Source organism: endosymbiont 'TC1' of Trimyema compressum (genome assembly GCF_001584725.1).
In the GTDB taxonomy this organism is placed as follows: Bacteria; Bacillota; TC1; order TC1; family TC1; genus TC1.
The window spans coordinates 336,262-393,932 of record NZ_CP014606.1 but is presented as its reverse complement, the minus strand read 5'-3'; the positions used below and the strand labels follow the sequence as shown (position 1 = coordinate 393,932).

Below are 57,671 nucleotides of genomic sequence, written 5' to 3'. Positions count from 1 at the left end.
TATTATATCTTGTTCCAATATTTCTAGTTGTTTTTTTAAATCATTTTTAATTGATTTTCTGTATTCTATATATCTAATTTTTAATAAGTTGTACTTATCTTCTAAGCTGGTCATTTTATGGGTTACATCAGAGTTTGCATCCATTAAGAAAGCGTCAGCTTGCTTCATCTTCGCATCATAATCGGCCTGGGCTTGTGCTCTAATTTCATCAGCAGATTCTTGAGCCTTAAGAAAAGTTTCACTGAGTTCATTCTCAATTTTCTTATAATGTGCTAACTGATTTAAGAGAATATCTTTTTCCTCCCTTAGCTTCTGCTTTTCTTTTAATAAAACCTCAAATTCTTCAATAATTTCATCTAAAAAAATATCTACTTCTCTTTTATCATAACCTCTCATCGATGTTTTAAAATCTTTTGTTTCAATAAGCTCTGGCGTAATTTTCATAATAGCCCTCCAATAATATATTATATTCTTTTATTTATTAATTTAAACCCTTTAGTCATTATAACATAGGGCAATAATCATTTCAAAAAAATATATTCAATCTTATAAGCGTCACTTCTATATGTTTTAAACATATTTTCCAATAATAACTTTGAATCTATTTTTTTGGTTTTCCCTTTATCTGAAAGTACTTTGAATCATCCTTTTCCTCTACAGGAAATTAAATCATTTACAGCGATAATACAATCTGACTTTTCAGTTAAACGATAATTTAATTTTACTTTTCCTGTATCAATATAATGTTGGCTATCTCCTCTAGACAAATTAAATGACTTACTAACAAAACTATCCAGTCGATAAGAAGATACTATTATTAATTTCTCTTCTAATTGCCTTGGATAAATTGAAATATCCTCTGTTGTTTCTAATTCGATTTTTTCAGAGCCAACTTGACGCCACTCATTAAGAAAGAATGGAGTCAAATGCTTGTCAACAGCTACTTTGCCTTCCATTCCATCTTTAGATATAGAAATATCTCCAATCTTTTCCCTAACAACGCCAAGTCCTAAAAGAGAACCTAAAACAGCACGATGTTCTAATCTCCCATTTATACTTATTATTTTAAGTATATTAATTTGATTCTCAAGATTTTCTTTTTGATAAAAATCCTTAAAAAAATCAAACGACATCTTTCCCCTACCTCAAAACCAGCATCTTTGTAATAATCCATTCCAAATATAGAATCTCTTATTAAGTAATCTTCAAAAGCAACCACTATATTAGGACCGAGGAAATCAGATACAATAACTTTGCTACTTTTACTGGTTATTTCATAAAGTTCAATAAGAGAGTTTAATAGCCTTCACTATTCTCCTCCACGTGAAAGATCAATTGAACGCCCATAGGCCTTTTTAACGCCTTCATCTACTGCAGTTGAAAAACCTGACTTTTCCATTGCTTGCAGACCTTGAATAGTCGTTCCACCAGGTGAAGTGACCTTATCTGAAAGCACTCTTGGATGTTCACCAGTTTCTTTAACCATTGCACTTCCACCTATAATTGTATCGATAACTAAAGATTGAGCTAATTCTCTTGGCACACCTAAAGCAACAGCACTATCCGTCATAGCCTCAATAAAACGATAAACATATGCTGGTCCACTGCCACTAATAGCTGATACTGCATCAAAACAATCTTCCTCAATCCATTTATAACACCCAACAGAACTAAATATTTTCTCTACAGCCGCTATTCTTTCATCGCTTATTTCGTCAGAGCTTTGACATAAAACAGTAACGCCTTTACCTATTAAGCTAGGAGTATTAGGCATTGCTCTAATGACGTGTCCAGTAGATAATTTTTTACAGATTTTCTCTGAAGGAATACCTGCAACAATTGAGACAACTAAGTGTTTTTCATTAATGTCATCTTTTATATCTTCCATTAAATCAAACAATACTTGTGATTTAACTGCCAAAATAACAAGTTCTACCGTTTCAAAAAAATCTTCTCCGGCTGAATTTATATTAAACTTATTTTGCAAATAGCTTAATCTATCTTTTTTAATTTCAGATACGTATATTTCAGATGGTAGAAAAGATTCTTTTACCATACCTGTTATTATAGCTTCAGCCATATTACCGCCGCCAATAAAGCCAATTTTCATCATCGTTCTCCTCAGCTTCTTCTAAAATTAGGAACATCCATTCCCTTATCTTTTTTTCTAAGAGAAATCGTATTTTGTACGCCAACAAAAATTGGTGTAAACAAAATAATTTTTCCACTTATTTTATTTACAGACCCACCTAAAGCATAAATTGTACCACTTAGAAAATCGACAATTTTTCTGCCTTCTTCAAATTCAACATCTTCTAAATTTAATATAATTATTTTATTCTTTTTCAAATCATTAGCAATTTTCAAAGCATCATTAAAAGTATCCGGTGATACCATTAACACCTCGCATTTTTTACTCACTACTGAAGATAGTGAAAATGATTCATCTATCATACTTAAACTCTCCTCTTTATCTTCATCATCAGCACCATTAAATCTTTCATACTCATCATAGCTGTCATCTTCGTATGTATCCTCTTCTTCATATTCATCTTCATCATAATCTTCTTCTTTACCAAAATAATCCTTGATTCTTTTAATCATAATTCATACCTCCATTTATTATTTAGTATAATCTCTTTTGCCATAAAGTAAGGAGCCAATTCTTACAATATTAGCACCTTCCAATATAGCCAACTCATAATCGTGGCTCATTCCCATAGATAAATAATCCATGGAAACCCCCTCTATTTTAAGTGATTCGATTTCTTCTTTAAGAAGTCGTAATCCTTTAAAAACACCTCTAACTAATTGTGTATCATCACTATGTGGGGCCATTGTCATTAACCCCGAAATCTGCAAGCCTGGAATTTTCTTAGCTTCCTCTATAAATGAAACTACATCATCTCTTTTTAAACCAAATTTGGTTTCTTCTCCAGAAATATTTATTTCTAATAATACTTTCTGGTTATGACCAAATTGCAAAGCTCTTTTACCTATTTCTTTAGCCAACGACACAGACTCAACAGAATGAATTAAATCAACTTTATCAATAATGTATTTTACTTTATTTCTCTGTAAATGTCCAATAAAATGCCATGAAACTCTGTTGCCAACAATATCATATTTAGCAACCAATTCCTGTGCTTTATTTTCACCTACAGCACGGATACCTAAAGGAATTCCAGCCTCAATAATTTCCACTGGAAAAGTTTTAGTTACCCCTAACAATAAAATGTCATCAACCCTTCCTGCTTTCTTCTTAGCTGCATCTATATTCTCTCTAATTTCTTTAAGATTATTTTCTAAATAATTATTCATAATAACCCCTCTATATTTCATTAATCACTAATAAAGCAGCCCCAAGTCGTCCGGTCTGTCCATTTTCCTTACGATAAGAAAAAACAAATCATTATGACAGCTGGTACAATAAGGTGATACTTCATTATTCAAAACATCAGCTCTTTTTAAAAGAGCTTCATTAATTGCCCCTAAACTTATATGCCTATTTTCAACAAAAGGAGGTTTAAATAAATTTAATTCTCTAATTTTAGATAATACATTTTCACCGACCTCGTAGCAACAGCTTTCAATTCTTGGCCCAATCTAAGCTTTAATATTTGGGGGATCACTGTGCCATAGGCTTTCGTCATAGCTTGAAGAGCTTCACCAACTATATTGCCTACAGTTCATTTCCAACCAGCATGTAATAGAGCAATAGCTTCTTTTCTTTCATCAACTAAATAGATTGGTGTACAATCAGCATAAAATGCAAATAAAGGAACACCTGGTATATTGGTAATTAAACCATCTATACCTCTTAATGAAGATTCTTATGAAAGGCTCCCTTTGCCTAAATCAGCCATTGTTACCTGGTGGATTTGAACACCATGAATTTGTTCTCCAGAAACTAAATCTTCAGAAGCAATAGAATAGTACTTTACATAGCTTTCTCCGATTCTTTAAGACTGCCTTTTTTGATCTCCAACATGGAGTCCTAAATTAAGTTCTTCATTATTAAAGCTCCAACCATTTATCCTTGTAGAAAAAAGATGGCTAATAAAAGGCATCTCTTTTAATAGATTACTTTCTAAATATTTTAATGGTATTTTATCTTCTAACTCCATATTTTCCCCTTTGAAAATAGCCGCTCAAATAGAGCGGCTATTAATAGAATCATTTTTTGTGTTTTTAAGCAGCGTCTCTATTTCATTCATAAAAGTTTCAACATCCTTAAACTCCCTGTAAACTGAAGCAAAACGAACATAAGCTACAGGGTCCACTGATTGTAGCGCATCCATTACTTTTTCGCCAATTAATTGACTGGAAATTTCTTTTTCTGTTCCACTTAATAAATCTCTTTCGATTTCTGCTACAATAGTCTCAATAGTATCATAAGAAACATTGGTTTTTTCACAAGCCTTTAATAAGCCCTTTACTAATTTTTCTCGATCAAATAAATCCCTTTCGCCATTTTTTTTAACAACAACTAAAGGCATTTGCTCAATTTTTTCATAAGTCGTAAATCTTTTTTTACACTCAATACATTCACGTCTCCTGCGAATAGCATAACCATCATCAGCAGGTCTTGAATCTAAAACTTTTGAATCTAAACTACCACAAAATACACAGCGCATCTCAATATCCTATTCTAAGAAATTAGGAATTTTAAATGCAACATCTAATTTATTAAATTTAAATTCATCTTCTTCAGAAGACTGATCATCATCGTCTAAATCTGAATCTTCATCCTGACTGTCTTTATCTACCTTTTTCTTCTTCTTGGAGTAATCGCTAGGGAATCCTGTGGCTATTACAGTAACAGCAATATCGTCGCCAAGTTCTGGGTTAATTGATGCACCGAAAATTACATTTACTTCATCATCACAAGCTTCAGTAACAATACTTGCAATTTCATTGACTTCAAATAAAGTTAAATCATCTCCACCTGCTATACTTAAGAGAATACCCTTAGCACCATCGATGCTCGTATCAAGAAGGGCGCTTGAAATAGCAGCTAAAGCAGCCTCTTGGGCTCTGTTATCACCTGAAGCTCTTCCAATACCCATTAAGGCAGCACCGTTTTCACTCATAATGGTTCTAACATCAGCAAAGTCTAAATTAATTAAGGATGGTATGACAATTAAATCAGAAATACTTTGTACACCTTGTCTCAAAACATCATCAGCCATTTTAAAAGCTTGAACCATCGGCGTTCTTTTATCAGCTAACTCAAGAAGACGATCATTTTGTACAATAATTAAACTATCAACAAATTCTGACAGTTTTTCAATTCCTTCTTGAGCTTGTTTAGCTCTTTTCTTTCCCTCAAATGAAAAAGGTTTAGTAACAACACCAATTGTAAGTGCTCCTACTTCTTTAGCAATTTGAGCAACTACAGGCGCCGCACCTGTACCTGTACCACCACCCATGCCAGCAGTAATAAAAATCATATCAGCTCCCTGCAGAAGCTTGTATAAATCCTCTCTGCTTTCATCGGCAGCTGCTTTGCCAATTTCAGGGTTAGCTCCGGCTCCTAAACCTTTAGTTAACTTGCTACCAATCTGAATCTTTTTAGTTGCAAGTGTTCCTTTTAAAGCTTGCGAGTCAGTATTAATGGAAATAAAATCCACCCCTTGAACGCCTGAATCAATCATTCTATTAATGGCATTGTTGCCGCCGCCGCCAATTCCTATAACTTTAATATTAGCTAAATTATCAAAACTAACATCCTCGAATTCTATCACTAGGATTCCCTCCTTCTTTCTATTGCTCTTTAATGATGGGTCTATCTGGGACAGACAGGTCCATATAAGCAATAGCCCTATCTAGCACCTCAGTGTCTTTTAGTAAAGTCTCTAAAGTGTTTAACTTCTTGATCATATTTTTATTATCCCCCATTATGGCTTCAAAGTCACCTGTTGGATAAATAGAAATAAATCCATTTTTAACTCGGATTTCATTAATTAAGTGTTTCCTATCTTCAGGAACACCTTTTACAAAAGCAATTGCTTGTCTCAATGAAGTCTCCACTAGAATTTGTCCTTGAGTAACTGTAACTGGAAAAATCATACTGGATAATATAGGTGCATTGATTTTACTAACACCAGGTTTTGCATCTACTGCCATAACATCAATTACTTCGCCATTATCATCAATCAGTATAAAGTTATTTAAAGTAACACCAATAATTAATGGTTGCTTCTCCTCTACACTAATAATCATTGTGTTTGGATAGGATCGTTTCACACTTACATCCTGAATTCTTGAAAAATTTTCTTTAATCATAGCACTTTTTTCAGCAGTATTTTGTAAAATAAGATTACTGTCTATTTTGATTTTGGCTATGGCTATAATATCTTCTTGCTTTAGCGTTTGAGCTCCAATTACCTCCACTTTTTTAATATTAAAAAAACTAGAGAAAAATGCAAAATAAGCTGAAGCAATGATTAATAATAAGACAAATAAGGCAATCAATATTCTGTCCCGTCTAAACTGCTTCTTCTCTTTTTTTTGCTTTTTTTTGCTCCTTACACTAATTGTATATTTTTGTTTCTCTTTGATGGGACTCTCCCCCTATAAAAACCTAGTTTTAATTATAACAATTTTCATTTTATAAATCAAACTAACAATTGATTTTTTTTATTTCTAACTGCAACTCTATATTATATGCTTTCATAACTTGATTTTTTATTTTCTCAATTAAATATAATACATCTGCAGCCTTAGCCTTATTTTTATTTAATATAAAGTTGCCATGAACTTCTGATATAACTGCATCTCCTTTATCAAGTCCTTTTAGCTTCAGCTGATCAATTAAATATCCAGCTGCAGGACCATTTTTAGGATTTTTAAAAATACTGCCACCATTAGGGTATTTTGGCTGTTTCGTTTTTCTAAACTCAATAGTGTTTTTATAATTCTGGTTAATAGTCTCTATATCCCCTTTTTCAAATACTAGAGTTGCCTTTACAATACAAAAATTATCTTTTTTTTCAAATATTGAATGACGATAGGAGAAATCACACATCGATTGATTATAATCCTTAAAAACGCCATTTTCAAATACTCTTACAGATTCTACAAAATCAGAAATAGCAATTTTATAGGCTTCTGCATTTGTAATTAAAGCACCACCTAATGAGCCAGGAATACCCCTTAAAAACTCTGCGTTCTTAAAAGCTGATTTTTTTGCCAATACACCTATTTGGTTTAATGTAACACCTGCATAAGCCTCAATTTCATTACCCTTGGTAAAAATACTTGAAAAATTTTTTCCTAAATATATGATTATTCCATTAAAGTAATTATCTCCAACCAATACATTAGAACCTCTGCCTAGAATATAGTAAGGAATTATATTTTTTGTTGCGAAATTAATAAGTGTAACTAAGCCATTAATAGTTTCTGGAAGTGCCACAACAGCAGAAATACCACCAATTTTCCAAGTAGTTAAAGAAGCCATCTTATAATCTCTTGTAAATGGTTCCTTATAAGTCTTTTCTAAAATACTTATCCAATCCACTAATTGTATCCTCCTAAAGTGCTGATAAAGACAATCTACCTACATCGCAAATATCTCCAGCGCCTATTGTTAAAATTAAATCTTCGGCCATTGCATTCTCTATTAAATACTGAACAGTTTCAGAAAAGTTTTCTTTGTATACGCCACTAGAGCCAATAGATTCAACTAGCTTTTCACTAGAAATACCTTCTATAGGCGTTTCACCAGCACTGTATATTGGACTGACAATAACTAAATCTGCATTTTTAAGTACAGCTACAAATTCATCAAATAATTGATTAGTTCTTGTATAACGATGTGGCTGAAATACTGCAATTACTCGCTTGTAGCCAAATGATTTAGCTCCTGTTAATAAGGCATCAATTTCATTAGGGTGATGAGCATAGTCATCAACAATGGTTATCCCATTTTTTTGTCCAACTACTTCAAATCGTCTCCCTACGCCCTGGAATGTATCTAAACTCTTAAATATTACCTCATCTGGTATCCCTTTAAGTCTAGCCAAAACTAAAGCGCCTAGAGCATTTTGTAAATTATGAACGCCTGGTAATGGTATATTTATTGTGCCAATATATTCTCCTTTATAGTATACCTTCCCAGTATTTCTATAGTTCTGAACATTAATATCCTCTATGGTATAATCACAATTTTCAAAACCAAAAGTAATTACATTGTCCTTATCTTTAACTAAAACTCTTAGTGTTTCATCTTCCCCATTAATAATTATATTACTTTTAACATTCCCAATAAACTCTTTAAATGCTTCAATAATTTTTTCCTTAGTTCTATAGTAATCTAAATGATCATCATCAATATTTGTAATAATGGCAGAATCTACTTTCATCTTTAAAAATGAACCATCACTTTCATCTAGCTCTGCAATTAAAATTTCCCCTTCTGAATCATAGATTCCATTGGCACCATGAAAAATCAACTTGCCACCTGCTGCCACTGTTGGATGGGTTTCTGCCTTATTAAAAATTTCAGCAACCATAGTTGTAGTAGTCGTTTTGCCATGGGCTCCTGCAATACCATAAGTAGTCTTTTCTTCCGTTAACCATTTTAAAAGCTCACTGCGATGCCAAATAAGTATACCTGATTGATTTGCAGCCTTTATTTCTGGGTTGTCTTTTTTAACGGCTGTTGAATAAACGACAACTTCAGATGTTTTAGGCAATAAATCCCCATTATGTCCTATTGTTATAACAGCCCCTTTATTTTCCAAATATTTCACAGTATCGGATTCTTTTAAATCAGACCCAGTAACATGACAACCTTTTTCCAAACAAATATTGGCTAGTCCACTCATGCCGGTTCCACCTATTCCTATAAAATGTATGTTTTTCATAAATCTATCACCTTAAATACTTTTCAGATTCCCTTCTAATAATTTCAATTGTACTCTGTCCATATAAAATTCCAACTTTATTTTTAATTATAGTATGAATCTCTCCCATCTGTAAAGAAGTCAGGGCTAAATAGAAAGAGTCTTTAATTAATTCATCCTCCTCAATAACTTTAGCAAGTCCAACTTTCTCTAAAACCTTGGCATTTTTCAATTGATGATTTCCTGCCGAAGTTTTTAATGGTACTTGAATACTAAATAAAGATAATGAAATTAACTCACAAATAAAACTTGCCCCTGAACGACTAATAGCAATATCTACAGCCTGTAAAGCAATATCCATGTCATTCATATACCCTGTTACAATAAGTTTATTATCTTTTATATAATTTTTAGTTGTTTCATCAAATTGATTGACCACCTCATCATATAAAGATGGACCAGTAATATGAATAATCTTATAGCCTAAAATCTCTATAATATTCTTATAGGATTCCATTATATTCCTATTAATGACTCTTGATCCTTGACTCCCTCCTGTAACGAGTAGCACTTTATCATTTTCCGCAAACTTAAAATGCGCTTTTGCTTTTTTCTTAGTCATTGAGTCCTTCTGAAAGGAGGCCCTTAAAGGCATGCCAGTTAGCACTTTTTTTTTGCCTTTAGGAAAAAAAGAGGCACTTTCGTTAAATGTCATCCATATTTCCTTTGCAATATGACTCAGTAATCGATTGGTAATTCCCGGCTCAACATTCTGCTCATGAATAATTATAGGTATTCTTCTAAAAAAAGCGGCTGCCAATACTGGCCCACAAACAAAACCGCCAGTACCAATAATTAGTCTCGGCTTTATTTGACCTAATAAAGAAAAACTTCTAAAAAATGAACCGATATTCTTTAACATATTTTTTATTTTTCCCGAAAATGAAATACCTACTAAAGGACCTAAAGATAACCCATAGAATGGTATTGATTCATTTTTAAGAACTTGAGCTTCCATTCCATCTTTGGCGCCAATATAAAAGGGATTGGCACCCAAATCATCTGATAATATATCTGCAATTGCTAAAGCAGGGTAAATATGACCACCTGTTTTACCACCTGTAACCACTATGTTATTGCCCTTTTTCTTCCCCATCTATTTTTTTCTCTCCTTTTTAGCTCTGAACATCCCAATACAAATCCAATCATCATTAAGCTAGTCATCAAAGATGATCCACCATAGCTTAAGAAAGGCAATGTAACACCAGTAACAGGCAGTAAGCCTGAAACAACACCAATATTTAATACAATCTGAATAGCAAATAATGTACCAAAACCAAGACATGCATATTTCATAAATAAAGTTTTAGCTTGAATCGCAATTTGATAAATGAAATAAACCATTAAGAAAAACAATCCCATTAATATTATTTCGCCTAAAAAACCTAATTCTTCCCCAATTATAGCAAAAATAAAATCAGTATGATGTTCTGGTAAATAAAAGAATTTTTGAGTACTATAGGTAATTCCTTTTCCTGCAATTCCCCCATTTGCCAATGCATATAGGCTTTCTTTAGTCTGATAATCAGCTTTTAAAGGATTTACAAGCATTGTTAAATAATTAGTAATCCTGCCTAAACGATATGGCTCAAATAATATAAAAAGCACACCAAAAACACCAATTATACTAGTAAATGTAATAATTTGATATTTTTTCAATCCATATACAGCAAACATCACAAAAACAGCTGCTATCATAAGCAAACCAGAACTAAGGTTTTCTATAGCAACCATGGCAGGAATAATTAAACTGAGCAAAAAGAAAATAACTATATGCTTTTTCATTTTACTCAATAAAGAAGCTACCACTAAAACCAATGCTATTTTTAAAAGCTCAGAAGGTTGTATGTTAATAAATGGCAGTTGTATCCAGCGAGTTGAGCCATTAATAGCTTCGCCAAAAGCATAAGCATATATTAATAGTAAAAAAGATACTATAAAAAAACCACCAATTATAATTCTCTGTGCCTTCACATTCATACTTGGTAATCTAAAAAATATATAACCTAGAATGACTCCTAGCACAATACCTCTAAGCTGTCTCACTAAATAATACCATGGCGAGGTTAGTTCTCCTGAAGCAGATACCACCCCAACATAAGATGCACTGTACACCATATATAAGCCAAAAATACAAAGGATGCTCACTAAAATTAGTAGCAACATACCATTAGGTATTTTGTTACCTTTAAAAGATTTGAAAGCTTTCTTTTTTTTATATTTTTTACGTGTTCTAACTGGTTTAGGGTCTTTATTTGAGTCCATTAACATACTCCTTAAATAGATCCCCTCTTTTTTCAAAATTTGCGTATTGGTCAAAGCTAGCGCAAGCTGGGGATAGGAGAACTATATCTCCATCTTTTCCTAATTCTGTAGCTAAAAGCAAAGCCTCTTTAACAGAGTTAGCCTCTAGTATATTTTTAACATCGGCTTTATTTAAAGCCTCCTTAACTTCGTCTTTAGTTTCTCCCTGCACAATAGGAATAGCATTGCTATTTTTCAAATAGTTTCCAAGCGATTCATAAGATACCTCTTTAGAACTGCCACCTAAAATAATATAAAGGCTTTCTCCAGCAAAAGCCTGAAGTGCAGTTATAGCGGCTTCTGGATTTGTTGACTTTGAGTCATTATAATACTTAATTCCATTTAATGTAGCAACATACTCTAGACGATGAGGAACTCCCTCAAAAGTTCTCGCACCCTCTTCTAAACAACTCCTATTACAGCCACTTAAATAAGCAGCTAAATAGGCAGCCATTATATTCTCAACATTGTGTTTGCCTATAATTTTTAAATCATTTCTCAAAAATACTGGTGTTGGATTATTATCAATATTCAAATAAACTGTATCACCATTTAAATAAATGCCCTTTACTTTTTTATTCGCACTAAACTCATATAAAGTAAAGTCATGATTTTCTTTCTTAATAGTGCTCATATAGGGGTCATCACCGTTTACTATTAAATAGTCATTACTGTTCATATTCACATATATATGCTTTTTTATATTAAAGTAGTTTTCCATTGTTTTATGTCGTTCTAAATGGTCAGGTGTTAAATTAGTTATAATAGCAATATGTGGTTTAAAATCACTAATAGCTTCAAGCTGATAGCTAGAAACTTCTAAAACAAAGTTTTCCACATTATTTTCTACTACATCAACAAAAGGAAAACCCACATTGCCAACTAATTCAGTAGATTTTTTACAAGTATTGAAGAGATGCCCCAAACCATAAGTTATAGTAGTTTTACCATTAGTGCCTGTAATAGCAATAATTGGTTTTTTAGCAAAAAAACTAGCTAACTGAATTTCCCCAATAATTGCAATGCCTTCGTCCTCTGCTTTCAATAAAAATGGATGCTGTCTCGAAATCCCTGGGGATTGAATAATTAAATCAAAGTCATTACAAGCTAAATGGCTAAAAAATCCAATTTTTTTTTCAATATGTTCATCAATTTCACCAATTGACTGTTCATCGGCTAAAGTAACAATAGCTGCTTTATTTTTGCAAAATAAAGCAGCGCTTTTTCCAGTTTTTCCTGCTCCTAAAACTAATACTTTTTTTCCTTTAAATTCAATCATACTAAATACTCCAATAAATAATAAATGCTATGAGAGAAATAATACAAGAAGCAATAGTAAACCATTTAACAACTGAGGTTTCTTTCATACCAGATAACTCAAAATGATGATGTAATGGCGCCATTTTAAAAAAGCGATTACCACCAGTAGTCTTAAAGTATGGGACTTGAAGCATTACTGAAACTGTTTCAGCAATATAAACTAAGCCTAATATTAATAGTAATAATTCTACTTTTAAAACAACTGCAATACCAGCAATTAATGCGCCTAATGCCATCGAGCCTGTGTCACCCATAAATATTTTAGCTGGATGCAAATTAAAAATCAAAAATCCAAGAAGTGCAACAAGAATTATCCCACAGACTCCTACCATTTGATAATTCCCCTGTAACAAACTTATTAATATAAAAACAACCACAATTGGCAATGTTACCATTGTTGATAAGCCATCTAATCCATCTGTTAAATTTACAGCATTAGTTACCCCAACAAAATAAATTGTCATAAAAATAAAATAAACAATTATATTAATGCTAAAAGAAACACTATTAGAAAAACCAATGACAGATCCTCCATTAACAAAAAATGCAACAACAGCCAGAATAAGCCCAGCTAGTATTTGCAGTAAAAACTTTTTTTTCACAGACAAGCCTTTACCCTTTTTTATTGCCCTTTTCTCTAAATCATCATACATTCCCAAGGCACCATAAGCTAGCATAGCCAATAATGGCAACACAGCTGCAGGCATTAAGAAAAAAGAAGCAATAGTAATTGGTATAATAAAGATAATACCTCCCATACTCGGTGTTCCAACTTTCTCAAAATGGCTTTTTGGTCCATCATCTCTAATAGTTTGAGCTAATTTAAGCTCCCTTAATTTAACTACAGCAATTCGTCCTATTATTAATGATAACAAAAAAACGGCTCCAATTAACACCAAGTACATAATCATTTATATATATCCCCCAATTTATCTTTCTTTTTTTAATAGTTCAATAATTTTTTCCATGCCTACTAAACGTGAACCCTTAATTAATACTGTATCGTTTTCTTTAAGGATTTCATTTAGTTTTTTAAAAGCATCTTCATTTGTCATATATGAAAAAGCTTGGTTGCTGTTCATGCCACCATCAACAGCCCCTTGCCAAATATTATTAGAAGCAGATCCAACTGTTATTAAATAGTCAATACCAAGTTTTGCAACATAAGCACCAACCTCTTTATGCAAAGGCTTTTCTAATGCTCCTAGGTCTCTCATATCCCCTAAAATAGCAATTTCCCTACCTTTATACCCAGTTAAAACTTTTAAAGAGGCTTTTGTTGAATCTGGATTAGCATTATAGACATCATCTAAAATAGTTATATTACCTGCCAATTTTTCAACTGACATTCTTCCAGGACTAACCTCTAATTTTTTTAATGCTTCAATACCCTGTTTAATGGAAATCCCCAATAATGCTCCAGTCTCCAGAGCTACTAATGCATCTAGAATTAAATGCTCACCTGTAAATGGTAGTTCAGCATAATATGTTTCGCCATCTCGTATTACTTTAAAACTGCAAATTGATTCTCCTAAAACAATCTCTGTTGCTTTAATTGTAGCATTATCATGAAAACCAAATACTTTTTTAGCGCCAGTAAAACTCTCTTCTAAAGCTCGTGTATATTTATCTTCACCATTGATAATGGCAATGCCATTACTCTTCATCTCCTCAAAAAGTTCCCTTTTTGCTTTTAGAATATTCTCTTCTGAACCTAGCTCTCCTACATGAGCAATGCCAACATTAGTTATTATACCAATATCTGGTTCAGCTGTCTCCGTTAATGTTCTAATTTCACCTAAACTCCTCATACCCATTTCTAAAACAAGGACATCTGTATTTTCAGGAGAAGACAAAATTGTATAGGGTAAGCCAATTTCATTATTATTGTTTTTATAAGTTTTACTAACTTTTAATTTTTTTTCTAAAACACAAGCAACCATATCTTTAGTAGTTGTTTTTCCGCTGCTACCAGTAATAGCCACCACTTTGAAACCTTCTCGATTTCTATAGTAATTGGCAATTTTCTGGTAAGCTTTTATAGCATCTTCAACTTTAATTAAAGGGATTTTAATCTCTTCATGCTCTGTAGATACCACTGCTACAGCGCCTTTGTCAACAGCAATATCAATATAATCATTACCATTAAAAAACTCACCTGACAAAGCTACAAACACAGCTCCCTTTGTCAGGGTTCTCGTATCTATAGAAACAGATTCGACTTTGACCTTTTCATCTCCTAGGAATGGCTCAACTCCTAAAATTTCTTTAATTTCCTTTAAATTTCCAATCATTTTTCAATCCACCTTCTCCAAAATTTTTTTAGCAATTTCAACGTCGCTAAAAGGATATTTTGTTTTGCCTAGAATCTGATAGTCTTCATGTCCTTTACCAGCGATGATAATAATATCGTCTTTTCTAGCAATTTCAATGGCTTTTTTTATAGCTTCTTTTCTGTTTTCAATTTTATAGTAATTATTGTTAACTTCCTGTACCCCTACCTCAATCATATTAATAATTGAATCAGGATCTTCAGTTCTTGGATTGTCTGAAGTAATAATAACTATATCGCTATTTTCTCCACCAATTCTACCCATAATGGGTCTCTTTTTCTTATCCCTGTCACCACCGCAACCAAAGACTCCTATGACTCTTCCTGCTGTTAATTTCCTTCCAGTTTGAAGTACATTTAACAAACCATCAGGGGTATGAGCATAATCAACAACGACTGCAAAATCTTTAGCACCATCAACTAATTGAAAACGACCATTTACTGTAACCTGACTTACACCCTCTAATACTTTGTCAGCAGGTAATCCATAGGTTAAAGCAGTAGCAATTGCACCTAAGGAATTATAAATACTGAATTCTCCAATTAATTTTAAATGAACAGTTAGTTTATAACCATTATAGTTTAATTCGTATCTTGTTCCAAATAAATCCATAACAATATTTTCTGCTCTAAAGTCACAGGATTTATGAATACCATAAGTAACATATTTGCCTTGATAATCTTTGAGAATACTTTCTGATGCAGGGTCATCAAAATTAATTACAGCAAAACCATCTTCTTTTAAAGAATGAAAAAGTATTTTTTTAGCTTCTAGATAAGATTCTAATGAATCGTGAAAATCCAGATGGTCTTGTGTCAAATTAGTAAAAATACCAGCAGAAAAAGGTACCCCATATACTCTATCTAAATACAAAGCATGACTCGAAGCTTCCATTACACAATAATTACAGCCCTCATCAACCATCCTTCTCAACAAATATTGTAAATCCCTTGATTCAGGCGTTGTAACTTCGCTGGGTACTATTGCCTCACCTATTTGATTTTCAATAGTTCCTACAACCCCAACTTTACTACCAACATTCTTTAGAATATGTTTTAATAAATAAGTAATAGAAGTTTTTCCATTAGTCCCTGTTACACCAAATACAGTAATGTCTTGTCCAGGATTACCAAAAAAATTACTGCTAATTTGAGCAAGTCCTCTTCTCGTATTTGCCATTTCGATAAAAGTAACATCTGGAAAAGATCTATAATCAAATGTTTTTTCTAAAACAATAGTACTTGCTCCATTTTCTATAGCAACTTCTATATACTTGTGCCCATCCGTTGCATATCCTTCAATTGCTACAAAAAGGCTTTGCTTTTTCACAGCTCTAGAATCATATTCAACACCAATAATTGTAGTGTCTAAAGAACCCTGGATTAACGTATACGACAAATCTTTTAAAACCTGTTTTAAATCCATCTATTATTACCTCATTCTATTTTATTCAGCAAATTTCAATTGCAATGCATCACCTTGATTGAAAATGGTGCCAGGAGGTACATTTTGTGAAACAACTTTTCCCGTACCACTCATTTCTACTTTGATACCCATAATCTCTTTTCTAGCCATAACATCTGGTAATCTTAAGCCAGTAAAATCAACCATTACTACTTGTCCAGCAACTAACCCTTTATCTTCAATTTTTACAGTTACTGAAGAATCTGTTTTAATTTTTTCCCCAGCCTTTTTGCTTTGACTTACAATATTACCTTTTGCATCTTCTTCAAGTATTATACCTTTTTCTTTTAAAAAGTTTTTAGCGTAATTAGCCGTCATACCAGTTAAATCAGGCATTATTATCTCACTATTAATTACAGTTGGTGCCACATTTTCATCAATGGCAACATTATCTGCTGTTAAAGTCTTAATGACTTCTTCCATGACACTCTTATAGTAAGGACCTACAGTACTACTTGAACCGCCACCTTTTGTAGGCTCATCAATAATAACTAATACTGTGAATTCAGGATTTGGATAAGGTGCCATCCCTACAAAGGAAATAATATATTTATCCTTAACATACTTACCAGAAGTATCAGATTTTTCAGCGGTACCAGTCTTAGCTACAGATTCAATGCCATCGAGCTTGCCTGAAATACCTGTAGCACCTGGTCGTTCTACAACAGTCTTCATCATATCCATTGTTTGAATGGCTGCTTCCTCACTGACAACTTGTTCCCCCAGAACAGTCTCTTTTTTTTCTATAACTTCACCAGCACTATTGGTAATGCTTTTTACCAATCTAGGTTCAACTATTCTGCCTTTATTGCCAATAGCAGAAATTGCAGTAGCCATCTGAATTGGGCTAGCACTAATACCTTGCCCAATAGCAGAAGTAGCATGGAAAATATAAGCATTATTTGCAGGTAAAATACCTGATGCTTCACCAGCAAAATTAACAGCTGTTTTTTTACCGAAACCAAACTTATCCAGATACTTATACCAAGCTTCTGGATTAGCGTCTCTTAATAGTTTAGCGGTATCCATAAATACAGGATTACAAGAATTGGCCATACCATCTGTTAAACTTTCATAACCATGACTACTTGGATAAATCCAGCAACGGATAATATGGTCATCAATGGTTCTAAAACCATTGTCATAAAATGCAGTTTGTTGTGGTGTTACAACACCTTCATTAATAGCTGAAGCAGCCATTACAGGCTTCATTGTTGAACCAGGCTCATAAGCTTCTTGAAAAGCTTTTACGCTAAATAGAGCACTATTAGTTTCTCTAAAATTGTTAGGATCATAAACACCGCTATCTCCAAGACCTAATATTTCACCTGTTTTTGTTCTCATGACAACAATGCTAGCTTTTTGTGGGCTTAATTCTGAAATAATTTTATTCATTTCTTTATCCACAATATGTTGTACTCTCAAATCAATTGTTAACTGTACATTTTTACCATCAACGGGCTCTCGAATAGTATTAGTTGTATCTTGTAGAAAATTTTGTTTGCCATCTTTTTGTCCTTCAATAAGTCCATCAGTACCACTTAAAATATCATTATAGGAAGATTCAACGCCTGCAGCACCAACTCCTGAATCATTAACAAATCCAATTAAATTCCCGCCTGTAACACCTTTTGGATAGTGTCTTCTACTTTCTTCCTGAAATACTAGAGCTGAATACCCTAACTCCTTAACTGCTTCTACTTCTTGAAAAGAAAGTTTTTTCTTTATCCAAACAAAACCACTGTTTTGTTCAATTTTTTGAAGGACTTCTTCAGGTGTCATACCTATAACGCCTTCTGGACTCAAAGCCTTTGAAAGCTCTTGTGCTATAACTTTTTTATTAACATTCTTCTTTGCAAGTTGGCTTCTAAACTGATTTGCATCTACCCATAAAGAATAAACAGACGCATCAACAGCGAGCTCTTCACCATTTGCATCTAAAACACTGCCTCTTTTAGCCTTAATAGCTTCTTGAGTCTGCCTCAAGCTCAAGCTTTCGGATTTAAGTGTCCCTCCCATTATTAGTTGAACATGGACAATTCTACCAACGACAAGAAGAAAAAGAACCCCAACGACTATAAATACAACCCGGACTCTTTGTCCTTCTGTCCATGGTTTAGATTCTTTTCCTTGTTTTCGTTTTCTATTCGCTCTTGTTCGTTTAATTTCTTCTATTTTCTGATTTTCTTCATTATTGCTGTCCATTGAAAAATTCCCCTATGGTTCTTTTTATACTATCAAAAAACGACTCTTCTTTTTCCGCTGCAACAACAGGTGGAGGATTAATTTTATTCTTATCCACAATAACTACTTTAATTTGTTCTTTTGTAGCTTCTGCCATCCCTGCTCCTGAGACATACTTTTCAAGGTTATCTAAAGATATTTTATCATTAATTTCATATTTTATCCACTCATTGGAACTGGCCAAGGAGTGGGCTTCTTTTTCTAATCTTAATTTTTCTTGGTTAAAATTAGACGATACGCCTCTTATGGTAACAAAGAGGAATAAAGACACTAAAAGGATAATAGCAAGTTTAGTATAAATTGCTGTTCCTCTTTTCTTTTTTCTAACTACCGGCATATTAATCCCCCTAGATCTTTTCTGCCACTCTTAATTTTGCACTTCGAGCTCTATTATTCCTTACTAACTCATCCTCAGCAGGCAAAATTACTTTTCTTGTCACATTTCTTAATGTGCTCACTTTTCCGCAGGTACATACTGGAAAATCCGGTGGACACTTACATGGTTTTTCTTTATCCTTAATAAAGTGTTTTACAATTCTATCCTCAAGAGAATGAAAAGTAATAACAACTAATCTTCCACCAATTGATAAATATTTTTCACTGTCTTCTAATGCTTTTTCTAAAGCACTTAACTCTCTATTTACTTCAATCCTCAACGCTTGAAATACCCTTTTACCAGGATGTCCTTTTTTCTTTTTTTCTTTTTCAGTCATCGATTCTTTAATAATTTCAACTAACTCTAAAGTATTTTCTATCGGCTTTATACTTCTTTTTTTTTCAATATTTTTAGCAATTTGCCAAGCAAAAGGTTCTTCACCATACAGTCTAAATATTTGAGCCAAATCTTCTTTTGAGTAGCTATTGATAATGCGGGCTGCCGTTACAGCAATATTAGGATTCATACGCATATCCAGAGCAGCATCTTTATGATAGCTAAAGCCTCTTTGCCCATCATCTAATTGAAAAGAAGAAACGCCTAGATCCATTAAAAATCCATCTATTTTTTCAATATTTAAGTTCTCTAAAATAATAGCAATATTTGAAAAATTATTTTCAACAAAAGTAATATTGTTATAAGCTTTTAAGCGCTCTTTGCCACGGCCAATAGCATAAGGATCTTGATCAATTACAATCAACTGTCCTGTTCCCTCTAAAGCCTCAGCAATTTTTGCACTATGGCCACCACCACCTAATGTTCCATCAACATAAATACCCTTTTTTTTAATATTTAAAGCTTCAATTGATTCTTTAAGTAAAACTGACTCATGCTTCATTATTTAATGCCTCTAAAACATAATCAAATTGATTTCTATTGCTATCCATCATCGTCCTATTTTCCTCCTCCATTTTTCTCTTTGCCATATTTCCAAGTAAAGTCCTGTTCCCACAACGGCAGCTTCCTTATCGATACCAGCAAAAGCTCTAAGGGATTTGGGAATCAATATCCGGCCTTGGGGATCAAAACTTACATCTACCATACCTGAGAAAAAGATTCTCATAAACTGCCTTATATCCTTATTAGTGAGATGTGTTTCCTTAATTTTAGTTTCAATTTTCTGAACTTCATTAGAACTTAAAATCATCAGACAGTCTTCAAATCCTTTACACAAATAAAATATCTCTACAAAGCCGTCTCTGAATTTGGAAGGGATAATCATCCTGCCTTTTGAATCTACACTATGATAATACTCACCTAAAAAGGGTAACAACACTCTCACCACCTACTAGCACATTATATCATAATTAGTCCCACTTTTCACCACTTTTCACCCCATAGAAAAACCTTCTGTAAAATTACAGAAGGTTTAATAAGTTGAAGTTATTTGGATTTAATTGTATCAATCATTGTTTGAACTTGTTTCTTTTGATCATCCGTCTTTGAAGCTTCTAATGCTTTATCAAAATACACCTGGGCTCCAGCTTCATCTTTTTTATCATTTCTTAAAAAAGAACCATAAGTAAGATAAATAGATACTTGGTCTGAAGCAACCTCTGTTTCTAGCAGTTTTTGATAACGAACTTCTGCTTCCTCAAGATTACCAACTTTTCCATAAGCTTCTGCAATTCTATAATCTGCTGCAATCTTAGTTTCAGGGCTCTTTTCTCCAATCAACACATAGAATGGAATTGATTTATTGTAAGCATCATTTCTCAATTCCATATTACCTTGCTTTTCATAGGTTGAAGCTAGCAAGGTATATTTTTGAGCAATGCCAATTAAATCTGGAACACTTTCAGGATTTTCATTAATATTGTTTTGATATTGATTAATAGCATTTAAAGTAGCTTCTAAATCCCCATCTGATGCAGCTAAATTCTCATAATTTGAAGGCTGTGTATTAGCAGTTTGAGGCGTCTTTTTAGGCATAGCCATACAGCCAATAGCACCCATTAATATTCCTGCAAAAAATATTAATGCCATACCAATAGCAAAAATTTGAATAATTCTTTTTCTTTTATTATTTGACACACTCATTTATTATCTATCTCCTTATTTAACTAAAGAAAAAGCGGTTGTCGCTTTCACTATACTCAACAATATGATTTAAGTCTTTATAAATATTAGTTAAAACATTTTTCAACTGATACTCAGCAATTAAATAACGGTTGATTACTTCGTGTTTGGAAAGCTCCTCATACATCACTTCCATTTTCTCTTGTAAATTTGAATTTGAGCCACCACCTAACAACTGTTCTAATTGGCTTTCTAGTAAAAGTTGTTTATATTCATCTAAAAAAGAACCTTGATCTGGATAGGATGATAAGTCCCTTTTAGCATCCTCAAAGGCCATATATTCTTTAGATACTTTAATTGCATTTAGAAGTTCTTCTTTTTTCTCTCTTATTGACAAAAGACTTCCCCCTTTCCCTTATTTTTCATTATAACACTTTTTTATATTTTAGAAAATGTTACATCATGAAATTGCTGTAAGAAATTTGAAAACTCAGCATATTGCTTTTCAGGTAATTCAATTTTAAAAGTAACAAACTGTTGAAAATCCTTATAAACTGGTTTAATCTCATTTTTATCTAAATAGTGCATAATGGAATCTACACTTTGATATGGGGTTATTACTAATAGATACACCATTTCCAGCCACTGTATTTTTCCACTTAATTCAAGGACCTCCTTTGCACATCTACCATAAGCTTCAATTAGGCCACGAACCCCTAGTTTTTTACCGCCATAATACCCCCGTGTTACAATGACTAGAGTATTGGTCACCCCATAGCTTTTAATAGCATTTAAAATTGGGAATCCTGCACTGCCACTTGGTTCTCCATTATCATCACAAAATTCATATTGACTAGAACGACCAATCATATAGGCGGAGCAGTGATGGGTGGCCTCTTTATTTTTATTTTTAACAGATTTAATAATAGACTTAGCAACTGCTTCATCCTCAACTAAGTATGAATGCCCAATGAAAACTGAACGTTCAATATTAATTTCTGCATTCATTTCTTTCTTAATTTTAAAAATTTCTAAATCCATATTTGCCTCTCAGTATTTCTTTAATTTATCAGTATTTCTTTAATTTAATTGATTATGAAAATAATTGATTATGAAAACATTTTCATGTATAATGAACTCAAATAACAAATTAAGGAGTTGATTTTATGAACGTTAAAATCTCAGTAAACTTTGTATGTGACAAAATGCTCAACTCTTCACAAAACATCGATTATGTATTTGAATTAGAGAGAACTACTCCACCTCAAGAAAAAGTACTATTAGGCGGCATCTACGCTGTTGTCGATGAAAGTGTCTATGACATTGTGAAAGACGAAGCAAAAGTATATGCAACCTGTTTTTACCCTCAACACAGAGCAATGACAACTGAAGGTGTAATAGACGTTGAAAGAGCACAGCAAATTGCTTACGATGTAATTACTTACTTAGCAGAGAAATTCCAATTAAAAGGAACTTATACTGCTAGAAACGTTTGTAGCCGTCAAGCAGTTACAAATCCAAATGATCTTGTGAAATAAAATATTTTTACTATAAAAAGGCATCCTTAAAGATGCCTTTTTAATTTCTATTTTCTAGCCACGCCTGAGATTACAGCAGCTTCAAATACTTTTTTAGCTACTAAAGGTCCAACTCTTTCATCCAAGGGACTTGGAATAATATAGTCTTCACTTAATTCTTCATCTGAAACTAAAGAAGCTATTGCTTCAGCAGCTGCAATTTTCATAGCTTCATTAATATCTGAAGCTTTGGCATCTAAGGCTCCCCGTAAAATACCCGGGAAAGCTAACACATTATTTATTTGATTGGGAAAATCCGAACGTCCTGTAGCAATAACCTTAGCATCACCAGCCTTTGCTTCCACAGGTAATATTTCCGGTAAAGGATTAGCCATTGCAAATACAAAACTATCAGTATTCATAGTCTTAACCATATCTGTAGTTACTGCTCCTGCTACTGAAACCCCAATAAAAACATCACTGCCTTTTAAAGCATCTCCTAAATTACCTGTTCTCTTTTCTCTATTGGTTATTAAACTCATCTCTTCTTTAAAAGTATTCATGCCTTCTAATCTGCCTTCATAAATAATGCCTGTTGTATCACATAAAAATACATCTGATACACCAATATCCAAAAGTAATTTAGTAATAGCAATACCAGCTGCTCCTGCACCATTTACAACTACTTTTAATTGGGACATGGTTTTGTCTACTAGCTTAACACTATTGAGTATACCTGCTAATGTAACAACAGCAGTTCCATGCTGATCATCATGAAAAATAGGAATATTGCATTGTTTTTTTAATTGTTCTTCAATATAAAAGCAGTTTGGCGCTTTTATATCTTCTAAATTGATACCACCAAATCCCGGTGCCATGGCTTTTACAATAGAAACAATTTCCTCTGGATCTGAAGTATCTAAGCAAATAGGAAAAGCGTCAACATTTCCAAAATGCTTGAATAAAATAGCCTTTCCTTCCATAACTGGTAAAGCAGCCTCAGGTCCAATATCCCCTAACCCTAAAACAGCTGTACCATCTGTTACAATACCAATTAAATTCCCTTTATTTGTATATCGATAAACATCCTCTTTGTTATCAGCAATATGCAAACATGGTTCTGCTACTCCTGGTGTATAGGCAATACTCAAATCCTCTTTTGAGTCCAAAGGCACTTTGCTTTTTATTTCCATTTTCCCTTGGCATTTTTCATGTAATTTCAGTGCTAATCTACCATAATCTTTTTTAATCTCTTCCATCTTTAAGTTGCCTCATTTCTTGGTAATACTGTTGGAGTAAATCCGCTCTCCTGACAATGCCCATAAATGTATTTACACTATCGACTACAGGTATAATATTTTGCTTTGCACCAATAGCAACTAAATCATCTTCAGGTGTATCAATATAGACTGTTCTCAAATTACCTTCTTTAAATATATCTTTAATTTTAAATTGGTGGGCTGTTTCAAATGACAATCCTTCAATGTGACGATAAGCTATTAATAAGTCTTTAGTACTAAGTATACCCGTTAATTTTCCTTCATCGTCAATTACTATAATTTCCAAAAAGGGGTGATTTTCCAACTTTTCCGTTCCTTGACGAACTGTTGCATCCCTTTTAAGAAAAACCAATTCACTTTTAGGCGTTAAAAAAAACGCTGCATTTCTCAAAAAACATGCCTCCTTTACTAACTTTTATTGTAACATATCTTTTAGAATAACAAAAGTTGTTCACTTTCTGGTAAATCATCTAAGATTTTCAGCTCTTTCATTTCTTCAATAATTTTATTATTGAGTTTTCCTCTTCTTCTAACATCATCAATAGATAAAAATGGACTTTTATTTCTTTCAGTAACAACTGTTTCCGCCGCTTTAACACCAAGTCCAGGAATTGCTAGAAAAGGTGGTAACAGATTACCCTCCACTACTTTAAAACGAGCTGCATCTGATTGATTTAAGTCAATATTAAGAACGCTAATACCCCTTAAATACATTTCATAGGCAATTTCAAGCAAGCTCTTTATCTCTTTATCTCTTGCAGTCATCATCTTAATACCACTTAATTGGTCTAAACCATCCTTAACACTTTTTTTATCTTTAAAAAGATTAAAATCAAAATTTTCCCCTCTAATACTAAAATAGCTAGCATAAAATGCTTCTTTATGGAAAATTTTAAAATAACCTAGTCTAAAAGCCATCATAACATAGGCAGTTGCATGAGCTTTAGGAAACATGTAGCTGATTTTTTCACAAGATGCTATGTACCATTCTGGCACATTATTTTCAATCATTACTGCTCTAAATTCATCTGTTAAGCCTCTTCCTTTTCTCACAAACTCCATAATTTTAAATGCCATAGAAGCCTCTAAGCCTTTTTGCATTAAATAGACCATAATGTCGTCACGAGTTGAAATCGCTTCTGATAGTTTTACGCGACCGCTTACAATTAAATCTTTAGCATTATTCAGCCATACATCAGTGCCATGAGAGAAACCACTAATTCTAAGCAAATCAGAGAACATAGATGGTTTAGTATCCTTAAGCATTTGTCTAACGAAACTCGTACCAAACTCTGGCAACCCCAAACTTCCTACATCAACAAAAGGCTCCTCTAAATTAAGAGCATCTGCTGATAAAAATAAGGACATTACATCTTGTTGATCTAAAGGAATATGTTTGACATCAACGCCAGTTATTTCCTCTAAATATTTAATAATTGTTGGGTCATCATGACCTAACAAATCCAGTTTAACTAACTGATCACCAATAGAGTGATAATCAAAGTGCGTTGTAATAATATCAGACTTTGTGTCATCAGCTGGTCTTTGAAGAGGGGTAAAGTAGTGAATATCTGTAGATTTTGGCACTACCATAATCCCTCCTGGATGTTGTCCCGTTGTTCTTTTAACGCCCACACAGCCAGAAGCAATTGCATTAATAGCCACTTCTTTTGGCAATATTAAATTTTCTTCTTCATAATATTTACGCACAAAACCATATGCAGTTTTATCCGCAACAGTACCAATAGTCCCTGCTTTAAAAACGTTTCCTTTACCAAAAATCTCCTCAGTATAGCGATGAATAATAGGTTGATACTCCCCTGAAAAATTCAAGTCAATATCCGGAACCTTATCACCATCAAATCCTAAGAAAGTTTCAAAAGGAATATGGAAGCCATCCTTAATATATTTTTCGCCACAGTGTGGACAGTTTTTATCAGGCATATCTGCACCGCAACTGTAGCTTCCATCTTCAATGAATTCGCTTGTCTTACAATAACTACATAAATAGTGAGGAACTAAAGGATTAACTTCAGTAATACCCATCATGGTAGCCACAAGAGATGAACCAACTGATCCCCTAGAACCAACAATATAACCATCTTCATTAGATTTTTTCACTAACTTATGCGCAATTAAATAAAGCACTGAAAAACCATTTGAGATAATAGATTTTAATTCCTTATCTAAACGTTTCTCAACTATTTCAGGCAATGGATTACCATATATTTCATGAGCCATATCCAACGTAATTTCTTTTACTTGATTTTCTGCTCCATCAATTTCTGGAGGAAAAAACTCTTTTGGAACAGGCGTAATTTCCTCTTCAATCCAACCAGCTACCTTATTAGTATTTTCTATTACAACTTTATAGGCTTTTTCTGCTCCTAAATAGTCAAATTCTTTTAGCATTTCTTCCGTCGTCCTATAATACAAGGCAGGTTGTGATACATCTCTAAATCCCTTGCTCTTCATAAGAACTGCCCTATATAGCTGATCTTCCTTTTCTAAAAAATGGACATCACCTGTAGCAACTACAGGTTTGTTTAATTCTTCACCAAGAGCTACAATCTCTCTATTATAGTTTCGAATTACTTCTTCATTTTCTACTAAGCCATTGCGAACCATGTACAAATTGTTACTGATTGGTTGTATTTCCAAATAGTCATAAAAAGAAGCAATTTCCTTAATGCGCTCCTTTGGTTTTCCTTCTACAATAGCTCGATATAATTCACCTGCTTCACAGGCACTCCCTAAAATAAGGCCCTCTCTTAAGTCCTTAAGTTTTGACATAGGGATTTTTGGTCGTCGATAAAAATTATTTAAATGGGATTCTGTCACCAATTCATACAAATGTTTCAACCCTATCATATTCTTAACAATTAAAACAATATGATAAGCAGACTTTTTCAGATTTTCTTTATCAGAATCATCATATAAATAGCCCTCTATCCCAAAAAGCACTTTAATATTTTCTTTTTTACCCAAGGTATAAGCTTCTGGAAATATTTGCACAACTCCATGGTCTGTTATAGCTACTGTATTATGTCCATACTCTTTCATTCTTTTGAATAAATCATGAATATCAAGAGTAGCATCTAAAGCACTCATTTTAGTATGCAAATGAAGTTCCACCCTTTTCGCAGGTGCTTTATCAGATATAATTTCTGGAAAATAAATATTTATATCTTTGACTGTTAATGTAATGTCTTTTTTGTATAAATCAATTTGACCATTGCCTTTAATTTTAAGAAATTGACCATTCTTAAGGTTAGGTCTATCCTCATTTTTCTTTAAAAACATCTTACAATAAATACCCGTCATTTTACCCAAAAGAGCAAATGTAATAAGTAAGCTTCCATTTTTTAAGATTCGTTCCTCAAGTTGATAAACAATACCATAATACACAACATTTTTTAATGGATCCATTAAACTTTCAGGATAAGTTCCCTCTTCAAGAATAGAGTTGCCAAAAAGCACATGACTTTCTCTAGTTTTCTTAATAGCCTTTTCTTTTGTTTTTACATATTCTTTTCTTTCTAATTGAATCTCATTAACTTTACTTACTGCTTCTTTTTCCTTTTCTTCTATACTGACTAATGTATCTTCAAATTTTTCATTGCTATCCAGGATAATATCTTTTAAATAGTCCTCTCTATCAAACATTCTTTTAAACCATTTAAATAAAGAAGTATTGATTTTTCTATTTTTAAAAGATGATACATGAAAAGAAGAAGGCAAAGTAATATTTAAAATGCCTTCTTTATAATTAAAAGTCATAGGCACATCCTTAAAAAAAAGTGCCTTTTTGCTAATTCGATAAGATAAATAAGGATACATTTTCTCAATGGCATCAAGTACATAGTTATTCCTAGGAAAAACATAAGCCCCATAAGGATAAAATGCCTTTTCTAATACACCTTCAATTATTTGGATTTTTTCAATAGTTAAAAAAAATTCAGTTTCAATAATCAACATAAAACGCTGGCTTTCTTTTTTCACCATAATCTCCACATTTAAGGGATTCCTTATTTGCTCTTTTAATTCAGAGTCCATATTCAATTTATCTAAAAAATCATTCCATTTTTGATTCATTTTATCGCTACAATTTCAATAGGGATTCAATTGTTCCTATCGCTTCTTCTAGTCCTAAAGACATCACTTCTCCTGTTGCCCTTACTTTTAAATCCACTGTACTTTCATATAGTGCTTTTTTGCCAATTGTAACTCTAATTGGATAACCAATTAAATCAGCATTAGCAAACTTTACACCAGCCCTCTCAGTAGTATCATCTAAAATTACATCAATCTGCTTTTCTTTCAAGGTAGCATATAAATCTTCTGCAAAAGCTACAACAGTATCATCCTTCATATTTACAGGTACTAAAATAACTTGATATGGCGCAATTGCAACTGGCCAAATAATACCATATTCATCATGATTCTGTTCAACACTAGCAGCCATAGTTCTACTTACCCCAATACCATAACAACCCATAACCATAAGCTGAGCCTTGCCATTTTCATCTAAATAAGTGCAATCTAATGCTTCTGAATACTTTGTACCCAGTTTAAATACTTGACCTACTTCAGTTCCTCTCGCAAAATGAATTTTGCCACCACAAACAGGACATGTGTCATCTTCTGAAATAAGGTGATAATCGCCAACTGTACCTTGCCCCATATCCCTTTTTCCATTGACATGAATAATATGGAAATCTTTTTCATTAGCTCCTGTAACCCCATCTTCAACTGACAAAACTTCTTCATCAATATATAAAGGTAAATTCACAAGATTAATAGGGCCTAAAAACCCTGGTTCTACGCCAGTTGCTTTTTTAACAGCCTCATCATCAGCTAAAGCAATATCCAACGCCCCTAACTGATTTAAAAGTTTAATTTCATTTACATCTCTATGACCTCTAACTAAAACACAAATTAATTGTTCATTATCTTTATATGTAGCCTTATAAATAAGTGTTTTTATTAAGTTTTCTTTTTTAACATCTAAAAATGTTGCCACTTCTTCAATTGTTTTTACATTTGGAGTAGCTACTTTTTCAATAGATTGAAGCTCTCCCATTTTATAAGTAACAGCTTTATGGGTAGCACTTTCAATATTTGAAGCATATTCACAATCATCGCAATAGACGATTAAAGCCTCTCCTGAATTAGCAAGAACCATAAATTCATGACTACTTGAACCTCCAATTGCTCCTGAATCAGCATCAACGGCTCTGTAACTTAAGCCACATCTATCAAATATTCTTGAATAGGCAGAATACATATCATTATAGCTATTATCTAAGCCTTCATTATCCTTATCAAAAGAATAACCATCCTTCATTAAAAATTCACGGCTTCTCATTAATCCAAAACGGGGTCTTCTCTCATCTCTATATTTGTTTTGAATTTGATATAAATTGAGAGGTAATTCTTTATAGGAAGAAGTTTCCTTTTTTACAATAGTTGTAATAACTTCTTCATGAGTTGGACTTAAGCAATAGTCTCTGTTATGTCTATCTTTAAAACGAATCAATTCATCTCCATAAACATACCAGCGCCCACTTTCTTTCCAAAGCTCAGCAGGTTGTATAATAGGCATCATTAACTCCTGACACCCTGAATTATTCATTTCTTCTCTTATAATATTACTTATTTTTTGAAGCACTCGCCATCCTAAAGGTAAATAAGAATAAATACCACCACTTAATTTTCGAATCATACCAGAGCGAATTAAAAGAGAATGACTAGGTATTTCCGCCTCCGCTGGTGCTTCTTTCAATGTTTTATTTAGTAATTTTGATACGCGCATAGCTATTTTTCCTCCTCGAATTCCTCAACTAATTTATCAATTTCTATTTTAAAAGCAGAAAACAATTCAGCTTCCTTTACTTTTCCAATTATTTGTCCTTTTTTGAAAATAAGACCTTGGCGTTTGCCACCAGCAATACCTATATCTGCTTCTCTAGCCTCTCCAGGTCCATTAACTGGACACCCCATAACGGCAACAGTAATAGGAGCATCAATCTTTTCAATATAAGCTTCAACTTCTGCAGCTAAACCTATTAAGTCAATTTCTGTTCTACCACAAGTTGGACAAGATATTAACTCTGCTCCTGTTTTTTTCAATCCTAGAGTTTTTAAAATTGTAAAACCTGCTGTAATTTCTTCCTTAGGATCACTAGTAAGAGAAACTCTTAAAGTATCCCCCAGTCCTTCATTTAACAAAGCGCCAATGCCAACAGACGATTTAACTAATCCTTTTTTTAAGGTACCAGCTTCAGTTACACCAATATGAAAAGGATAATCAACTTCTTTTGCTAAAAGCTCATAAGCATTAATCATCATCGGTACATTAGATATCTTTAAGGATATTTTAATATTATCAAAACCAAAATCTTCTAATATTTCAATATGCCTAAGACCACTTTCAACTAATCCCTCTGATGTAACACCAGCATTTTTTTTAAGGATGTCTTTTTCCAAGGAACCACCATTAACACCTATTCTTATAGGCACCTGTCTGGATTTTGCCTCTAAAACAACCGCTCTTATTTTTTCTTTTGAACCAATATTTCCAGGATTAATTCGCAAGCCATCTACTCCAGCTTTTAAAGCTAATAAAGCTAGGCGATAATCAAAGTGAATATCAGCAATTAGAGGAATAGGGCTTTTTGCCTTAATGCCAGCTAAAGCCATTGCTGCCGCTTCATCAACTACAGCTAAACGGATAATCTGACAGCCTTGTTGCCAGAGTTCTCTAATTTGCGTAAGAGAAGCTTCAATGTCTCTTGTATCTGTATTAGTCATCGATTGTACAACAATAGGATAATCGCTGCCAATTGGCACATTACCTACCCAAATTGATTTCGTGTTTCTTCTCATTTTCATTCTCCCATTATATGAACCACATCTTTAAAAGTTGCGTGTACTAAAAGTAAAATTAAAAGGCTAAAACCAATTAAAGTTGCATAGGTTTCTACTTTTTCTGATACTTTCTTGCCAGTAATTTTTCTCAGGCTAAAAAACCATTTTACCACCGTCTAAAGCAGGAATAGGCAATAAATTAAAAACCCCCATACTAATGCTTAAAATAGCCATGAAGAAGAAGTAATCTGACACTTGTTGTGTAGATTGGCTGGCCATTGTTACAATCCCAATAGGGCCAGCAACCTCAACAGCTGAAGTACCAGTTACCATTTTAAATAAGCCCTTAAAAATAGAACCAATCATATTAAATGTGGTTTTAAATGCATAGATAACACTATCGAATATGGCCATTTTTTCTTTTCCAAAAACAATACCTATTCTATAGGCTTTAGACTCTTCATTTTGAACAGGTGTTATTTCTAATGTTAGTGGCTTACCGTCTCTAACAAGATTTAATGAAACAGGATGTCCTCCAGACTCTTGAATTTTTGTTGAAAAATCGGTTGTGTTTTTAACAGAAACTTCATTGACACCAATAATTTGATCCCCTTGAAACAATCCTGCAGCTTGTGCTGGATTGCCTTCAGCTAAAGAGCCTACCAATACAGTATCTGTAACAAAACCGGCAGTAGCGCCTATTACAATAAAAATTACTAAACCAAATAAAAGATTAAATATTACCCCTCCAGCATAAAGAAGAAAGCGAGCACCAATAGATGCTTGATTTAAGTCCTTATCACCATCTTGAGCTACTTTTACATAAGCAAAGAAAGGCAATATTCTCAAAGAATATTTAGTTTCTTTTTTATCAAAAGAAACTATTTTAGGACCAACACCAATCGATAACTCTTCTACACTGATTTTAGCTCTTTTAGCCATAATATAATATCCAACCTCATGAACAAGTGCTAAAATGCCAATAGCTAAAATCCCTAATAATATTGATATAATCCCCATTTTATTCTCCTACTTTATTCAGCGCATATTCTCTTGTGCATTCATCTGCATAAATAATACTTTCGTATGAATCAATTTTTATTCTTTCAACATTCTCTAAGGCATCTTCAATTAAATTTGCTATACCTAAAAATGATATTTTCTTTTTTAAGAACAAGTCAACAGCCACTTCATTAGCCCCATTATATATAATTGGAGCCATTGCACCTTCTTTGCCCGCCTCAAAGGCCAGTGGCAATACCCTAAAACTACTCTTAGGCTTGCTAAAATGAAGACTCCCTATTTTAGCTAAATCAAGAGATGGCCAAGGCACAGGCAAACGCTCAGGGTAACTTAAACCGTATAAAATAGGACCCTTCATGCTCGGATACCCCATCTGTCCCAAAACTGAAGTATCTGTAAGCTCAATCATTGAGTGCACAATACTTTCTCTGTGAATAACAACATCGATTTTATCGTAAGAACAATTAAATAAATAATGGGCTTCAATGACTTCAAGTCCTTTATTGGCCAGCGTAGCAGAATCTATTGTTATTTTATTCCCCATAGACCAATTAGGATGCTGTAATGCCATTTCAGGTGTAACCGCTTTTAAAAATTCATCTGAACAATCACGAAAAGGTCCTCCTGAAGCAGTTAGAAGAATTTTATTCAAGGCATTTTGCTGACCTTGTAAACATTGAAAAATAGCACTGTGCTCACTATCAACTGGTGTTAAAAGTATCTTGTTTTTTCTTATTAAATCTAAAATATAGTCTCCACCTGCTACTAATGTTTCTTTGTTTGCTAAAGCAATTTTCTTTTTTGCTTGAATAGCAGTCATAATAAATTTCAAACCAGCAAAACCACTAATAGCACCTAAAATAATATGACTTTCTTCATTTGCAATAACTTCATGTATAGCTGTTTCACCTGAAGCAACTTTTACAGCCAGGCCATTTAATCCAGCCTTTAATATATCAAGTTTAGTATCATCATAAATAATTGCCCACTTAGGCAAAGCCTTTTTTGCCTGTTCAATAAGAAGATCAACATTACTTCCACCAACTAATGCAAAAGGAGCAAAATTCTTCTGCTCCTCTATAACTGATAAACCTTGTATACCTATTGATCCTGTAGAACCTAATATAACAACATTTTCCATGTTAACCTCTTTCAAAACATTCTTATATAAAATAATAAAATATAAACGAAACCTGATGCAAATATAACTGAATCAAAACGATCTAAAAAACCACCATGACCAGGTAACGCATCTCCAGAATCTTTTAAATTGGCCTCTCTCTTTAAATGAGATTCAAACAAATCGCCAATAACGCCAATAATAATAATAGCAATACTAGCTACAAATGCAAATAAAATACTCATTTTTAAAAAGAAATATGCAAATGTAGTTGCACCAATTGAGCCAATAATTATACCAGCAATTAACCCTTCTAATGACTTGTTAGGACTAATTTTAGGTGCAATTTTTCTTTTTCCAATTTTTTTTCCTATAAAATAAGCAAAAACATCTGATAAAACAACAGCTAGAATAATATAAACAATCCATAACAAACCATCTTTTTCTTCTCGAATTAAATAGATACCGCTAGGAAAAACATAACAATAAACAAAACCAAATAATGTTGATTTAATATTCTTAAAGGCAACAGATGGGTATTTAGCAATAACCAAAATTGCCCCATACAAAAATATAGCAAATAAACAAATAGGCAATACCCATAATGAAAAGAAATAAAGACCAATAAAATAGAGAACACCTAAAACGAGAGTGCTTTTATAAAAGGTTTCTGTTTTCTTTCCTTCATAAAAAACACTATATTCTCGATATGAAAAGGCAGTAATTATTACAATAGCTAGCCAAAACAAAAAGTCTCCAAAATACAGAGCACTTCCTAAAGTCAGTAAAAGTAAAATACCAGTAATAATCCTATTCGACAACTCTTTTGACAAGTTAAATACCTCCAAAACGTCTATTTCTACTACCATAAGAATCAATTGCTTTCAGTAGTTCCTGTTCAGAAAAATCCGGCCATAATATATCTGTAATGTAGAATTCAGTATATGCCAATTGCCACAATAAAAAATTACTTAATCTCATTTCTCTAGATGTTCTAATTAACAAAGATGGATCTGGCATTCCAGCAGTGTATAAGTAATTTTCTATTAAAGTTTCATTAATTTCATTAGGATTAATTTTTCCTTTGCTTACTAGTTGAGCTATAGCCCTTACACTATCTTTTATTTCTAAGCGACTGCCATAATTAAAGGCAATATTAAAAGTTAATCCAGTCTGGTTTTTTGTCTGTTCTTCACCTGAATCCATAGCTTTTAAAACCGAGACTTTAAGACCCTCTCTTGAACCTAAAAATTTTAATCTCACATTGTTCTCAATTAAGAAAGGTACTTCTTGTTTCACATATTGTTTTAATAGACCCATAAGAAATGTTACTTCTTTTTCAGGTCTTTTCCAGTTTTCAGTAGAAAAAGCATAGACAGTTAAATAGTCTACCCCTAACTTACCACAACTTTCAACAATTTTTCGTAAGGTATTCACACCTTCCTTATGACCGGCAACCCTGGTAAGGCCTCTTTTTTTAGCCCATCTGCCGTTGCCGTCCATTACAATAGCAATATGCTCTGGAATCAGTTTATTTGCATTCATTAAATTTCCATAATAGATGCTTCCTTGTTAGTGAGAATAACATCAATTTCTTTAATCATTTCATATGTTTTCTTTTGGATTTGATCTATTCCACTAATAATAACATCTTCAGAAACACTACCTTTTTCTAGTTTCTTTAAATCATCGTTACCATCTCTTCTTAAATTTCTAATCTGCACTTTGAATTCTTCAGCAATTTTCTTAGCTTGTTTCACAAGTTCTTTTCTTCTATCCTCAGTTAATTGAGGAATAGGAATGCGAATTACATCGCCATCATTATTGGGATTCAAACCAATATCGGCTGCAATAATTCCTTTTTCAATATCCTTAATAGATCCTTTATCATACGGCTGTACTAATAAAAGACTAGCCTCCGGTGCAGAAATATTAGCCACTTGATTAATAGGTGTTGGTGTACCATAATAAGATACTAAAACGCCATCTAATAAACCCGGAGTGGCTCTTCCTGTTCTAATGCTTCTTAGACTTTCCTTTAAAGCTTCAATAGTTTTTGCCATTCTCTCTTCAGATGTTTCCAAAATTAATTCTAATTCTTCCATATTAACCTCCTATAATTGTTCCAATATTTTCACCGGTAATCACTTTACAAATATTACCTTTTTCTGTTAAATCAAAAACGATAATTTCAATTTCATTATCCATACATAAAGAAGCTGCAGTTGCATCCATTACTTTCAAATTATTATTCAAAATATCTATATAAGACAAGACATCGTACTTTACAGCGTTATCATTAGCCTTTGGATCTGAGTCATAAACCCCATCCACCTTTTTGGCCATTAAAATAACTTCTGCATGTATTTCAGCTGCCCTTAATGCAGCAGTCGTATCAGTTGAAAAATAAGGATTTCCCGTTCCAGCTGCAAAAATTACAACGCGTCCTTTTTCAAGATGTCTAATAGCTCTTCTACGAATGTAAGGTTCAGCTATTTGTCTCATTTCAATTGCTGACATGACTCTTGTATCTAAACCTCTTTTTTCAAAAGCAGCCTGTAATGCTAAAGAATTAATGGCAGTTGCAAGCATACCCATATAATCGGCATTGGCTCTCTCGACACCCGTTTCCTGGCTACCTTTAATACCTCTCCAGATATTTCCACCACCGACAACAATAGCAACTTCTACACCTAAATGACTGATTTCACTCACCTGTGCACCAATACTATCAAGTGTCTCGGCATTTAAACCGTATGGTTCTTCTCCTGAAAGAGCTTCACCACTTATTTTTAGAATAATTCTTTTGTATTTAGCTTTCTTCACTCATTCCACCTCATTTTAATCTTCTCTAAATATTATAGCTTATTTTTCCTCTTCTGTCTCCTTTTATACACCAGTTAAAAGAAAAAATAGTAAAAATCCTATTCCCTATTTTTGAATCTCAAAATGGGCTTCCTAATTTCATTAAGGCATGAGACTTTAACTTTGTAAAGTTAAATTATTACTAGATTTTAATAACTTTACTTGTTTCGGGCAATTCTAAATCCTAAATCCTCAATTTGCAAAGAAGGGACACTACCGTCTCCTAGAGGTCGTGCCACAAGCACGACCAGCTTCTGCCCAACTGCCTCCTCTAAGAACCATAGCGTGTCTCATCATATAAGTCCCAACACCACTCCCAAACATTCCCAATCATATCATATAACTTCCAGAGATTAGGTGCTTTTTGTCTTACGGGTTGAATAGTTTCATTGGAATTGCCTTTATACCAAGCAATTTGGTCAAGATTACCATAGCGATAGCCTACAGATGTAGCTCGCGACAGGCATATTGTCACTGGGCATCTGTAGGCAATCTAAAGCCATTCTTGTCCCTTATTCCAAGTTATGTTTTCCCTGTTTTCTGAGAAAGAATAACAAGGTTCAAATCCCATTTCAATTGATAATTTATTACAAAACTGAATACTGTCATACCAAGATACATTGGTCACAGGATTCTCTCTATTGGTCTCAAGAAAAGGCAAACCTAACACAGTTGCGTATAAGCCTTCAGCCACAGGTGTTTCTAATAAATAAAATGCATCTAAATCTGCTGTCCAGGCTACTTCTTGGGCACTGCCTCTACGTCCCGGATTAGACATTCTTGAATTAAAACTAATCCATTTTTCATCGTCTCTATAATCTCGCATTATTTCTGTTCCTTTGGGAATCAAAATCATTTTCTTTTGAAGATAACTCCTTATCTTTTCATAATTCATTTATTCAGCCTCCTTCTCAATAGTAGTCATAAAAAATCTATAGCTATAATAATAAAAGAAGAGATAATGCAATATGCACTATCTCTTCTGAAATCTTTATGTAGATAAACTATTTCATCATTGATGCTACTTCATCAGCGAATTCATCCACTCTTTTTTCCATTCCTTCACCTAATTCATAACGAACAAAACGACGAATAGAAATTTTTTCTCCAATTATGGCTACTTTCTCAGTAATTAATTGGCTAATAGTTTTATCAGGATCCTTTACAAAAGGTTGTTCTAAAAGGCAAACATCTTTAAAGTACTTTTGAATTCTTCCCTCAACCATTTTATCAACAATCTTTTCAGGTTTTCCTTCATTTAATGCTTGTGCTCTCAAAATTTTCTTTTCAGATTCAATTACATCAGCTGGTACTTCATCTGAGCTTAAAAACTCAGGTTTAGCAGCAGCAATATGCATTGCAATATCCTTTGCAAAAGTTTGAAAATCATCTGTTTTTGCAACAAAGTCAGTTTCACAGTTAATTTCAACCATAACGCCTAAACGGCCACCCCCATGGACATAAGTTTCAACTAAACCTTCAGTTGCAATTCGCCCTGATTTCTTAGCTGCAGCAGATAAACCTTTTTCTCTTAAGAAATCAATGGCTTTATCCATATTCCCATCAGTTTCAGTTAAGGCCTTTTTACAGTCCATCATACCTGCGCCTGTTTTTTCTCTTAGCTCTTTTACTAAACTTGCACTAATCATAATCTATCATCATCCTTTTTCTTTATCTTAGTCTTCGGATACTATTGCAGTTTTTTCAGTTGCTGCCATTTCTTGTTGCTCTGTATCAGTAACCCCTTCTTCTGTAGCTCCTTCTATAATAACTTCTTCAATATCTTCAAAATTCTCTTGGTCAGCATTTGCATAGTGACCTTCAATAATTCCATCAGCCATTTTACCAGTAATTAATTTTACTGCGCGAATTGCATCATCATTACCAGGAATAACATAATCAATTTCATCTGGATCGCAATTTGTATCAACAATAGCAACAGTTGGAATTCCAAGTTTTATTGCTTCAGCAACTGCAATTCTTTCTTTTTTAGGATCAATAATAAAAATTGCTCCTGGTAATTTATTCATTTCCTTAATACCACCAAGAAAACGCTCTAACTTGTCTTCTTCTTTTCTTAATTCAATAACTTCCTTTTTAGGTAGCACATCAAATGTACCATTCTCTTCCATTTTCTTTAATTCTTTTAAGCGATTAGTTCTTTTTTTAATGGTTTGGAAGTTTGTCAACATTCCACCTAACCATCTTTGGTCAACATAGTAGCTACCAGAACGAATAGCCTCTTCTTTAACAGCATCTTGAGCTTGCTTTTTTGTTCCCACAAAAAGTACTTTTTTACCTTCAGCAGAAACCTCTCTTAAAAAATTATAAGCATCATCAATCATATGTACTGTTTTCTGTAAATCGATAATATAGATACCGTTTCTTGCTGTGAAAATGTAACGATCCATCTTTGGGTTCCATCTTCTAGTTTGATGTCCAAAGTGAACACCTGTTTCTAATAGTTGTTTCATTGAAATAACTGACATTTTTTCCTCCTCGGTTTTAACTTCCATTTGACGCACTATCTTTAAATACCTAACGGCACCATCTAAAGATTTGCCAAATGTGATTTTTACTAACTGCAAAATTATAACAAAAAACCTGTATATTAGCAATGGTTTTCTAAGTATATTGTCTATATTTGAAGGCTTTTTCTGTCATTGAGTTCATATAATATCATTATAACAATACTATATATTTGATTTAATCATGTTCGTTGAGGCTCGTTTTACTTTAGTTAAGTGTATTTAGGTTCATCAAGGTTTATATAATATAATATATACATTCTACCTCTTGTTGCCAAAATGTTGCCACAAAAAATCGCTTATATAGCAAAACTCCCCAAGCACATTGCCTAGGGAGTATTACCTTAAATCAGAGATTTAAATATGATGTGTTAGTATCATCATAATAGTAACTGGAAGAATGTCAATAGAGTAGATAGAAAAAGTGAAATTAAGTTTTAATAGAAGTGAAAAAATAGTCTTCTTTGGAATTAGGAGAAAGAATGTTATTAGCAGAGTGGGGACGTATAGGGGGTTGTAGAAGCCCTCAATGTGTTCAAAGCAGGAAAGCTTAATTTGAGCAAAGGAAGAAAAAGACCTACGAAGAATTTCTTCTTTTTTCATATATTTAAAAAGGACTCAACGACAGCATTGTCCCAAGGATGAGAAAGCTTAGAAAAAGATTGAATGATACCAAAAGAATCAAGGAGCTTTCTAAAGATAAAAGAAGTATATTAGGAACCTCTGTCAGAATGAAAAATAAGAGAAGTAGAAGGTTTTTGAGAATAAAAGGCTTTGATAAAAGTATCCTTAACAAGAGAAGTATCAATTTTAAGAGAGAGCTTCCAAGCAATAATTTTACGAGAAAATAAATCCATAATAACACAGAGATAAGCAAAAGAGGCATTTAAATTAATATAGGTAATGTCACTAGCCCAGACTTGATTGGGCTGAGGAACATTAAAATTTTGATTTAGGTAGTTAGGGCAATCAAAATTGGGAATAGACCTCGGATGAATAAACCGAAGTTTGATAGTAGGCATTTTAGGAAGATTCATGTCAGTCATCAGGCGGCTCGCTCTACCAATACTGATGTTGATGCCATAGTCATAGGAAAGAAGAGCCTTAATCTTAGATGGGCCAATACGTCTCTTAGTAAGATGACAAATCTCCGAGAATAAGCTGACGGAGTTTTTAATTCTCAATAGTTCTAGGAGAAAGTTTTTCCGAAAAGTATTTGTAATAGGAGCTGCGGTTCACTTTAAGGACATGACAAAGAAAAGAGATAGCGTGCTGAAAACGAAGGGTATGAACAGCCATTAATCTTTGTCTGAGTGAGGCGTGAATATGGCAATTGCTTTTTTTAAAATGATATTTTCCTCCTAGAGTCGAGCATTACGCTTTTGAAGATCCTTAATCTGCTTAGCGGTTAGAATAGTATCATCATCAATTCTAACCTGAGAATAAAGTTTAATCCACTTGTGTAAAGCAGACATGGAGACACCATATTCTTTAGAAAGTTGGGATTGAGTTTTACCGTTTTGGTGTAAATTAACAATACTTTTTTTAAATTCTTCATCGTATTTCTTGTAATTATTCATAATTTTATCCTTTCTTATGTGTCTACTTATTTAAAACATGTTTCACTTTTTCCTGTCTACTTTTTTAGTATATGTCCAAAAGGTAATAGGAATATCTTAGATTGGCAACTTATTATAACTGAAAAAGGATATTCAAAATCATATATTCAAAGAATCCACTCTCTTCTATCATCAATTTTTTATCATGCTATTAAGTATTATAACGTTACTAAAAATCCTTGTAAGGCTGTTGGTAATATACAGAATAAGCAAAAAGAAATGAAATTTTGAACTTATGAAGAATTTAAGTTCTTTATAAAAAACATTGATTCTGAAAAAGATAAATTAATTTTTTCTATTCTTTTTTGCAGGTTTGAGGCTTGGAGAATTGTTGGCTTTGACCGTGGAACGACATAGACTTAGAAAAAGGCTCTCTAAGCGTAAAAAAGACCCTTCAAAGAGATGGAAAAGGAAGCCGTCGAACATTAAAAAAAACCCCACACCCACCCCCCCACCCTAAAACACAATCAAGCGTTAGAACGCTTTTAATTGATGATTACTTAATAAGTATGTTAAAAAATTATAAAGAGAGATGTAAACAAAATATAATACTGTTTAATTTGGAAATGTTACCCCTTACTCAGCAGGTGCATTGAGTGCTAAGTTTAAAAAATACCTTGATAAATTTGAAATAAAAAATAGAATCAGAATACACGACTTCAGGCACAGCAATATTTCATTTTTAATTAATTTAGGTGTTAATGTATTCCAAATTGCCAAGAGAGTTGGGCATACTAACCCTAAACAGATATTTAAAACTTATGGACATCTGTACCCTGATAAGGAACAAGAAGTAATAGATAAAATAAATAATTGTTGCCATAATGTTGCCACAGGTAAAAATAACGGCTAGGATACCTTTTAATAGGTGTTCCTAGCCTTTTTAGTGCAGATATGACAAAATGACACCATTTGAACATAGATATCCAATATCCACTAGTTTACAATAAGTATGACCTAAGGAGGTGAAATGTATGGACAGAAAAACCCATTATGTTTTTTCTCAAAGAATACGTAAACTAAGAAGTAGCAAAAGACTTAGCCAAGAAAAACAGCCGATTACTTAAATGTTTCCAGAGGGTATTACGGAGCCATTGAAAGAGGTGATCAATATCCAAAATTGGATATTCTTTTCCACTTATCAAAACTATTTGAGATGCCAATTCATGAGCTTCTTCTCTACTTTGAAACTCCTCATTATCAACAAGAAAAAATATTATTCAAGAAAATGCTCTGTCCTTTTCTTCTTTTGAACAATGGTTTAGTAAACTCTCCCTTGAGGAGCAACAAATTCTCCATACACTCTTCATTCAAGTTAAAAAATTAATTTTTAAGTAATCAGATTACGGTGGAATACATTCCTTCTTCTTCTAAAAAACATACAGCAACAGCTAATTGCCTGCTAAGCATTTCCGACCAACCTATCAATCCCAGCCTTTCGCTATGGAAATGGCCAATGTTTCCTAAAGGAAATTTATAATACGCTGCTTTTTCAAAGTCGTGATAAGATAAATCTCCTGTCAGATAAATGTCACTTCTCTTAATTGCAAGAGGAAGGAGATGTTTCCCCGAGCCACCACAAATACTAACTCGCTTAATCATTATATCCTCTAAGGGATAAGTCATTTCAATACTTTCACATCCCAGTACCGCTTTCACCCGTTTCATAAACTCAGAAAGCTTCTCAGCTTTTCTTAGAACACCAACTTTTCCTAATCCATTTTTTTTCTCATTAAATATAATGGAATGCAAATAATAGGCAACCTCTTCATAAGGATGTACCCTTTTAAGTGTTTCAACTATTTCGACAGCCTTATTCTTAGGGATTATCATTTCAACTTTAACTTCATTTACAATAGTTAATTCTCCTACCTTGCCAATAGGACTACTATTTTCGAGACCTCTAAAAGAACCAAATCCTTTTGAAGCAAAAGAGCAACTGTCATAATTATTAAAAGCGCCAGCACCAAGACTATACAATGCTTGAAAAACAGTCTTTTCGTTTTCTTTAGGTATATAAAATTCCAGCTTTAAATGGGTATCTTTATTAATTGGCTCTAATGGTTCCATTTTACTCAAGCCAATAGCTTTACCTATATAATAATTTAAGCCCTCAACATGACAATCAAAGTTTGTATGTGCAACATATAAACCAATACCATTTTTGATAAGTCGAAGTAGCAAATGACCTTCCCTTGTCTTTGAATCTATAGTTTTTAAACCTGACAAGGTTAACGGATGATGACTAATAATAAAGTTAGCTTTTTGGGCAATAGCTTTTTCAATAACAGACTCAGTCAAACTCAAAGTCACAACTATGTTAGTGACTGCTTCTCTATCCGGAGGTATAAATAAACCATTGTTGTCCCATTTTTCACTTAAATAAATAGGATATTTTTGATTTAAAAAACCAACAATATCTTTATAGGATTTATTTTTATCTATCATCGATAACCCTCCCACATTTTAATTTTTTCAATCGTGTCTTTTTTTCGTTGCTTCAAAAAGGCATTTTCAGTCCCTTTTGAAACGCCTTTTAAGATACCTTCCAATGTTTTCACTTCATAATCAATATATTTTTCATAAAGTGGCCCTTTCTTTTCAAATAATAAAGGACCAATTTCTAATAAAAAATCATCTTCCCAAATCCACTTTCCCCTCCTAGCTACTATGATAACATATAAATGATCATCCTCAACAATTTCTTCTTCTGTAATGGTCCAACCATTATTTTTCAAAAATTTTCTTACTAATTCTGACTCTGTCATAGGCTGTAAAATAAGTTTATCTAATTCATTAACTTTACTTAAGCTTTTTTCTAAGATATCTACAATAGTATAACCACCCATACCTGCAATAACAACTGTATTTACTTCTTTATACAAAAGGGGCTCTAATCCATTACCTAGGCGCAATGTTAAAACACCTTCTAAACCAAATTTATTGATATTTATTTGTCCACCCTCTAAAGGTCCATTTTTTACATCAACACCTATACCTTTTTTAATCTGCTTTTTTAGTACAGATTCAATAAGTAAATAAGCATGGTCGCAACCAATATCAGCAACTACCTCATCCGCTTCAATAAATGCTACTAAGGCTTCTAATTTTTTATTGATTCTCAATTTCATCTCTATAAAAGCTCCTTTAAGTAAAGAAAAAGCACCTTGGCATAGCCAAGGTGCTTTTTCTTATATTTGGTGGGCGATGACGGGATCGAACCGCCGACATCTTGCTTGTAAGGCAAGCGCTCTCCCAGCTGAGCTAATCGCCCATTGGTGGGCCCACCTGGTATCGAACCAGGGACCAACCGGTTATGAGCCGGTAGCTCTACCCCTGAGCTATGGGCCCGAATAAAATTTGGCTCCTCGAGTAGGACTCGAACCTACAACAACTCGGTTAACAGCCGAGTGCTCTACCATTGAGCTATCAAGGAATACCTTAACGTCATGACGCAAGAATTATTATATCTATAAATAAATGATATGTCAATACATTTTAGAATTTTTCTAGTATTTTTTTATAACTTGAGAAAATAACTTTAATTGCTTCAACATTTATTATTTCTAGCACAAACAAGTAAATAAGAATTATCTTCGACACAAGCATTGACCAACTTATAACATCAAAGATGAGCATTGTATTAAAATTATTAAAACTTTGCATACTTTGAAATTTCAGCAATTTTATGGATTAAGGTTTCAAAAGAGTCTTTATCCCAAAATCTTGAGTGCATATATCCATTAGCAACACTATTCCGATTATCTCCGGTGTCGGATGACCCTGAAGCCATGTAGTAAATTTTTATACGTTCCAAAGCTAGAACATATTCTGCATTTTTTGTTTTCATTAATTGCCAGTTCTATTAAACCCTTCCCCACCTTACGGTGTTTAGGATTACCTGACTCATCTAATACTACAATTCCATATTTAGAAGTTGTTGAACGAATAAATTCTTCCAAATGTGTATAAGCAAAAGGTGTTAAAACAGCAAACGATTGTGGAAATATATCATATATATTCTGTACGACACCCAAATCAGGTAGCCAATTCCTAAAGTGAGCATAGTTCATTATTTCCGCAAAATCATCCCTTATATTCATAAAACCACCTCAATTTATTGATTTTACTTTTAATCTTTTTCAAATTAAAAAACGATACAGTGAATTATAATAGCCAATGATATAAAACTACTATTTTTTTAATGATACAACATTTTTAACATCTTTTAATACTTTTAGAACAGCAATGAAAATCACATAAATTTCCAAGCGTCCCATAAGCATCCCAACAATTTCTGTCCAAAGTGCTACCGGAGGCATATCTGGAGTTGTTACTCCAATAGTCAAACCAACCGTACCCACGGCTGACGCAAATTCAAAAAAGCTATCTCTAAAACTATAGCCTAGAGTCATTAAAATGGAAACCCCAATTGAGTACGTTAATAAAAAGATAAATATATAAGAAGCAGCCTGAGACACTAGTCTATGGTTAATATACTGCTTGCCATCTGACTTCATAACAAAGTTTTCAAAAACTAAACGCTGTGGTTTCAAGTTTCTAGTAATATTCCAAATTAAATTTTTCAGTAACACTAAAACTCTGAAAACTTTTATACCACCTGAAGTAGAGCCAAAACAACCACCGATTAGCATCAGAAGAACTAATACAAAAACTGGAAAATTAGGCCAGTCCCAGACAGCTGAATAACTAAATCCAGTTGTACTAATAGCTGATACAATATCAAAAAAACTTGCTTTAAAGGCTTCTCCTAAGGAACCATAAAACTGGCTTAACCCAAAGAAAACTACTATGGGAATTGCCGCAGCAATAAAAAGTATGAATAAACGAATTTCGCTAACATTAGTGAATCTCTTAAATTTCCCTTTTAATAATAATAAATGACTACTAAAACCTAAAGACCCTAAAATCATTAAAATTATGGAAATTAAATATATCAAATCATTATTATAATAAGCAATACCATCTGTTTGAGTTGAAAAACCACCTGTAGAAATTGCAGCCATGGCATGATTAATTGAATCGAATAAAGGCATTCCAGCTAGCGTATAAAGCAAGGCTCCTCCAATTGCATAACCTGAATAAATTGCTAAAATCACACGGGTTGTCTTACCTAAATTCGGCATAACTCTTTCTACATGACCTTCTGACGTAAATAAACGAACACCAAATCCCGTTGATAAAACTGACAATACTACTAAAACAATACCAATCCCTCCAAAAAATTCAGTAATACTTCTATGGAGTAAGAATATTTTAGGAATATTTTCCACATCAACAACTGAAAGACCTGTTGAAGTCCAACCACTAACCATTTCAAAAAAAGCTAGTGGAAATGTTAACTCCTTAGCTAACATAAAAGGTATTGTAGAAGAAAGTGGAGCAATTATCCAAGTTAATAAAACTAAAATAGTATCTTGGCGAAATGTTAAATACTCTTCTCTTGTCGCTCTAAATAAATAACGGAGAAAAAAGCCACAGGCAATAAAAACAAGACCAGGTACTACAAAATACATAATCTGATTGACTTCCTCTGGATAAAATAAACAAGATGCAATCGGTAGTAATAATACAAAACCAAATACTATTAATAAAGTACCGCCAAATCCAAATACACTTTTATAGCTATTAACAATTTTTTTATCAATTTCTAACTTCATTACATTCACCTTTACTCTTAATGTTAAAAGCGCTATGTTTTCTCTGCTCTAACATCTAATATTATATGATGACTCGCTATTAATTATAGCATTAAAAATATAAAATAGCATACCTTTTTTAAGGGAACCCTTTGTTCCAAACAAAACAATTTAAGCCTAGTCAAATATCATATAGTCAGTATTTTGATTTGCCATAATCCAAACCATTAACAAAGCCTTAGGAAAAGGATTTAATAGTCAAAAGTTAATATTTTTGGTATACTTATGGGTAGTATAATTAGAATTTTAGGAGGCCAAAAATGGAAAATAAAGATGGATTATATGGTGTATTTGGAGGTAGCCATATTCCAGAAGATTTAAAAAAAGTACTAAATAAAATAGGTAGTGAATTTCAAAAAGCAAAAAAAGATGCTTCTTTTTTAGCAGAATTCCAATACTATCTAAAAAACTATGTTGGTAGACCAACACCACTTTTCCTAGCTGCGAATTTAACTAGAAAACTAGGTGGTGCTAAAATATATCTTAAAAGAGAAGATTTAAATCACACTGGTGCTCATAAAATTAACAATACATTAGGGCAAGCACTCCTTGCTAAAAGAATGGGATTAAAAAGAATTATTGCCGAAACAGGAGCAGGTCAACACGGTGTTGCCACCGCTACTGCTGCTGCTTTATTCAATATGAATTGTATTGTATATATGGGTAAAAAAGATGCTGAAAAGCAACCCCTCAATGTTCAACGGATGGAACTTTTAGGTGCTGAGGTTGTCATAACAGATACTGGAAATCAAGATTTGAAAGCTGCTGTTGATATTGCCTTAGATGATCTTGTAAGAAATGCTGATGATACATTCTATATTCTAGGTTCAGCAGTAGGACCAAATCCCTACCCAGCTATGGTAAAATACTTTCAATCTGTCATCAGTCAAGAAATGAAAGAACAAATGATAGATTTTGAAAATAAGCTACCCGATTATGTAATTGCTTGTGTAGGTGGAGGCAGTAATGCTATTGGTGCTTTTGCAGAATTTATTGGTAACAAGCAAACTAAATTAATTGGCATTGAGCCTGGCGGACTAGGTGTCGAAACCGGTTATCATGCTTCTCCCTTAGCACAAGGAAAAAGAGGCATTATTCATGGCTATGAAACCTATGTTATGCTAGATGACAATAATGGGATTCTGCCTTCTTATTCAATTGCTTCTGGTCTTAACTATCCTGGCATTGGTCCAGAACACAGTTATATGAGAGATGCAGGATTAGCAAAATATACATCTATAACCGATGCGGAAGCCCTCCATGCTTTCAGAAAACTCTCTCAATTTGAAGGCATTATACCAGCAATTGAAAGTGCTCATGCTCTAGCTTATGCTATGTCTATTGCTCCGACTTTGTCAAAAGATACTGCTATTGTAGTCAATCTATCAGGTCGTGGCGATAAAGATATGGACACACTACCGGCGTCAGAAGCATACAGCTTACAATTACAAAAACAAATTACAAAAGAGGTATAAATATGAGATATACGACAACAAGAAATACTGATGAAAAAAAAATGCTATCCTCAAGTCAAGCTATTTTAAAAGGACTTGGCAATGATGGTGGCCTCTATATTCCAGAAACAATTCCCTCCTTTTCACTTACTGAAATTGAAGCTCTTAAAGATAAAAACTACCAAGAAAAAGCAATGGCAATATTTAAAAAATTTCTCACTGATTTTACAGGTGAAGAATTAATTAATTGTATAAATGGTGCCTATAATCTAAAATCCTTTTCCAATATTAAAGTAACACCACTACATAAGTTGACAGATAAAAATCATGTTCTTGAACTATATCATGGACCAACTTGTGCTTTTAAAGATGTAGCTTTACAAATATTGCCTTACTTTTTAACTACAAGTGCTAAAAAAAATTGTGATAAACGAACTTATGTAATTCTAGTAGCAACTTCTGGAGACACTGGAAAAGCAGCCCTTGAAGGTTTTAAGGATGTTCCTGGCGCTAAAGTTTTAGTATTCTATCCCAACAATGGAGTCAGTAACGTTCAAAAGCTCCAGATGGCTACACAAGAAGGCAAAAATGTAGATGTTTTAGCAGTTGAAGGTAATTTTGATGATACCCAAACAGGTGTTAAAGCATTATTTTCCAATATGGACCTCCGTCAGAAATTAGAGGATAACAACTATACTTTTTCCTCTGCTAACTCTATTAATTGGGGACGCTTAGTACCACAAATTGTTTATTATTTTGAAAGTTATCTATCTCTGGTAAATGAAGGTACCCTTAAAACGGGAGCACCATTGAACTTTAGTGTACCTACTGGAAATTTTGGAAATATTTTAGCAGGCTATTTTGCTAAGGAAATGGGTCTGCCAATTAAAACACTTATTTGTGCTGCTAATAGCAACAATATTTTAGATGATTTTATTAAAACAGGAACTTATGATAGAAATAGACCTTTTCATAGAACAATGTCACCCTCTATGGATATTCTAATTTCTAGTAACCTTGAGAGACTCCTTTACCTTCTGTTTGATGGTGACGGAAACTTAGTTAATACATTAATGAAAAACCTTAATGAAAAAGGGGCTTACACTATTCCAGATAGACTATTAGAAAAAGTTAAAGGGTCATTTTGGTCAGATTCTTGTTCTGAAGAAAACACCCTATTAACAATTGAGAATACTTATAAAAAATATAATTACTTAATCGATACCCATACGGCTGTTGCCCAATTTGTCTATAAACAATATCAAAAATCAACTAAAGATACAACACCTTGCGTCATTGTTTCAACAGCTAGCCCTTACAAGTTTAACAGTAGCGTTGCTAAAGCTCTAATGAAAAATACAGAATCAGTTGATGAAATTACACTGTTAAATAAGGTCAGTGAATTTACAGGTGTTCCAATTCCTAGAAGCCTTGATAACTTGGATAAAAAAGAAATTCGCTTTAAAGATATTATTAATAAAGATAAAATGCTACAGGGTGTTCTAAATTTCTTAAAACTTCAATAGGTAAAGAAATACTATGATTAGAGCATATGAAAAAAGATTTAGATTTATTAATGAACATCTGGCTTGATACTAATATTAAGGCCCATTGTTTTATTTCAAAAGACTACTGGCTTAGTCAATTTGACAATGTAAAGAATACCCTCAATAATGCCATTGTTTATATCTATGAAGATGAAAACTGTCTGAAGGGATTTTTAGGATTACTTCCATCTTCCCATATAGCTGGTCTATTTGTTAAAGAAGTGTATCAAAGGCAAAGCATCGGATATCAACTTTTAAGAAAAGCTCAACAGAAGAATAGTTCGTTAACATTAGCAGTCTATAAAAAATACTCAAGCACTTAACTTCTATCTTAAAAATAGGTTTCAAATCACTAATCAAAAAAATTGATTTTAATGGAGAAATTGAGTATCTTATGAAATGGCATCAATAAAAGAAACAGCGGCTTTATGAAGTCACTGTTTCTTTTATTGATTTATTTAACTTTAACCTCATTACTCATATTTCTTAATATTTTTTTGATACACTTGGTTGGCATCTTGAGCAATATTATCTTCATTAATATTCTGTAATTTTCCATCTCTATAAACAACAACCCCATTAATAAAAGTCATATAGACATGATTATGGTACCCTGCTTTTGCCAAAAAAGCAGAAGGATCTTCTAAAGCACCAACCATTTCAATTGGACTAACATCAATTAAAAACATATCTGCAGCTTTGTTTACTACTAAAGAACCTATATCATCTCTACCTAAAATTTTTGCTCCATTCACTGTTGCTTTTTTCAAACAATCATATGCTGTTGGCGCTAGAGTTCGCCCTAATCCTCTTGAATTACACTGTAACAAATAGGCCATTCTTAAAACTTCTATTAAATTAGAGCTATCTTGAACACCATAACCATCTGTTCCTAGGCCAATATTAATCCCTTTCAATTCTAACTCTGAAAGGTCTAAAACCCTGGAGCCTAACATCATTTGAGGTATTGGACAATATGCAATACTACCTACTGACTTGCCAATTATTTCATATTCTTCATCAGTAAAATAGTTGCCATGGGCAAACCATACATCGCTACCAAGTAATTCTAACTCCATTGCCCAAGCAAGTGAACGTTTACCATATTTAGCAAGCATAAAATCAATTTCTTCTTGTGCTTCTGCTAAATGCGAATTGGACATATACTAAAAAAGTAGACAGGAAAAAGTGAAACATGTTTTAAATAAGTAGACACATAAGAAAGGATAAAATTATGAATAATTACAAGAAATACGATGAAGAATTTAAAAAAAGTATTGTTAATTTACACCAAAACGGTAAAACTCAATCCCAACTTTCTAAAGAATATGGTGTCTCCATGTCTGCTTTACACAAGTGGATTAAACTTTATTCTCAGGTTAGAATTGATGATGATACTATTCTAACCGCTAAGCAGATTAAGGATCTTCAAAAGCGTAATGCTCGACTCTAGGAGGAAAATATCATTTTAAAAAAAGCAATTGCCATATTCACGCCTCACTCAGACAAAGATTAATGGCTGTTCATACCCTTCGTTTTCAGCACGCTATCTCTTTTCTTTGTCATGTCCTTAAAGTGAACCGCAGCTCCTATTACAAATACTTTTCGGAAAAACTTTCTCCTAGAACTATTGAGAATTAAAAACTCCGTCAGCTTATTCTCGGAGATTTGTCATCTTACTAAGAGACGTATTGGCCCATCTAAGATTAAGGCTCTTCTTTCCTATGACTATGGCATCAACATCAGTATTGGTAGAGCGAGCCGCCTGATGACTGACATGAATCTTCCTAAAATGCCTACTATCAAACTTCGGTTTATTCATCCGAGGTCTATTCCCAATTTTGATTGCCCTAACTACCTAAATCAAAATTTTAATGTTCCTCAGCCCAATCAAGTCTGGGCTAGTGACATTACCTATATTAATTTAAATGCCTCTTTTGCTTATCTCTGTGTTATTATGGATTTATTTTCTCGTAAAATTATTGCTTGGAAGCTCTCTCTTAAAATTGATACTTCTCTTGTTAAGGATACTTTTATCAAAGCCTTTTATTCTCAAAAACCTTCTACTTCTCTTATTTTTCATTCTGACAGAGGTTCCTAATATACTTCTTTTATCTTTAGAAAGCTCCTTGATTCTTTTGGTATCATTCAATCTTTTTCTAAGCTTTCTCATCCTTGGGACAATGCTGTCGTTGAGTCCTTTTTAAATATATGAAAAAAGAAGAAATTCTTCGTAGGTCTTTTTCTTCCTTTGCTCAAATTAAGCTTTCCTGCTTTGAACACATTGAGGGCTTCTACAACCCCCTATACGTCCCCACTCTGCTAATAACATTCTTTCTCCTAATTCCAAAGAAGACTATTTTTTCACTTCTATTAAAACTTAATTTCACTTTTTCTATCTACTCTATTGACATTCTTCCAGTAGCTTCTGTTTCTGTAATGGCTATTTTATTATTTCATTTCCGATTTTTCTGCATATATATTTTAGATAATTTTAATTATAACACAAATTACATCAGTAATTTTTATATTTTAGATTAAAAATGGAGTGTTAATAACACTCCATTTTTATTTAATAGAAATTAACATAAACCTTTTTTAAGCATAATATTTAAAATTATTTTATCGACTTCAACAGTACCATCATTAGCCAAGCTACAGACATTATCAATTGTTTTTTCTGGATCAGCTTCCACAATACCTTCTGTAGAATGAACAGATAAGCCTTCAACAGCTAATATGGCTGCTTGCACAGCAGCGTTTGTACACGTTGATACCTTAAGCGCACATCCCGCTTTTGCGCCATCACAGACCATACCAGTAACATTGCCTAGCATATTTTGAACCGCATATTTTACTGCTTCTAAATTGCCATCTAATAGGTAGGCAATACCACAACTGGCCCCTGTACCTGCAATAGTAGCACCACATAATGCAGAAAGTACGCCAAATTTTGATTTAATATATATTGTGATTAAGTGACTCAAAAGAACCCCTCTGATTAATTGGTTCTCTGTAATCCCTATTTTTTCACCAATAGCAACTACAGGTAAGGCGGCTAATATACCTTGGTTGCCACTACCTGAATTACTCATAACACTTTTTGTAGCGCCATCCATTCTAGCATCAGACCCAGCAGCCGTTAAAGCCATGGCTCTATTAGCAAGATCATCTCCTAGAAGTCCTTTTTCAATATACATGGCAATATTTTTACCAACGCCTAAACCATGGTTGTATTCTAAGCCTTCCATAGCAATTTCCTTATTTAAAGAAATACTTTCTCTAATTATATCTAAATCATTTATATCACTTTTATTAACAAATTCCCAAATAGTATTAAGATTCATAAAATCATAACTAGGGGTAGCCTCTACAAGTTCTTCTCTGCTTCTCTTATTAATAATTTCATTTCCATCAACTTCAATTAAAACCACATTAGTATGACCATCTTCAATGACTACTCTACTTTGAGATATTTCCGTTGTTACTATAATCTCTATGTAAAGTTTTTTCTTAGAAGAAGCAACATTAACAGTCACCAATCCTTCTGAAACCATACTTTTAGCATCTTCTATATCCTGTTTTTTTAAGCCTGACAAAACTTCTAATTGTTGCCCAGCATCACTATTTAACAAGGCTCCTAAAGCTGCCGCTAAATTAATCCCAGAACTACTAGTACCAGGTATAGATACAGCCATGGCATTTTTAATCACATTACCACTGGCATTAACCTTAATATCTAAAGCTTCTTCTCCTTTAACATATTTCATAGCCAAGGCAGCACCATAAGCTATAGCAATAGGTTCTGTACAACCTAAAGCAACCTTTAACTCTTTATTTAGAACATCTAAAAACTTCTTAGTTTCCATTAATTATACCTCTATTCTTTACGGGCTTATGTTATTAGCTTCTTGCTTTAGTATAATATTATCTCTAAACAAAGTCAATTAAGAGACAAGAAAAAGTCTTTAAATAAGAGGTTCTCACTTAATATCTTTATTTTACTTACCAATTATAAATGTTTTAATAACAGCTAATCCCTCTCTCAAATAATCATTGAGAATAGACTGGGTAAAAGAGTCACTGCCTATGCCTTCAATATTTTTAAACCCACTTCTATCAGCAATAATACTGGCTCTTAGTACATGAAAGTCATTGGTAATAAAAATAGTATTATAGGAATTTCCATTGTACTTCTTATCAAGTATTTCCTTTGAAAATACAAAGTTTTCATAGGTGCTTTTTGATTGACTTTCCATAATAATTCTATCTTCAGGTAATCCTTTTTCAACTAAATAGATTTTCATAGCTTCTGCCTCAGAAATTAGCTCATCAGCCCCTTGTCCTCCAGAAACTACCATAATTGCATTTTTATTTTCTTGGTTAAATTCAATTGCCTTATTTAATCTCTTCTGTAATTGAAGAGAGGGTTTTGCCCCATTTAAACCAGCTCCTAAAACAATAACTGCCTCAGCCTTGTAGCTAGGCACCTTATTCTTATTAATTTGAACATTAATTAAAAGACCAGCCATAGCAAGTAAATAGAAACTAATTAAAGCAATCGCTATAATTTTAAGTACTTTCCCAACCCCTTTTCTTGTTAACCTTTTTAAAGGTCTTTGAAAAATAACTATTAAAATCAAAATAACCCCTATAATTGCAGGTAAAATGACACCTAAATTGAAATTAACTATTTTTGAAATATTTATAGTTTGAATGATAAGAGTAAAACCAGTTATTAAAATAATAATGTTAATAATAATCATAAGAATTTTCTTAATAACTTGCGAGCTCCCTTCAAGATAATTGATATTAGTATACCATAGTTTCATTTTAAATATAAATAACCTCTGGAATTCCAGAGGTTATTTATATTTTTGATTACTGAATAATACTAATTATTTTTCAAAAGATTATTGGAAACTAAGAAGCCTCTTGCTACATTAGCTGGTCTCTTATTTAATTCATCTGCTCTATAATTTAAATCTGTCATAACCTCATTAGTCAAGTAAGGACCCAACTCATCCATAACAGGAATAATTTCAGGATGCTTTTCTAAAATCTCACCTCTTACAATAGGCATCGCATAATAAGGAGGGAAGAACTTTTTATCATCTTCTAAAACAACTAAATTAAACTTTTTTAATTAACCCATCAGTTGTAAATACATCCACTGCATCACTTTCATTATTCATTAAAGCAATGTAACGAGGCCCTCCATCAACACCTAGTGTTTTCTTAAACTTTAAATTATATAGTTTTTCAAGACCTAGTAGATCATCTTCCCGATTTAAAAATTCTAAAGTTGCAGACAATACTAAATCCCCTGATACTTTTTGTAAATCACTAATAGTTTTAAGCTTGTAAGTTTCAGCAGTATCAGCTCGTACACCAATAGCATAGGTATTATTAAAACTAAATTGTGTCAACACATCAATATTGTATTTTTCTTTATATTCTTTTTTAGCTGTTTCATACACTTTTTTAATATCTGAAATAGGCTCATGCTTTAACACATCCCCATATGCAGTACCTGAATATTCCACATACATATCCACTTCATTACTAGTAATTGCAGCAAAGTTATTTGTTGTGCCTCCTAAAGATGGTTTTCAGTCTACATTAATATTAGTCCGATCTTCAATTAAATCTGAAATCATATGACAGAGAATTTCCTGCTCCGTATAATCTTCACCACTAATTATAATTGAGTTTTCTTTTTGTTCTGATTTATTAACACCATAAATAATGCCACCTATAACTACTGCTACTACTGCTACTACTGCTACTACTGCTACTACTGCTACTACTGCTACTACTGCTACTACTGCTACTACTGCTACTACTGCTACTACTGCTACTACTGCTACTACTGCTACTACTGCTACTACTGCTACAATAGCAATCGTTCTTTTAATAATAGGATGCATTCTTGATTACCCTTTTGCTTTTGGTTGTAGGCTCTTAGGCGTAACTGCTTTTTCAATTATTGCAAATATATAATCAATGAGTAAAGCTAAGATACAAGCAGGAATTGCACCAGCTAAAATTTGGTAGTTATTAACAGTCCTAATACCTGAAAATACAAGATACCCTAAGCCACCGCCTCCTACAAAAGCAGCAATAGTAATCAGACCAACAGCTGTAACTGCTGACACTCTAATACCAGCCATAATAACTGGCAATGCTAATGGTATCTGAATTTTTCTTAATATTTGATTTCTTTTTAAGCCAATGCCTTTAGCAGCCTCAATCATCTCTGGATTAATTCCTTGAATGCCAATATAAGTATTTTTAATAATAGGTAACAATGAATACAATACAACCATTACCACTGCTGGTAATGTTCCAATACCGAGAAAAGGAATCATAAATCCAAGTAAGGCGATACTAGGCACTGCTTGAATAACACTTGCCGCTTTTAAAACAGGTTTGTCCAACTTACGTACATAAGCTATTAGAATACCAATAGGCACCCCAATAATTATAGCTAAAGCTACTGCAATAAAAGACAAGAAAAGGCGTTGAATGAGTAAAGTAATAATAATATCCATATTATTTTGAATGTATTCAATAAATCCCATTTCATACCCTCTCCTCTTTACTATGATCAATAAATTGCTCACTAAAAGTACTGATTAAACTACTATTGGTTACAAGTCCAATTAAAATCCCCTGGCTATTAACAACAGGAACATTAGAAACGTCTACATTATTTATAATCCCAATAACATCTACAAGAGAATCATCAGCTGAGACCCAAGAAAAATCTTTTTTCATTAAATCACCAGCTGTTAAATTGACATCAGCAGAACGGATATTTTTAGCATTTAAAATTCCTAAAAGCTTATGCTTTTTGTCTACAACCATAAGACTTTCCGTTTTAAACTGTCTCATTTTTCCATAGATTTAATCACTGAGGTTTCTAAACGACAGGTTACTGGATTTTTTATCATAATATCTTCAGCCTTAATTATTTCTGGAGAAGCCCAGATTCGATCTTTACCTAAAAAGTCACTAACAAATTGATTTTTAGGATGTTTCAATATATTTTCTGGTGTATCAAATTGTACAATTTCACCTTCATTCATAATACAGATTTTTGAAGCAATTTTAATAGCCTCATCCATATCATGGGTAACAAAAATAATTGTTTTCTTAAGTTGAGCATGTAAAGAAATTAACTCATCTTCTAATTGATTTCTGGTAATTGGATCAAGAGCACTAAAAGGTTCATCCATTAAAATAAATATCAGGATTAGTAACTAAAGCCCTAGCAACACCTATTCTTTGCTGTTGTCCTCCACTTAATTCATTGGGATAAGATTCCAAATAAAGTTCTGGATCCATATCAATCAATTCCATAATCTCACTAATTCTGGCCATTATCTCTTCCGCTGAATTCTTTTCTAGCTTTAGAATTAACTCTAGATTCTGTTTAATAGTCATATGGGGAAACAAACCTGTTTGCTGTATAACATACCCCATGCTTCTACGCAACTTAATAGGATCCATTGCCCATAATATCTTTGCCATTTAAATAAATAGTACCACTGGTAGATTTTATGAGTCTATTAATCATCTTTAGTGTTGTTGTCTTTCCGCAACCACTAGGACATATAATGGCAATAAAACTACCATCTTCTATAGTTAAGGACATATCTTTTGAAACAACTTCTGATTTGTACTTCTTACTTACATTTTTGAATTCAATCAATGTGAATCACTCCCCTCATAAATAAAAGTAACAACTTATATTAAAATATAAGTTGTTACTTAAGTCAAAATTTCATGACGCACAACTATATTTTATTTTTAAATTTTATCAGAATATAAAAAGCTGTGTACCAGACCATAAGCATTTTTATTCCCAATAAAATAGATAATATCCTGTTCTTCTAAAAGGGCATAAGGACCAGGGGAAATTAACAAATCACTACCCCTTTTTATAGCAATTACCGTGGCATTAGTATGATGCCAAAATTTTATATCCCAGTAATTTTTACCTAAATACTGAGCTTCCTTCTTTAAAGTAATATCAAAAGGCATAAAAGGATTTGTAAATCTTAACCTGTCCACTCTCTCTAGTAAATCAACTAAATGAACTTTAAGCAATCTGTTTTCATTTTCCTGTTTTTCAACAATATCCGAAATTTCTTTTTTCAATTCTTTAACTGTTTTAATTTCCTGAAACTGTTCAACAAAAGCAATAGCTTTCTACTTGGAAATAATTGTAATACCACTGCCTTTAACGCTCTTCACAATACCCATGTCCGCTAAAATGGAAATGGCTCTCCTAGAGGTTTCAGGACTGACACTATATTACTCCGCCAAGGTAGAGCGAGCAAAAAGTTTATTTCCTTCTTGATATTCACCTGTTACTATTTTAGAAGCAATATCAACAGCTATTATTTGATAGATAGGGCTTGTTACAGTTTGCTTCCTGTTCATTCAATCACTCCTTAATTTTTATTTCTATTTTTGCTACTATTATACTATAAAGTTAGCTAAAACCCCACGGGCAATAAAAAGTAAAAAAGCAACCATAATATAGTTGCTTTTTTACTTTCATCAATATTTAATTATATAGTGTAATCAGAGATTACCTTGGTTTGTCTAAGAAATTGTTTTGTTTTTCCTCTTTTATTTTAAGAAAAACTTCTTTTGGAGAACTTTCTTCAATAATTTGTCCTTCATCCATAAATATTATTCTGTCAGAAATCTCAAAAGCAAATTGCATTTCATATGTTATTATTAAATACTGAACCTGCTGTCTAATAACACTTAATACTTCTATTTGCTAGCAACATTACTCACTAAATTAATTCATTATATATATGTCTTTTATAAAATAAAAAACACCTATTGAAATTCTCTGTTGACCTATTCAAATTATTATCGTATTATTAATAAACAACAAAGATTTGTTCTTTAAACCCTGCTGGGTCGTGTGTCGTTTATTTAATTCCGCAAAGTAATTAATGGGAGCTTAGCCTCTTTGCTCAGGATTGCAGACCTCCTGGTTTACCAGATGAAGGAAGCGTGAAGTTCAAAGGAGAGCACCCACCTGTCATAGACGGGTTTTAAGTGACGGCA

General features: G+C 33.0%; 58 protein-coding genes, 3 tRNA genes, 1 other RNA gene and 6 pseudogenes (2 of these 68 only partly in view). 8 read left to right on the top strand and 60 right to left on the bottom strand.

Annotated features, from left to right (window positions below; genetic code table 11):
• From AZF37_RS02510 to AZF37_RS02390, 26 genes are all read right to left on the bottom strand, one after another.
• On the bottom strand, positions 1 to 444 hold the 5' portion of the coding sequence (locus tag AZF37_RS02510) for a DivIVA domain-containing protein (RefSeq protein WP_088369434.1). Its footprint begins 6 nt before the window's first position; the window shows 444 of its 450 coding nt (coding positions 1-444); its start codon is at positions 442 to 444; the stop codon falls past the left edge of the window.
• Between the two features lie 197 nt (positions 445 to 641).
• Complete coding sequence (locus AZF37_RS02505; protein WP_088369433.1) at positions 642 to 1,133, bottom strand: YlmH/Sll1252 family protein; 492 nt, start codon at positions 1,131 to 1,133, stop codon at positions 642 to 644.
• A 176-nt stretch (positions 1,134 to 1,309) separates the two neighbouring features.
• Positions 1,310 to 2,113, bottom strand: a complete 804-nt coding sequence (gene proC, locus AZF37_RS02500) for a pyrroline-5-carboxylate reductase (RefSeq protein ID WP_088369432.1) — start codon at positions 2,111 to 2,113, stop codon at positions 1,310 to 1,312.
• Positions 2,114 to 2,121: 8 nt separating this feature from the next.
• On the bottom strand, positions 2,122 to 2,604 hold the full coding sequence (locus AZF37_RS02495; protein ID WP_088369431.1) for a cell division protein SepF: 483 nt from the start codon (positions 2,602 to 2,604) through the stop codon (positions 2,122 to 2,124).
• 18 nt (positions 2,605 to 2,622) lie between these two features.
• Positions 2,623 to 3,321: a YggS family pyridoxal phosphate-dependent enzyme gene (locus AZF37_RS02490; RefSeq protein WP_088370641.1), complete on the bottom strand. Its 699-nt coding sequence runs from the start codon at positions 3,319 to 3,321 to the stop codon at positions 2,623 to 2,625.
• Positions 3,322 to 3,348: 27 nt separating this feature from the next.
• A complete protein-coding gene (locus tag AZF37_RS13090; RefSeq protein ID WP_425425454.1) occupies positions 3,349 to 3,594 on the bottom strand; it encodes a laccase domain-containing protein in 246 nt (81 codons plus the stop codon).
• Between the two features lie 95 nt (positions 3,595 to 3,689).
• Positions 3,690 to 3,815 carry a laccase domain-containing protein gene (locus AZF37_RS13085; protein ID WP_088370640.1) on the bottom strand — a complete coding sequence of 42 codons (126 nt, stop codon included), beginning with the start codon at positions 3,813 to 3,815 and terminating at the stop codon, positions 3,690 to 3,692.
• Between the two features lie 147 nt (positions 3,816 to 3,962).
• Complete coding sequence (locus tag AZF37_RS10285; protein ID WP_162473839.1) at positions 3,963 to 4,127, bottom strand: hypothetical protein; 165 nt, start codon at positions 4,125 to 4,127, stop codon at positions 3,963 to 3,965.
• A 24-nt stretch (positions 4,128 to 4,151) separates the two neighbouring features.
• Positions 4,152 to 4,637 carry a transcriptional regulator NrdR gene (nrdR, locus tag AZF37_RS02475; protein WP_088369429.1) on the bottom strand — a complete coding sequence of 162 codons (486 nt, stop codon included), beginning with the start codon at positions 4,635 to 4,637 and terminating at the stop codon, positions 4,152 to 4,154.
• A 9-nt stretch (positions 4,638 to 4,646) separates the two neighbouring features.
• The gene (gene ftsZ / locus AZF37_RS02470; protein WP_088369428.1) at positions 4,647 to 5,747 is read right to left on the bottom strand and encodes a cell division protein FtsZ; all 1,101 of its coding nucleotides are present in this window, start codon (positions 5,745 to 5,747) and stop codon (positions 4,647 to 4,649) included.
• Between the two features lie 19 nt (positions 5,748 to 5,766).
• On the bottom strand, positions 5,767 to 6,477 hold the full coding sequence (locus AZF37_RS02465; RefSeq protein WP_281178896.1) for a cell division protein FtsQ/DivIB: 711 nt from the start codon (positions 6,475 to 6,477) through the stop codon (positions 5,767 to 5,769).
• Positions 6,478 to 6,625: 148 nt separating this feature from the next.
• Positions 6,626 to 7,525 carry a UDP-N-acetylmuramate dehydrogenase gene (gene murB / locus AZF37_RS02460; protein WP_088369426.1) on the bottom strand — a complete coding sequence of 300 codons (900 nt, stop codon included), beginning with the start codon at positions 7,523 to 7,525 and terminating at the stop codon, positions 6,626 to 6,628.
• A 13-nt stretch (positions 7,526 to 7,538) separates the two neighbouring features.
• The gene (gene murC, locus AZF37_RS02455) at positions 7,539 to 8,873 is read right to left on the bottom strand and encodes a UDP-N-acetylmuramate--L-alanine ligase (protein ID WP_088369425.1); all 1,335 of its coding nucleotides are present in this window, start codon (positions 8,871 to 8,873) and stop codon (positions 7,539 to 7,541) included.
• Between the two features lie 7 nt (positions 8,874 to 8,880).
• The gene (locus tag AZF37_RS02450; RefSeq protein WP_088369424.1) at positions 8,881 to 10,008 is read right to left on the bottom strand and encodes a UDP-N-acetylglucosamine--N-acetylmuramyl-(pentapeptide) pyrophosphoryl-undecaprenol N-acetylglucosamine transferase; all 1,128 of its coding nucleotides are present in this window, start codon (positions 10,006 to 10,008) and stop codon (positions 8,881 to 8,883) included.
• Positions 9,981 to 11,177: an FtsW/RodA/SpoVE family cell cycle protein gene (locus AZF37_RS02445; RefSeq protein WP_162473837.1), complete on the bottom strand. Its 1,197-nt coding sequence runs from the start codon at positions 11,175 to 11,177 to the stop codon at positions 9,981 to 9,983. The genes AZF37_RS02450 and AZF37_RS02445 overlap by 28 nt, the downstream gene beginning before the upstream one ends.
• A complete protein-coding gene (gene murD / locus AZF37_RS02440) occupies positions 11,164 to 12,495 on the bottom strand; it encodes a UDP-N-acetylmuramoyl-L-alanine--D-glutamate ligase (protein WP_088369422.1) in 1,332 nt (443 codons plus the stop codon). The genes AZF37_RS02445 and murD overlap by 14 nt, the downstream gene beginning before the upstream one ends.
• A 1-nt stretch (position 12,496) precedes the next feature.
• The gene (gene mraY / locus AZF37_RS02435) at positions 12,497 to 13,447 is read right to left on the bottom strand and encodes a phospho-N-acetylmuramoyl-pentapeptide-transferase (protein WP_088369421.1); all 951 of its coding nucleotides are present in this window, start codon (positions 13,445 to 13,447) and stop codon (positions 12,497 to 12,499) included.
• An 18-nt stretch (positions 13,448 to 13,465) separates the two neighbouring features.
• On the bottom strand, positions 13,466 to 14,830 hold the full coding sequence (locus AZF37_RS02430) for a UDP-N-acetylmuramoyl-tripeptide--D-alanyl-D-alanine ligase (RefSeq protein ID WP_088369420.1): 1,365 nt from the start codon (positions 14,828 to 14,830) through the stop codon (positions 13,466 to 13,468).
• 3 nt (positions 14,831 to 14,833) lie between these two features.
• Complete coding sequence (locus AZF37_RS02425; protein WP_088369419.1) at positions 14,834 to 16,294, bottom strand: UDP-N-acetylmuramoyl-L-alanyl-D-glutamate--2,6-diaminopimelate ligase; 1,461 nt, start codon at positions 16,292 to 16,294, stop codon at positions 14,834 to 14,836.
• A 21-nt stretch (positions 16,295 to 16,315) separates the two neighbouring features.
• Positions 16,316 to 18,538, bottom strand: coding sequence for a peptidoglycan D,D-transpeptidase FtsI family protein (locus tag AZF37_RS02420; RefSeq protein WP_088369418.1), 2,223 nt, complete (start codon positions 18,536 to 18,538; stop codon positions 16,316 to 16,318).
• On the bottom strand, positions 18,525 to 18,914 hold the full coding sequence (locus AZF37_RS02415; protein ID WP_088369417.1) for a hypothetical protein: 390 nt from the start codon (positions 18,912 to 18,914) through the stop codon (positions 18,525 to 18,527). Before AZF37_RS02415 ends, AZF37_RS02420 begins: the two co-directional genes overlap by 14 nt.
• A 10-nt stretch (positions 18,915 to 18,924) precedes the next feature.
• Positions 18,925 to 19,851, bottom strand: a complete 927-nt coding sequence (gene rsmH / locus AZF37_RS02410; protein ID WP_088369416.1) for a 16S rRNA (cytosine(1402)-N(4))-methyltransferase RsmH — start codon at positions 19,849 to 19,851, stop codon at positions 18,925 to 18,927.
• 48 nt (positions 19,852 to 19,899) lie between these two features.
• Positions 19,900 to 20,286: a division/cell wall cluster transcriptional repressor MraZ gene (gene mraZ / locus AZF37_RS02405; protein ID WP_162473836.1), complete on the bottom strand. Its 387-nt coding sequence runs from the start codon at positions 20,284 to 20,286 to the stop codon at positions 19,900 to 19,902.
• 110 nt (positions 20,287 to 20,396) lie between these two features.
• Entirely contained in the window at positions 20,397 to 21,053 is a 657-nt protein-coding gene (locus AZF37_RS02400) for a tetratricopeptide repeat protein (RefSeq protein ID WP_088369414.1), read from the bottom strand.
• 19 nt (positions 21,054 to 21,072) lie between these two features.
• Positions 21,073 to 21,429, bottom strand: a complete 357-nt coding sequence (locus tag AZF37_RS02395; RefSeq protein WP_088369413.1) for a YlbF/YmcA family competence regulator — start codon at positions 21,427 to 21,429, stop codon at positions 21,073 to 21,075.
• 41 nt (positions 21,430 to 21,470) lie between these two features.
• On the bottom strand, positions 21,471 to 22,073 hold the full coding sequence (locus AZF37_RS02390; RefSeq protein WP_088369412.1) for an IMPACT family protein: 603 nt from the start codon (positions 22,071 to 22,073) through the stop codon (positions 21,471 to 21,473).
• 164 nt (positions 22,074 to 22,237) lie between these two features.
• Between AZF37_RS02390 and AZF37_RS02385 the strand changes: the two genes are divergently transcribed.
• Complete coding sequence (locus tag AZF37_RS02385; RefSeq protein WP_162473835.1) at positions 22,238 to 22,570, top strand: hypothetical protein; 333 nt, start codon at positions 22,238 to 22,240, stop codon at positions 22,568 to 22,570.
• A gap of 47 nt (positions 22,571 to 22,617) precedes the next feature.
• Here the strand turns inward: AZF37_RS02385 and AZF37_RS02380 are convergent, their stop codons facing one another.
• The 17 genes and pseudogenes from AZF37_RS02380 to AZF37_RS02310 form a co-directional block, all read right to left on the bottom strand.
• Complete coding sequence (locus AZF37_RS02380) at positions 22,618 to 23,808, bottom strand: NAD(P)-dependent malic enzyme (protein WP_088369410.1); 1,191 nt, start codon at positions 23,806 to 23,808, stop codon at positions 22,618 to 22,620.
• On the bottom strand, positions 23,795 to 24,220 hold the full coding sequence (locus AZF37_RS02375; protein ID WP_088369409.1) for a CBS domain-containing protein: 426 nt from the start codon (positions 24,218 to 24,220) through the stop codon (positions 23,795 to 23,797). The genes AZF37_RS02380 and AZF37_RS02375 overlap by 14 nt, the downstream gene beginning before the upstream one ends.
• A gap of 41 nt (positions 24,221 to 24,261) precedes the next feature.
• Positions 24,262 to 27,924, bottom strand: coding sequence for a PolC-type DNA polymerase III (locus AZF37_RS02370; protein WP_088369408.1), 3,663 nt, complete (start codon positions 27,922 to 27,924; stop codon positions 24,262 to 24,264).
• Between the two features lie 7 nt (positions 27,925 to 27,931).
• Positions 27,932 to 29,644: a proline--tRNA ligase gene (locus tag AZF37_RS02365; RefSeq protein ID WP_088369407.1), complete on the bottom strand. Its 1,713-nt coding sequence runs from the start codon at positions 29,642 to 29,644 to the stop codon at positions 27,932 to 27,934.
• A gap of 2 nt (positions 29,645 to 29,646) precedes the next feature.
• Positions 29,647 to 30,723 (bottom strand): flavodoxin-dependent (E)-4-hydroxy-3-methylbut-2-enyl-diphosphate synthase, encoded by a 1,077-nt coding sequence (gene ispG, locus AZF37_RS02360; RefSeq protein WP_088369406.1) that lies wholly within the window; start codon positions 30,721 to 30,723, stop codon positions 29,647 to 29,649.
• Positions 30,720 to 30,872, bottom strand: coding sequence for a hypothetical protein (locus AZF37_RS10280; RefSeq protein WP_162473833.1), 153 nt, complete (start codon positions 30,870 to 30,872; stop codon positions 30,720 to 30,722). The genes ispG and AZF37_RS10280 overlap by 4 nt, the downstream gene beginning before the upstream one ends.
• Positions 30,853 to 31,719 carry a M50 family metallopeptidase gene (locus AZF37_RS02355; protein ID WP_088369405.1) on the bottom strand — a complete coding sequence of 289 codons (867 nt, stop codon included), beginning with the start codon at positions 31,717 to 31,719 and terminating at the stop codon, positions 30,853 to 30,855. Before AZF37_RS02355 ends, AZF37_RS10280 begins: the two co-directional genes overlap by 20 nt.
• A 1-nt stretch (position 31,720) precedes the next feature.
• Positions 31,721 to 32,863, bottom strand: a complete 1,143-nt coding sequence (gene dxr, locus AZF37_RS02350) for a 1-deoxy-D-xylulose-5-phosphate reductoisomerase (RefSeq protein ID WP_088369404.1) — start codon at positions 32,861 to 32,863, stop codon at positions 31,721 to 31,723.
• Between the two features lie 11 nt (positions 32,864 to 32,874).
• Complete coding sequence (locus AZF37_RS02345) at positions 32,875 to 33,675, bottom strand: phosphatidate cytidylyltransferase (protein ID WP_162473832.1); 801 nt, start codon at positions 33,673 to 33,675, stop codon at positions 32,875 to 32,877.
• A gap of 1 nt (position 33,676) precedes the next feature.
• A complete protein-coding gene (locus tag AZF37_RS02340) occupies positions 33,677 to 34,387 on the bottom strand; it encodes an undecaprenyl pyrophosphate synthase (protein ID WP_088369402.1) in 711 nt (236 codons plus the stop codon).
• Complete coding sequence (frr, locus tag AZF37_RS02335) at positions 34,387 to 34,947, bottom strand: ribosome recycling factor (RefSeq protein WP_088369401.1); 561 nt, start codon at positions 34,945 to 34,947, stop codon at positions 34,387 to 34,389. The genes AZF37_RS02340 and frr overlap by 1 nt, the downstream gene beginning before the upstream one ends.
• 1 nt (position 34,948) lies before the next feature.
• Positions 34,949 to 35,668: a UMP kinase gene (pyrH, locus tag AZF37_RS02330; protein WP_088369400.1), complete on the bottom strand. Its 720-nt coding sequence runs from the start codon at positions 35,666 to 35,668 to the stop codon at positions 34,949 to 34,951.
• A gap of 310 nt (positions 35,669 to 35,978) precedes the next feature.
• Positions 35,979 to 36,182, bottom strand: a complete 204-nt coding sequence (locus AZF37_RS11365; protein WP_245612018.1) for an SUMF1/EgtB/PvdO family nonheme iron enzyme — start codon at positions 36,180 to 36,182, stop codon at positions 35,979 to 35,981.
• A gap of 18 nt (positions 36,183 to 36,200) precedes the next feature.
• Positions 36,201 to 36,602, bottom strand: a complete 402-nt coding sequence (locus AZF37_RS11360) for a formylglycine-generating enzyme family protein (RefSeq protein ID WP_245612017.1) — start codon at positions 36,600 to 36,602, stop codon at positions 36,201 to 36,203.
• 109 nt (positions 36,603 to 36,711) lie between these two features.
• Positions 36,712 to 37,356 (bottom strand): translation elongation factor Ts, encoded by a 645-nt coding sequence (tsf, locus tag AZF37_RS02320; RefSeq protein WP_088369399.1) that lies wholly within the window; start codon positions 37,354 to 37,356, stop codon positions 36,712 to 36,714.
• Positions 37,357 to 37,383: 27 nt separating this feature from the next.
• On the bottom strand, positions 37,384 to 38,196 hold the full coding sequence (gene rpsB / locus AZF37_RS02315) for a 30S ribosomal protein S2 (protein ID WP_088369398.1): 813 nt from the start codon (positions 38,194 to 38,196) through the stop codon (positions 37,384 to 37,386).
• A gap of 469 nt (positions 38,197 to 38,665) precedes the next feature.
• Positions 38,666 to 39,815 (bottom strand): annotated as a pseudogene (locus AZF37_RS02310) (IS3 family transposase).
• Positions 39,816 to 40,440: 625 nt separating this feature from the next.
• Here AZF37_RS02310 and AZF37_RS02305 point away from each other — a divergent pair.
• Both AZF37_RS02305 and AZF37_RS13080 read left to right on the top strand, forming a co-directional pair.
• Positions 40,441 to 40,707: pseudogene (locus AZF37_RS02305) on the top strand (tyrosine-type recombinase/integrase); the annotation flags it as partial.
• A gap of 210 nt (positions 40,708 to 40,917) precedes the next feature.
• A pseudogene (locus AZF37_RS13080) lies at positions 40,918 to 41,181 on the top strand (helix-turn-helix transcriptional regulator); the annotation flags it as partial.
• A gap of 11 nt (positions 41,182 to 41,192) precedes the next feature.
• Here the strand turns inward: AZF37_RS13080 and AZF37_RS02300 are convergent.
• From AZF37_RS02300 to AZF37_RS02270, 7 genes are all read right to left on the bottom strand, one after another.
• A complete protein-coding gene (locus AZF37_RS02300; protein WP_088369396.1) occupies positions 41,193 to 42,302 on the bottom strand; it encodes a Nif3-like dinuclear metal center hexameric protein in 1,110 nt (369 codons plus the stop codon).
• Entirely contained in the window at positions 42,299 to 42,985 is a 687-nt protein-coding gene (locus AZF37_RS02295; RefSeq protein WP_088369395.1) for a tRNA (adenine(22)-N(1))-methyltransferase, read from the bottom strand. Before AZF37_RS02295 ends, AZF37_RS02300 begins: the two co-directional genes overlap by 4 nt.
• Positions 42,986 to 43,052: 67 nt before the next feature.
• Positions 43,053 to 43,128, bottom strand: a tRNA-Val gene (locus AZF37_RS02290).
• Between the two features lie 2 nt (positions 43,129 to 43,130).
• Positions 43,131 to 43,205, bottom strand: a tRNA-Ile gene (locus AZF37_RS02285).
• Between the two features lie 10 nt (positions 43,206 to 43,215).
• Positions 43,216 to 43,290: transfer RNA gene (locus AZF37_RS02280), tRNA-Asn, on the bottom strand.
• Positions 43,291 to 43,615: 325 nt separating this feature from the next.
• Positions 43,616 to 43,957: a hypothetical protein gene (locus AZF37_RS02275; protein ID WP_088369394.1), complete on the bottom strand. Its 342-nt coding sequence runs from the start codon at positions 43,955 to 43,957 to the stop codon at positions 43,616 to 43,618.
• A gap of 90 nt (positions 43,958 to 44,047) precedes the next feature.
• Positions 44,048 to 45,535 carry a TrkH family potassium uptake protein gene (locus AZF37_RS02270; RefSeq protein WP_088369393.1) on the bottom strand — a complete coding sequence of 496 codons (1,488 nt, stop codon included), beginning with the start codon at positions 45,533 to 45,535 and terminating at the stop codon, positions 44,048 to 44,050.
• A 299-nt stretch (positions 45,536 to 45,834) separates the two neighbouring features.
• Between AZF37_RS02270 and trpB the strand changes: the two genes are divergently transcribed.
• From trpB to AZF37_RS02255, 3 genes are read left to right on the top strand one after another with little or no spacing between them, the layout of a single operon-like run.
• The gene (trpB, locus tag AZF37_RS02265; RefSeq protein WP_088369392.1) at positions 45,835 to 47,049 is read left to right on the top strand and encodes a tryptophan synthase subunit beta; all 1,215 of its coding nucleotides are present in this window, start codon (positions 45,835 to 45,837) and stop codon (positions 47,047 to 47,049) included.
• A 2-nt stretch (positions 47,050 to 47,051) separates the two neighbouring features.
• Positions 47,052 to 48,554 carry a threonine synthase gene (thrC, locus tag AZF37_RS02260; RefSeq protein WP_088369391.1) on the top strand — a complete coding sequence of 501 codons (1,503 nt, stop codon included), beginning with the start codon at positions 47,052 to 47,054 and terminating at the stop codon, positions 48,552 to 48,554.
• Between the two features lie 26 nt (positions 48,555 to 48,580).
• On the top strand, positions 48,581 to 48,898 hold the full coding sequence (locus AZF37_RS02255) for a GNAT family N-acetyltransferase (RefSeq protein WP_088369390.1): 318 nt from the start codon (positions 48,581 to 48,583) through the stop codon (positions 48,896 to 48,898).
• 150 nt (positions 48,899 to 49,048) lie between these two features.
• Here AZF37_RS02255 and AZF37_RS02250 read toward each other — a convergent pair whose 3' ends face one another.
• Positions 49,049 to 49,738 (bottom strand): amidohydrolase family protein, encoded by a 690-nt coding sequence (locus AZF37_RS02250; RefSeq protein ID WP_088369389.1) that lies wholly within the window; start codon positions 49,736 to 49,738, stop codon positions 49,049 to 49,051.
• Between the two features lie 71 nt (positions 49,739 to 49,809).
• Here AZF37_RS02250 and AZF37_RS02245 point away from each other — a divergent pair.
• Positions 49,810 to 50,959: pseudogene (locus tag AZF37_RS02245) on the top strand (IS3 family transposase).
• 198 nt (positions 50,960 to 51,157) lie between these two features.
• On the opposite strand, the gene AZF37_RS02240 reads toward AZF37_RS02245, so the two are convergent.
• The 9 genes and pseudogenes from AZF37_RS02240 to AZF37_RS12110 form a co-directional block, all read right to left on the bottom strand.
• Positions 51,158 to 52,444 (bottom strand): L-cysteine desulfidase family protein, encoded by a 1,287-nt coding sequence (locus AZF37_RS02240; RefSeq protein WP_088369388.1) that lies wholly within the window; start codon positions 52,442 to 52,444, stop codon positions 51,158 to 51,160.
• A gap of 132 nt (positions 52,445 to 52,576) precedes the next feature.
• The gene (locus AZF37_RS02235; RefSeq protein ID WP_162473831.1) at positions 52,577 to 53,341 is read right to left on the bottom strand and encodes a YdcF family protein; all 765 of its coding nucleotides are present in this window, start codon (positions 53,339 to 53,341) and stop codon (positions 52,577 to 52,579) included.
• 128 nt (positions 53,342 to 53,469) lie between these two features.
• Positions 53,470 to 53,658: a glycine betaine ABC transporter substrate-binding protein gene (locus tag AZF37_RS12120; RefSeq protein ID WP_281178895.1), complete on the bottom strand. Its 189-nt coding sequence runs from the start codon at positions 53,656 to 53,658 to the stop codon at positions 53,470 to 53,472.
• 49 nt (positions 53,659 to 53,707) lie between these two features.
• Positions 53,708 to 54,127, bottom strand: coding sequence for a glycine betaine ABC transporter substrate-binding protein (locus AZF37_RS12115; protein WP_342668700.1), 420 nt, complete (start codon positions 54,125 to 54,127; stop codon positions 53,708 to 53,710).
• Between the two features lie 60 nt (positions 54,128 to 54,187).
• On the bottom strand, positions 54,188 to 54,505 hold the full coding sequence (locus AZF37_RS11350) for a hypothetical protein (RefSeq protein ID WP_245612016.1): 318 nt from the start codon (positions 54,503 to 54,505) through the stop codon (positions 54,188 to 54,190).
• 9 nt (positions 54,506 to 54,514) lie between these two features.
• Positions 54,515 to 55,159 (bottom strand): annotated as a pseudogene (locus AZF37_RS02225) (ABC transporter permease); the annotation flags it as partial.
• Position 55,160: 1 nt separating this feature from the next.
• A pseudogene (locus AZF37_RS02215) lies at positions 55,161 to 56,292 on the bottom strand (ABC transporter ATP-binding protein).
• A 98-nt stretch (positions 56,293 to 56,390) separates the two neighbouring features.
• Positions 56,391 to 56,741, bottom strand: a complete 351-nt coding sequence (locus AZF37_RS11345) for a cation:proton antiporter regulatory subunit (protein WP_245612015.1) — start codon at positions 56,739 to 56,741, stop codon at positions 56,391 to 56,393.
• Positions 56,742 to 56,897: 156 nt separating this feature from the next.
• Complete coding sequence (locus AZF37_RS12110) at positions 56,898 to 57,026, bottom strand: GntR family transcriptional regulator (protein WP_281178893.1); 129 nt, start codon at positions 57,024 to 57,026, stop codon at positions 56,898 to 56,900.
• Positions 57,027 to 57,507: 481 nt separating this feature from the next.
• Between AZF37_RS12110 and ssrS the strand changes: the two genes are divergently transcribed.
• Positions 57,508 to 57,671: non-coding RNA, 6S RNA (gene ssrS / locus AZF37_RS02205), on the top strand; it runs 20 nt beyond the window's last position.

Bases quoted from the DNA above. Each gene is read 5' to 3' on its own strand.
- AZF37_RS02505 (WP_088369433.1), bottom strand. From the start codon at position 1,133: ATGTCGTTTGATTTTTTTAAGGATTTTTATCAAAAAGAAAATCTTGAG.
- proC (WP_088369432.1), bottom strand. From the start codon at position 2,113: ATGATGAAAATTGGCTTTATTGGCGGCGGTAATATGGCTGAAGCTATA.
- AZF37_RS02495 (WP_088369431.1), bottom strand. From the start codon at position 2,604: ATGATTAAAAGAATCAAGGATTATTTTGGTAAAGAAGAAGATTATGAT.
- AZF37_RS02490 (WP_088370641.1), bottom strand. From the start codon at position 3,321: ATGAATAATTATTTAGAAAATAATCTTAAAGAAATTAGAGAGAATATA.
- AZF37_RS10285 (WP_162473839.1), bottom strand. From the start codon at position 4,127: ATGGAGTTAGAAGATAAAATACCATTAAAATATTTAGAAAGTAATCTA.
- nrdR (WP_088369429.1), bottom strand. From the start codon at position 4,637: ATGCGCTGTGTATTTTGTGGTAGTTTAGATTCAAAAGTTTTAGATTCA.
- murC (WP_088369425.1), bottom strand. From the start codon at position 8,873: ATGAAAAACATACATTTTATAGGAATAGGTGGAACCGGCATGAGTGGA.
- AZF37_RS02450 (WP_088369424.1), bottom strand. From the start codon at position 10,008: ATGGGGAAGAAAAAGGGCAATAACATAGTGGTTACAGGTGGTAAAACA.
- AZF37_RS02445 (WP_162473837.1), bottom strand. From the start codon at position 11,177: ATGGACTCAAATAAAGACCCTAAACCAGTTAGAACACGTAAAAAATAT.
- murD (WP_088369422.1), bottom strand. From the start codon at position 12,495: ATGATTGAATTTAAAGGAAAAAAAGTATTAGTTTTAGGAGCAGGAAAA.
- mraY (WP_088369421.1), bottom strand. From the start codon at position 13,447: ATGATTATGTACTTGGTGTTAATTGGAGCCGTTTTTTTGTTATCATTA.
- AZF37_RS02430 (WP_088369420.1), bottom strand. From the start codon at position 14,830: ATGATTGGAAATTTAAAGGAAATTAAAGAAATTTTAGGAGTTGAGCCA.
- AZF37_RS02425 (WP_088369419.1), bottom strand. From the start codon at position 16,294: ATGGATTTAAAACAGGTTTTAAAAGATTTGTCGTATACGTTAATCCAG.
- AZF37_RS02420 (WP_088369418.1), bottom strand. From the start codon at position 18,538: ATGGACAGCAATAATGAAGAAAATCAGAAAATAGAAGAAATTAAACGA.
- AZF37_RS02415 (WP_088369417.1), bottom strand. From the start codon at position 18,914: ATGCCGGTAGTTAGAAAAAAGAAAAGAGGAACAGCAATTTATACTAAA.
- rsmH (WP_088369416.1), bottom strand. From the start codon at position 19,851: ATGAAGCATGAGTCAGTTTTACTTAAAGAATCAATTGAAGCTTTAAAT.
- AZF37_RS02400 (WP_088369414.1), bottom strand. From the start codon at position 21,053: ATGAGTGTGTCAAATAATAAAAGAAAAAGAATTATTCAAATTTTTGCT.
- AZF37_RS02390 (WP_088369412.1), bottom strand. From the start codon at position 22,073: ATGGATTTAGAAATTTTTAAAATTAAGAAAGAAATGAATGCAGAAATT.
- AZF37_RS02385 (WP_162473835.1), top strand. From the start codon at position 22,238: ATGCTCAACTCTTCACAAAACATCGATTATGTATTTGAATTAGAGAGA.
- AZF37_RS02380 (WP_088369410.1), bottom strand. From the start codon at position 23,808: ATGGAAGAGATTAAAAAAGATTATGGTAGATTAGCACTGAAATTACAT.
- AZF37_RS02370 (WP_088369408.1), bottom strand. From the start codon at position 27,924: ATGAATCAAAAATGGAATGATTTTTTAGATAAATTGAATATGGACTCT.
- AZF37_RS02365 (WP_088369407.1), bottom strand. From the start codon at position 29,644: ATGCGCGTATCAAAATTACTAAATAAAACATTGAAAGAAGCACCAGCG.
- ispG (WP_088369406.1), bottom strand. From the start codon at position 30,723: ATGAAAATGAGAAGAAACACGAAATCAATTTGGGTAGGTAATGTGCCA.
- AZF37_RS02355 (WP_088369405.1), bottom strand. From the start codon at position 31,719: ATGGGGATTATATCAATATTATTAGGGATTTTAGCTATTGGCATTTTA.
- dxr (WP_088369404.1), bottom strand. From the start codon at position 32,863: ATGGAAAATGTTGTTATATTAGGTTCTACAGGATCAATAGGTATACAA.
- AZF37_RS02340 (WP_088369402.1), bottom strand. From the start codon at position 34,387: ATGAATGCAAATAAACTGATTCCAGAGCATATTGCTATTGTAATGGAC.
- frr (WP_088369401.1), bottom strand. From the start codon at position 34,947: ATGGAAGAATTAGAATTAATTTTGGAAACATCTGAAGAGAGAATGGCA.
- AZF37_RS11360 (WP_245612017.1), bottom strand. From the start codon at position 36,602: ATGAATTATGAAAAGATAAGGAGTTATCTTCAAAAGAAAATGATTTTG.
- tsf (WP_088369399.1), bottom strand. From the start codon at position 37,356: ATGATTAGTGCAAGTTTAGTAAAAGAGCTAAGAGAAAAAACAGGCGCA.
- rpsB (WP_088369398.1), bottom strand. From the start codon at position 38,196: ATGTCAGTTATTTCAATGAAACAACTATTAGAAACAGGTGTTCACTTT.
- AZF37_RS02300 (WP_088369396.1), bottom strand. From the start codon at position 42,302: ATGATAGATAAAAATAAATCCTATAAAGATATTGTTGGTTTTTTAAAT.
- AZF37_RS02295 (WP_088369395.1), bottom strand. From the start codon at position 42,985: ATGAAATTGAGAATCAATAAAAAATTAGAAGCCTTAGTAGCATTTATT.
- AZF37_RS02275 (WP_088369394.1), bottom strand. From the start codon at position 43,957: ATGAATATAAGGGATGATTTTGCGGAAATAATGAACTATGCTCACTTT.
- AZF37_RS02270 (WP_088369393.1), bottom strand. From the start codon at position 45,535: ATGAAGTTAGAAATTGATAAAAAAATTGTTAATAGCTATAAAAGTGTA.
- trpB (WP_088369392.1), top strand. From the start codon at position 45,835: ATGGAAAATAAAGATGGATTATATGGTGTATTTGGAGGTAGCCATATT.
- thrC (WP_088369391.1), top strand. From the start codon at position 47,052: ATGAGATATACGACAACAAGAAATACTGATGAAAAAAAAATGCTATCC.
- AZF37_RS02255 (WP_088369390.1), top strand. From the start codon at position 48,581: ATGAAAAAAGATTTAGATTTATTAATGAACATCTGGCTTGATACTAAT.
- AZF37_RS02250 (WP_088369389.1), bottom strand. From the start codon at position 49,738: ATGTCCAATTCGCATTTAGCAGAAGCACAAGAAGAAATTGATTTTATG.
- AZF37_RS02240 (WP_088369388.1), bottom strand. From the start codon at position 52,444: ATGGAAACTAAGAAGTTTTTAGATGTTCTAAATAAAGAGTTAAAGGTT.
- AZF37_RS02235 (WP_162473831.1), bottom strand. From the start codon at position 53,341: ATGATTATTATTAACATTATTATTTTAATAACTGGTTTTACTCTTATC.
- AZF37_RS12120 (WP_281178895.1), bottom strand. From the start codon at position 53,658: ATGCCTATTGTAAGAGGTGAGATTTTAGAAAAGCATCCTGAAATTATT.
- AZF37_RS12115 (WP_342668700.1), bottom strand. From the start codon at position 54,127: ATGTATGTGGAATATTCAGGTACTGCATATGGGGATGTGTTAAAGCAT.
- AZF37_RS11350 (WP_245612016.1), bottom strand. From the start codon at position 54,505: ATGCATCCTATTATTAAAAGAACGATTGCTATTGTAGCAGTAGTAGCA.
- AZF37_RS12110 (WP_281178893.1), bottom strand. From the start codon at position 57,026: ATGAACAGGAAGCAAACTGTAACAAGCCCTATCTATCAAATAATAGCT.